General features: G+C 69.2%; 47 protein-coding genes and 1 pseudogene (1 of these 48 running past the window's edge). 26 read left to right on the top strand and 22 right to left on the bottom strand.

Annotated elements, in window-relative coordinates:
* Positions 1-409, top strand: partial view of a S9 family peptidase gene (locus IPL89_15725; protein ID MBK9064621.1) — the final stretch only. Its footprint begins 1,592 nt before the window's first position; the window shows 409 of its 2,001 coding nt (coding positions 1,593-2,001); the start codon falls outside the window, past its left edge; it ends in the stop codon at positions 407-409.
* A gap of 1 nt (position 410) precedes the next feature.
* Here IPL89_15725 and IPL89_15720 read toward each other — a convergent pair whose 3' ends face one another.
* On the bottom strand, positions 411-2,873 hold the full coding sequence (locus tag IPL89_15720; GenBank protein MBK9064620.1) for a DUF1343 domain-containing protein: 2,463 nt from the start codon (positions 2,871-2,873) through the stop codon (positions 411-413).
* 173 nt (positions 2,874-3,046) lie between these two features.
* Between IPL89_15720 and IPL89_15715 the strand changes: the two genes are divergently transcribed.
* The 6 genes from IPL89_15715 (at position 3,047) to IPL89_15690 (ending at position 10,507) form a co-directional block, all read left to right on the top strand.
* Positions 3,047-3,520, top strand: coding sequence for a Rieske 2Fe-2S domain-containing protein (locus IPL89_15715; GenBank protein ID MBK9064619.1), 474 nt, complete (start codon positions 3,047-3,049; stop codon positions 3,518-3,520).
* Positions 3,517-6,495 carry a cytochrome b N-terminal domain-containing protein gene (locus IPL89_15710; protein MBK9064618.1) on the top strand — a complete coding sequence of 993 codons (2,979 nt, stop codon included), beginning with the start codon at positions 3,517-3,519 and terminating at the stop codon, positions 6,493-6,495. Before IPL89_15715 ends, IPL89_15710 begins: the two co-directional genes overlap by 4 nt.
* Entirely contained in the window at positions 6,492-6,962 is a 471-nt protein-coding gene (locus tag IPL89_15705) for a hypothetical protein (protein MBK9064617.1), read from the top strand. The genes IPL89_15710 and IPL89_15705 overlap by 4 nt, the downstream gene beginning before the upstream one ends.
* Complete coding sequence (locus tag IPL89_15700; GenBank protein ID MBK9064616.1) at positions 6,959-7,723, top strand: 4Fe-4S dicluster domain-containing protein; 765 nt, start codon at positions 6,959-6,961, stop codon at positions 7,721-7,723. Before IPL89_15705 ends, IPL89_15700 begins: the two co-directional genes overlap by 4 nt.
* 4 nt (positions 7,724-7,727) lie before the next feature.
* Positions 7,728-8,921: a polysulfide reductase NrfD gene (nrfD, locus tag IPL89_15695; protein ID MBK9064615.1), complete on the top strand. Its 1,194-nt coding sequence runs from the start codon at positions 7,728-7,730 to the stop codon at positions 8,919-8,921.
* 683 nt (positions 8,922-9,604) lie between these two features.
* A complete protein-coding gene (locus IPL89_15690; GenBank protein MBK9064614.1) occupies positions 9,605-10,507 on the top strand; it encodes a hypothetical protein in 903 nt (300 codons plus the stop codon).
* Here IPL89_15690 and IPL89_15685 read toward each other — a convergent pair.
* The 4 genes from IPL89_15685 to IPL89_15670 are packed head-to-tail and all read right to left on the bottom strand — an operon-like array spanning position 10,479 to position 18,070.
* Positions 10,479-12,245: an amidohydrolase family protein gene (locus IPL89_15685; protein ID MBK9064613.1), complete on the bottom strand. Its 1,767-nt coding sequence runs from the start codon at positions 12,243-12,245 to the stop codon at positions 10,479-10,481. The genes IPL89_15690 and IPL89_15685 overlap by 29 nt on opposite strands.
* Positions 12,242-14,050 carry a glycoside hydrolase family 3 C-terminal domain-containing protein gene (locus tag IPL89_15680; protein MBK9064612.1) on the bottom strand — a complete coding sequence of 603 codons (1,809 nt, stop codon included), beginning with the start codon at positions 14,048-14,050 and terminating at the stop codon, positions 12,242-12,244. The genes IPL89_15685 and IPL89_15680 overlap by 4 nt, the downstream gene beginning before the upstream one ends.
* A gap of 11 nt (positions 14,051-14,061) precedes the next feature.
* A complete protein-coding gene (gene lysA / locus IPL89_15675; protein MBK9064611.1) occupies positions 14,062-15,366 on the bottom strand; it encodes a diaminopimelate decarboxylase in 1,305 nt (434 codons plus the stop codon).
* A 16-nt stretch (positions 15,367-15,382) separates the two neighbouring features.
* Positions 15,383-18,070: a right-handed parallel beta-helix repeat-containing protein gene (locus tag IPL89_15670; protein MBK9064610.1), complete on the bottom strand. Its 2,688-nt coding sequence runs from the start codon at positions 18,068-18,070 to the stop codon at positions 15,383-15,385.
* Between the two features lie 51 nt (positions 18,071-18,121).
* Here IPL89_15670 and IPL89_15665 point away from each other — a divergent pair, with 51 nt between their 5' ends.
* The 10 genes and pseudogenes from IPL89_15665 to IPL89_15620 all read left to right on the top strand — a co-directional run bounded on the left by IPL89_15665 (position 18,122) and on the right by IPL89_15620 (position 28,703).
* Complete coding sequence (locus tag IPL89_15665) at positions 18,122-18,460, top strand: STAS domain-containing protein (protein MBK9064609.1); 339 nt, start codon at positions 18,122-18,124, stop codon at positions 18,458-18,460.
* An 18-nt stretch (positions 18,461-18,478) separates the two neighbouring features.
* Positions 18,479-19,588: pseudogene (locus IPL89_15660) on the top strand (PQQ-dependent sugar dehydrogenase).
* Between the two features lie 1,477 nt (positions 19,589-21,065).
* The gene (locus IPL89_15655) at positions 21,066-21,395 is read left to right on the top strand and encodes a hypothetical protein (GenBank protein MBK9064608.1); all 330 of its coding nucleotides are present in this window, start codon (positions 21,066-21,068) and stop codon (positions 21,393-21,395) included.
* A gap of 62 nt (positions 21,396-21,457) precedes the next feature.
* Complete coding sequence (locus IPL89_15650; protein MBK9064607.1) at positions 21,458-22,549, top strand: hypothetical protein; 1,092 nt, start codon at positions 21,458-21,460, stop codon at positions 22,547-22,549.
* A 13-nt stretch (positions 22,550-22,562) separates the two neighbouring features.
* On the top strand, positions 22,563-23,519 hold the full coding sequence (locus tag IPL89_15645) for a zinc ABC transporter substrate-binding protein (protein MBK9064606.1): 957 nt from the start codon (positions 22,563-22,565) through the stop codon (positions 23,517-23,519).
* A complete protein-coding gene (locus tag IPL89_15640; GenBank protein MBK9064605.1) occupies positions 23,516-24,355 on the top strand; it encodes a metal ABC transporter permease in 840 nt (279 codons plus the stop codon). The genes IPL89_15645 and IPL89_15640 overlap by 4 nt, the downstream gene beginning before the upstream one ends.
* A gap of 154 nt (positions 24,356-24,509) precedes the next feature.
* Complete coding sequence (locus tag IPL89_15635; GenBank protein MBK9064604.1) at positions 24,510-25,457, top strand: LD-carboxypeptidase; 948 nt, start codon at positions 24,510-24,512, stop codon at positions 25,455-25,457.
* Positions 25,454-26,668, top strand: a complete 1,215-nt coding sequence (locus IPL89_15630; GenBank protein ID MBK9064603.1) for a beta-lactamase family protein — start codon at positions 25,454-25,456, stop codon at positions 26,666-26,668. Before IPL89_15635 ends, IPL89_15630 begins: the two co-directional genes overlap by 4 nt.
* Positions 26,668-27,321 carry an O-methyltransferase gene (locus IPL89_15625; GenBank protein MBK9064602.1) on the top strand — a complete coding sequence of 218 codons (654 nt, stop codon included), beginning with the start codon at positions 26,668-26,670 and terminating at the stop codon, positions 27,319-27,321. Before IPL89_15630 ends, IPL89_15625 begins: the two co-directional genes overlap by 1 nt.
* 71 nt (positions 27,322-27,392) lie before the next feature.
* Positions 27,393-28,703, top strand: coding sequence for an acetyl-CoA hydrolase/transferase family protein (locus IPL89_15620; GenBank protein ID MBK9064601.1), 1,311 nt, complete (start codon positions 27,393-27,395; stop codon positions 28,701-28,703).
* Positions 28,704-28,706: 3 nt separating this feature from the next.
* On the opposite strand, the gene IPL89_15615 is transcribed toward IPL89_15620, so the two are convergent.
* Positions 28,707-29,834: a site-2 protease family protein gene (locus IPL89_15615; protein ID MBK9064600.1), complete on the bottom strand. Its 1,128-nt coding sequence runs from the start codon at positions 29,832-29,834 to the stop codon at positions 28,707-28,709.
* Positions 29,831-30,763, bottom strand: coding sequence for a TerC family protein (locus IPL89_15610; GenBank protein ID MBK9064599.1), 933 nt, complete (start codon positions 30,761-30,763; stop codon positions 29,831-29,833). Before IPL89_15610 ends, IPL89_15615 begins: the two co-directional genes overlap by 4 nt.
* A 99-nt stretch (positions 30,764-30,862) precedes the next feature.
* Here IPL89_15610 and IPL89_15605 point away from each other — a divergent pair, with 99 nt between their 5' ends.
* The 6 genes from IPL89_15605 (at position 30,863) to IPL89_15580 (ending at position 36,658) form a co-directional block, all read left to right on the top strand.
* Positions 30,863-31,660, top strand: coding sequence for a hypothetical protein (locus IPL89_15605; protein MBK9064598.1), 798 nt, complete (start codon positions 30,863-30,865; stop codon positions 31,658-31,660).
* A gap of 52 nt (positions 31,661-31,712) precedes the next feature.
* Positions 31,713-32,336 (top strand): RNA polymerase sigma factor, encoded by a 624-nt coding sequence (locus IPL89_15600; GenBank protein ID MBK9064597.1) that lies wholly within the window; start codon positions 31,713-31,715, stop codon positions 32,334-32,336.
* Positions 32,315-33,328 carry a HEAT repeat domain-containing protein gene (locus tag IPL89_15595; GenBank protein MBK9064596.1) on the top strand — a complete coding sequence of 338 codons (1,014 nt, stop codon included), beginning with the start codon at positions 32,315-32,317 and terminating at the stop codon, positions 33,326-33,328. The genes IPL89_15600 and IPL89_15595 overlap by 22 nt, the downstream gene beginning before the upstream one ends.
* Positions 33,329-33,362: 34 nt before the next feature.
* The gene (locus tag IPL89_15590; protein MBK9064595.1) at positions 33,363-35,327 is read left to right on the top strand and encodes a DUF4097 family beta strand repeat protein; all 1,965 of its coding nucleotides are present in this window, start codon (positions 33,363-33,365) and stop codon (positions 35,325-35,327) included.
* 79 nt (positions 35,328-35,406) lie between these two features.
* Positions 35,407-36,042, top strand: a complete 636-nt coding sequence (locus IPL89_15585) for a hypothetical protein (protein MBK9064594.1) — start codon at positions 35,407-35,409, stop codon at positions 36,040-36,042.
* 16 nt (positions 36,043-36,058) lie between these two features.
* The gene (locus IPL89_15580; GenBank protein MBK9064593.1) at positions 36,059-36,658 is read left to right on the top strand and encodes a DinB family protein; all 600 of its coding nucleotides are present in this window, start codon (positions 36,059-36,061) and stop codon (positions 36,656-36,658) included.
* On the opposite strand, the gene IPL89_15575 is transcribed toward IPL89_15580, so the two are convergent.
* Positions 36,655-37,866 carry a molybdopterin molybdotransferase MoeA gene (locus IPL89_15575; GenBank protein MBK9064592.1) on the bottom strand — a complete coding sequence of 404 codons (1,212 nt, stop codon included), beginning with the start codon at positions 37,864-37,866 and terminating at the stop codon, positions 36,655-36,657. The two genes, IPL89_15580 and IPL89_15575, sit on opposite strands and share 4 nt — an antisense overlap.
* A gap of 54 nt (positions 37,867-37,920) precedes the next feature.
* On the opposite strand from IPL89_15575, the gene IPL89_15570 reads away from it, so the two are divergent.
* From IPL89_15570 to IPL89_15560, 3 genes are read left to right on the top strand one after another with little or no spacing between them, the layout of a single operon-like run.
* Positions 37,921-38,724, top strand: coding sequence for a DUF4388 domain-containing protein (locus tag IPL89_15570; protein MBK9064591.1), 804 nt, complete (start codon positions 37,921-37,923; stop codon positions 38,722-38,724).
* Positions 38,725-38,760: 36 nt separating this feature from the next.
* Complete coding sequence (locus tag IPL89_15565; GenBank protein ID MBK9064590.1) at positions 38,761-39,189, top strand: hypothetical protein; 429 nt, start codon at positions 38,761-38,763, stop codon at positions 39,187-39,189.
* 54 nt (positions 39,190-39,243) lie between these two features.
* Positions 39,244-41,097 (top strand): hypothetical protein, encoded by a 1,854-nt coding sequence (locus tag IPL89_15560; GenBank protein MBK9064589.1) that lies wholly within the window; start codon positions 39,244-39,246, stop codon positions 41,095-41,097.
* A gap of 247 nt (positions 41,098-41,344) precedes the next feature.
* Here the strand turns inward: IPL89_15560 and IPL89_15555 are convergent, their stop codons facing one another.
* The 14 genes from IPL89_15555 to IPL89_15490 form a co-directional block, all read right to left on the bottom strand.
* On the bottom strand, positions 41,345-44,101 hold the full coding sequence (locus IPL89_15555) for a hypothetical protein (protein MBK9064588.1): 2,757 nt from the start codon (positions 44,099-44,101) through the stop codon (positions 41,345-41,347).
* Entirely contained in the window at positions 44,098-45,399 is a 1,302-nt protein-coding gene (locus tag IPL89_15550; GenBank protein MBK9064587.1) for a hypothetical protein, read from the bottom strand. Before IPL89_15550 ends, IPL89_15555 begins: the two co-directional genes overlap by 4 nt.
* Positions 45,296-46,873: a hypothetical protein gene (locus IPL89_15545; GenBank protein ID MBK9064586.1), complete on the bottom strand. Its 1,578-nt coding sequence runs from the start codon at positions 46,871-46,873 to the stop codon at positions 45,296-45,298. The genes IPL89_15550 and IPL89_15545 overlap by 104 nt, the downstream gene beginning before the upstream one ends.
* A gap of 28 nt (positions 46,874-46,901) precedes the next feature.
* Entirely contained in the window at positions 46,902-48,032 is a 1,131-nt protein-coding gene (locus tag IPL89_15540) for a HAMP domain-containing histidine kinase (protein MBK9064585.1), read from the bottom strand.
* Positions 48,033-48,056: 24 nt separating this feature from the next.
* Complete coding sequence (locus IPL89_15535; GenBank protein ID MBK9064584.1) at positions 48,057-48,563, bottom strand: DUF192 domain-containing protein; 507 nt, start codon at positions 48,561-48,563, stop codon at positions 48,057-48,059.
* A complete protein-coding gene (locus IPL89_15530) occupies positions 48,560-50,002 on the bottom strand; it encodes a sigma-54-dependent Fis family transcriptional regulator (GenBank protein ID MBK9064583.1) in 1,443 nt (480 codons plus the stop codon). The genes IPL89_15535 and IPL89_15530 overlap by 4 nt, the downstream gene beginning before the upstream one ends.
* Positions 49,999-51,693: a PAS domain-containing protein gene (locus tag IPL89_15525; GenBank protein MBK9064582.1), complete on the bottom strand. Its 1,695-nt coding sequence runs from the start codon at positions 51,691-51,693 to the stop codon at positions 49,999-50,001. The genes IPL89_15530 and IPL89_15525 overlap by 4 nt, the downstream gene beginning before the upstream one ends.
* A gap of 14 nt (positions 51,694-51,707) precedes the next feature.
* A complete protein-coding gene (locus IPL89_15520; GenBank protein ID MBK9064581.1) occupies positions 51,708-52,913 on the bottom strand; it encodes a type II secretion system F family protein in 1,206 nt (401 codons plus the stop codon).
* 15 nt (positions 52,914-52,928) lie between these two features.
* On the bottom strand, positions 52,929-54,068 hold the full coding sequence (locus tag IPL89_15515; protein MBK9064580.1) for a type IV pilus twitching motility protein PilT: 1,140 nt from the start codon (positions 54,066-54,068) through the stop codon (positions 52,929-52,931).
* Positions 54,069-54,138: 70 nt separating this feature from the next.
* Positions 54,139-54,537 carry a PIN domain nuclease gene (locus IPL89_15510; protein MBK9064579.1) on the bottom strand — a complete coding sequence of 133 codons (399 nt, stop codon included), beginning with the start codon at positions 54,535-54,537 and terminating at the stop codon, positions 54,139-54,141.
* Between the two features lie 4 nt (positions 54,538-54,541).
* On the bottom strand, positions 54,542-54,787 hold the full coding sequence (locus IPL89_15505) for a type II toxin-antitoxin system VapB family antitoxin (protein ID MBK9064578.1): 246 nt from the start codon (positions 54,785-54,787) through the stop codon (positions 54,542-54,544).
* 10 nt (positions 54,788-54,797) lie between these two features.
* On the bottom strand, positions 54,798-56,594 hold the full coding sequence (pilB, locus tag IPL89_15500; protein ID MBK9064577.1) for a type IV-A pilus assembly ATPase PilB: 1,797 nt from the start codon (positions 56,592-56,594) through the stop codon (positions 54,798-54,800).
* 31 nt (positions 56,595-56,625) lie between these two features.
* Entirely contained in the window at positions 56,626-57,465 is an 840-nt protein-coding gene (locus IPL89_15495) for a DUF3108 domain-containing protein (protein ID MBK9064576.1), read from the bottom strand.
* Positions 57,437-57,671: glycosyltransferase family 9 protein (locus IPL89_15490; GenBank protein MBK9064575.1), on the bottom strand; the 235-nt coding region annotated here is incomplete at its 5' end. The genes IPL89_15495 and IPL89_15490, both read right to left, overlap by 29 nt.

The raw sequence follows: 57,671 nt of genomic DNA, 5'->3' as shown, positions 1-57,671 counted from the left end.
GCTCGTCGCGATGACGATGTTCGCCGGGACGTACGACGCGGGCGCGGCGGAGGTCGGCATCTCGAACCTCGAGACGTTTCTTCGCAACACGGCGCCGTACCGTCGGATCCTGCGCATCTCGGAGTACGGCGACCCCGACAAGGACGCCGATGCCCTGAAGAAGCTCAGCCCCGTGACGTACCTCGACCGCGTGAAGGCGCCGCTCCTCGTGATCCAGGGCGTGAACGACCCGCGCGTGCCGGCGGGGGAGGCGATTCAGGTCCACGACCTCCTCGAGAAGCGCGGCATCCCCGCGCCGCTCATCCTCTTCGCGGACGAAGGCCACGGCGCGAGCAAGCGCGCGAACCAGGTGCTTTCGATGGGGCACGTGATCCGCTTCTTCGAGCAGAACCTGAAGGGGACGAAGTAGGTCAGTAGAGCAGGAAGGCGGCCCGGCGTTTCTCGAACTCCATCGCGCCGGCCGCCCACGCTCCCGTGATCTCGCCGGCCGTCTCGCCGCGCTGGAAGCGGGCGAGAGCGGCGGCGTTCACGAGGAGGCGGCTGAAACGGTCGGACTTCCAGTCCTTCGGGTGCAGGTCGCGGAGCGCCGTCGCAGCATGGAAGCCGAGGGCGACGGCGTTCACCGCGTCGCGGTTCACGACCGTGATGCGGACGCCCGAGCAGCTCTCGCCTTTGAAGACGGACGAGGACGGCGTGAACCGGACGGCCGTGAAGCGCACGCCCGGAATCCCACGCGCGTTCAGCGTGGCCGCGACACGCGGCCCGTCCATCCACGGCGCGCCGAACTGCTCGAACGGCGTGTCCGTGCCGCGGCCGACGGAGACGTTCGTCGTCTCGAGAAGCCCGACGCCGGGGTAGAGGGCGGCCTCGGTGACGGAGCGCAGGTTCGGCGACGGGTTCACCCACGGGAGGCCCGTCTCGTCGTACCAGAGGTCGCGCGAGTAGCCGGCCAGCTTCACGACGGTCAGGTCCGCGCCGATCTTCTTTTCGGCGTTGAAGAGCGCGGCGAGCTCCCCGATGGTCATACCCGTTCGGATCGGGATCGGGTGGTACGCGACGAACGTGAGCGCGTCCGCGTCGGCGGGCGGCCCTTCCGAGACGTCCGCGCGGATCGGGTTCGGCCGGTCGAGGACGACGACCTTCACCTTCGCCTTGGCGGCCTCCTCGAGGACGTAGCCGAGCGTCGTGAGGTACGTGTAGAAGCGGCAGCCCGCGTCCTGCAGGTCCACGACGATGGCGTCGAGACCCGCGAGGTCGTCGGGGCGCAGTCGGCGCGACTCCGGCGTCTCGCCGTAGAGCGAACGGACGGGCAGGCCGGTTTTCTCGTCGACGGAGTCCGAAACCTTCTCGTCCAGCGCCCCGCGAATTCCGTGCTCCGGAGAGAAGAGCTTCGAAAGGGTGACTCCCGCGGCGCGAGCCTTCCCCGAGGAGAGCACGTCAATCGTCGAGCGACCGTCACGGGTAATCCCTGTGTGGTTGGTCAGCAGACCGATGCGCATCCCGGAAAGCTGCCTGAAGGAATTTTCTTCGAGTGTGTCGATGCCCGGCCGGACCTGCCCCACGACGCGCGGCGGCGCCGCCGCAGCCCCATTCACCTTCGAAGCAGGCGCCGAAGGCGCGCTCGTGCTCCTTGAAGACTGGTTCGTTGCGCCGAAGGCCGCAAGGAGCGCGGTCTCCTCCGAAGCCTTTCGAAGCTCTTCCGGTTTTCTGTCCGTGATCGCGGCCGCGACGACCGTCGCGACCTTGCCGCGCAGCGCGACGACGTTGCCGGACTCGTCGGGGTGGTTGCGGTTCGTCAGGAGGATCACGAACGTGTCCGTCGCCGGGTCGAGCCACATCGAAGTCCCGGTCCAGCCTGTGTGCCCGACCGAGCCGAGCGGGAACAGGTCGCCGCGGTTCGTGGAGTAGCTCGAGCCGACGTCCCAGCCGAGGCCGCGGAGGACGCCGTCTCCGTAGAAGCGCGGGCGCATCATCGAGGCGACGCCGGCCGGCGAAAGAACGCCGCCGCCGCCCCTCAGCATCGCAACGCAGAAGCGCGCGAGGTCGTCGGCCGTCGAGAAGAGGCCCGCGTGCCCTGCCACGCCGCCGAGCGCGTACGCGCGAGGGTCGTGCACGGCGCCGCGGCGGATCTCGCCGTTGATTCTCTCGGTCGGGGCGATGCGGGAGAGGGGAAGGGAAAGAGAAGAAGGAGATTTCTTTGAAGGTGAAGAGGGGGAGAGCGGAAGGAAGCCGGTTTCCTTCATTGCGAGGGGCGCGAAGACGCGCTTCTTCGCGTATTCGTCGAGAGGAAGACCGGACACTCTTCGGACGATCTCTCCGAGCACCTCGAACCCGACGTCCGAGTACAGGAATTTCGAACCGGGCGCCGCGACGAGCGGCTGCCTGTATTTCCTTTCAAAGATCTCTTCTCTTGATCCCGAATAGAGAGCCATCGGGTCGTCGGCGACCAGCCCGGCCCGATGCGTCAGGAGCTGCTCGACCGTCACCTGGTCGCGGGCGCCGCCGCCGGAGGCGAACTCGGGGATGTGCTTCGCCACGCGGTCCTGCAGGCGGACCCTTCCGTCCTCGACGAGCGCCATGACGCTCGTCGCCGTGGCGACGACCTTCGTGAGCGAGGCCAGGTCGAAGACGGTGTCCGCAGTCATCGGCTCGGGCGCGGGGACGACCGCGCGGTTCCCGTACGCCTTGCGGTACACGACCTTGCCGTGTCGCCCTACGAGCACGACGGCGCCCGGACATTCTTTTTTCGCGATCGAATCCGAAATGACGGCGTCAAGATTCGAGAGGCGACCCGCGGACAGGCCCGCGGCCGCGGGAGCTGCAGACGGCAGGGAGGTGACTGCGGCGGCCAGGAGGACGGGCGCGAGAAGCATGGGATCGAGTCTAGGGCGGTCGGCCGAGGATTTGAAGCAATCGCATCATGGCCGAAAACCAGCCTCGGACGCAGCATCGCCCCCAACAACGAGATCAGGCTTCCGTGTGCGCGTTCGAGACGCGGACGCGGAATTGGGGCATTCACGTCATCCACGGGGGATCGGGAGGAACGGTGGAAAGCAGCCTGTCTCGTGAGCCGGATGCCGGCGTATCGCGCCGCCGCTGGATCGACGCGCTTCTCGGCACGAGCTTCGTGGCGTGGGCGGCCGCGGTCGTCTATCCGGTCCTGCGGTACCTGACGCCCCTCAAGGACGGCGGGGGCGCCAACAAGGTCACGCTCACGGACGCGCAGAAGACGGAGCTCGGGAACAACGGGTTCCTCATCGCGCGCCTCGGCACCGACCGGGTCCTCCTCCTCAAGGACAAGGACCAGAAGCTCCGGGCCATGTCGGCCAAGTGCACGCACGAGGGCTGCACGGTGCAGTTCGTGCCGGCCGACGGCATCGTCTGGTGCGCTTGCCACAACGGGAAGTTCGCGATGGACGGCCGCGTGATCTCGGGGCCCCCGCCGCGCCCCCTCGCCGCCTTCAACGTGGAGGGCGACCTCAAGGGCGCCGTGACGGTCTCGCGCGGGAGCGCCGCGTGAGCGCCACGCCCGCCCCCCGCAACCTCGCCGTTCGCGCCTGGGAGGCGATCGACGAACGTTTCAAGCTCTCCGGCCTCGTCGACTTCCTCTCGCACAAGGAAGTGCCCGTCGCCCACTCGATCCTCTGGTACTACCTCGGCGGTCTCTCGCTCTTCCTCTTCGTCGTCCAGATCGGCACGGGGATCCTCCTCCTCATGAACTACCAGGTCGGTGAGAACACGTCCTACGAGTCGATGAAGGTCCTCGTGGGCCGCGTCCCGTTCGGCTGGCTCATCCGGTCAATCCACTGCTGGTCGGCGCACCTCATGAGCCTCTCGGTCCTCGCGCACCTGTTCAGCGTCCTGTTCGTGAAGGCCTACCGCAAGCCGCGCGAGCTGACGTGGTACTCGGGCTTCGCGATGCTCGGGCTCGTCCTCGGGTTCGGCTTCTCGGGCTATCTCCTCCCGTGGAACGAGCTGAGCTATTTCGCGACGGCCGTCGGCACGGACTCCGTGAAGGCCGTGCCCGTCGTGGGGCCGTGGCTCCTGCGCGTCCTGCGCGGCGGCGAGGAAGTCTCCGTGCAGACGCTCTACCGCTTCTTCGCCCTGCACGTCTGCATCCTGCCGCTCGTGATGGCCGGCCTCATCGGCGGCCACCTCCTCTTCATCCAGCGCCAAGGCATGGCCGAGCCGATGGAGGACGGGCACGCGCCGCTCGTCAAGAAGCGCGGGATGCCGTTCTTCCCGAATTTCGCGCTGCGCGACCTGCTCCTGTGGGTCATCGTCCTGAACGTCCTCGCGCTTCTCGCGGTCGTCCTGCCGTTCGGCCCCGGCATCCCGGGCGCAGAGTGGGAGCTGGGCGAGAAGGCGAACCCGCTCAAGCCCGCTTATCCCGGCATCAAGCCCGAGTGGTATTTCCTGTGGGTCTACCAGATGCTCAAGGAGTTCCCGGCGCACTTCCTCGGGATGGAGGGGCCGCAGGCCTGTCTCCTGCTCGCGACGGTCCTCATGGGCATCGCGTTCTTCATCCCGGCTCTCGACCGCAACGCGGCGAAGGGAAAGCCCAGCCCGCTCTTCACGGATCTTGGCGTCGCGGGCATCCTCTTCCTCGGGTTCCTGACGCTCAAAGCGTGGGACCTCGGCGTGACGGTTCCGAAAGGCAAGGACCCGACCGCCGATCCCGTCCTCGCGAACACGATTGCGCGCACCGCGGCGCTCTGGATCCTCGGGATCGGGATCGCGGTCACGATCCTGCGCCGCCTGAAGTGGAAGCACTCCGCGTTCGACTTCACGATCGCAGTCCTTCTGCAGGCCGCGCTGAACGGCTTCGCGCATCTCTCGTGGCTCGTCTCCGGCGGGATCGCCCTCGCGGCTCTCGCGGCGATGGCGATCTTCCGGCGCGTCAGGGCGTCCGGCGCGGTCGTCGCGTCCGTTCTCGCGCTCGCGGCGCTTCTCGCTCCGCCCGCGCGCGCCGAGGAGAAGGCCGCGCCTCCCGCGACGGCCTCGGCCGCGCCGACGGGCCACGTCGCCGAGGCGGCCTGGCCTGCGGATTTCCGGAAGATGTACGACGCGGCCGAAAAGGGCGTGCCGGTTCTCGACGAGAAGGCCCGCGCGCGCTTCAAGGCGCTCCCGACGCACGCGCAGCAGCTGTTCTTCGCGGCCGCGAAGGCCGGGACGCTCTCGGGCGGGACGCACCTCGCGGCGCTCCTCGCCCTGGACATCGACGACCGCAAGGTCGAGCTCGTCCTCGGGGACAACTGCTTCCTCTGCCACTCGAACCCCGACCTGCCGGACGAGATCCTCTTCCGCAAGCGGGAGAAGACCGACCCGCTCCGCCACCTCGACATCCGCGAGGTGGTCGCGGACGTCCACGTGCGCGGCGGCCTCATGTGCGCGGGCTGCCACGGCGGCAAGCCCACCGACCTCGAGATGTCGGCCGACATCGGCAAGCGCTGGCCGTCGTCCGAGGTCCGCCACAAGGACCGCTCGTGGATCCCGGAGTTCTGCGCGCGCTGCCACTCCTCGAGCGAGTTCATGCGGGCGTACAACCCGTCGCTGCCGGTCGACCAGCTCCTGAAGTACAGGACGTCGAAGCACGGCCAGCTCCTCCTCGAGAAGAAGGATGCGAAAGCCGCGCAGTGCGTGAGCTGCCACGGCGTGCACGGCATCCGCCCGCCCGACAGCACGAACTCGCTCGTCTACCGCGAGAACATCCCGGCGACCTGCGGCACGTGCCACGCCGATGCGGCGTACATGAAGGGGTACACGAAGGACGACGGCGTGACGCCGCTTCCGACGAACCAGCTCGAGCAGTACAAGAAGAGCGTCCACGGTCTCGCGCTTCTCGTGAAGCACGACGCCGGCGCCCCGGCGTGCAACAGCTGCCACGGCAACCACGCGGCTCTTCCGCCGCAGGTGTCGTTCGTCTCGCAGGTGTGCCGGACGTGTCACGCCGCGAACGGCGGCCTCTTCGACGGCAGCCCGCACAAGAAGGCGTTCGAAAAGCACGGCTGGCCCGAGTGCGAGACCTGCCACGGCAAGCACGACATCACGCGGCCGACGGACGAGATGCTCTCGGACGATCCGAAGGGCCTCTGCCACGCCTGCCACGCGAAGTTCGGCGAGCCGAAGTGCGACGAGACGGCGAAGTACTTTTACGCGTCGATCACGACGCTCCGGACGTCGCACGAGGCGCTGAACCACGACGTCGACCGCCTCGCCGAGCGCGGATTCGACGTGGACGAGCTCCGCTTCCAGGCGAGCGCGGTGAACGACGCGCTCCGCAAGACGCGACTCGGGATCCACACGTTCGACCGCAGCGACTTCACGCGCAATTCCGACGCGACCGCGCAGGCCCTCGACGGGCTGAAGAAGGGCGCCGCGAACGTGTGGAAGGAGTACCGGTTCCGCCGGAACGGCCTCCTCCTCGCGACCGTCCTGATCTCGCTGTTCGGCGTGCTCCTCTATCTCAAGATCCGCGAGGTGGATCGTCGATGAACAGACTCTTCAAGGACAAGGAACACCTGGTCCGCGTCGCGGGGCTCTTTCTCGCGGGGATCGTGCTCTTCGTGGTCGCCCGCGCGATCTTCGTGCCGAAGGGGTTCGGGCAGTACGGGCACTACCGCGGCGGCGCGCTCGCGGACGTGCGCAGCAAGCCGGTCGTCTACGCGGGCCGCGCGGCTTGCGTCGAGTGCCACACGGACGAGGGCGACCGCTGGAAGGGCGGAAAGCACAAGGGGATCGGCTGCGAAGCCTGCCACGGCGCGCTCGCGAAGCACGCGGCGGACCCGTCGGCCCTCAAACCGGCGAAGCCGGACGCGAAGACGCTCTGCCTGTCGTGCCACCTCACGAACGTCGCCAAGCCGGCGAAGTTCCCCCAGATCGACCCGAAGAACCACATGGACGGCGGGCTCTGCACGACCTGCCATGACCAGCACGCACCCGACAAGGAGCCGAAGAAATGAGCCAGGACCGCCGCGAATTCCTCGCCACGGCCGGCAAGGTCCTCGTGCTGACCGCGCCCGCCGCCGCCTACTGGGACGCCCTCGCCGCGGGAAAGACGGAGCCCGAGGAGTCCGCCTACAAGATGGCGAGCCACTTCTGGGGAATGATCGTCGACATCGACAAGTGCATCGGCTGCGGCGGCTGCGTGCGCGCCTGCAAGACCGAGAACAACGTGCCCCCCGAGCCCTTCTACTTCCGCACGTGGGTCGAGCGCTACCACGTCGAGGGCCTCTCGGAGCATCCCGAGGTGGACTCGCCGAACGGCGGCTACAACGGGTTTCCCGAGAAGTTCGCGTCCGGCGACAAGGCGAAGAGCTTCTTCGTCCCGAAGCTCTGCAACCAGTGCGCGCACTCCCCGTGCACGCAGGTCTGTCCGGTCGGCGCGACGTTCGAGAGCCCGGACGGCGCCGTCCTCGTGGACAAGACTTACTGCCTCGGCTGCCGTTACTGCGTTCAGGCCTGCCCGTACGGCTGCCGGTTCATCGACCCGCGCACGGAGACGGTCGACAAGTGCAACCTCTGCTACCACCGGATCACGAAGGGCCTCACGACGGCCTGCTGCGAGAGCTGCCCGACGGGCGCCCGCCAGCTCGTCGACCTGAAGGACCCGAAGGACCCGATCCACGAGTTTCTGCGAACGCACAAGGTGCACGTCCTGAAGCCTCACATGGCGACGGGCTCCAAGGTCTTCTACAACGCCCTCGACGGGTCGGTGAGGTAGGAACATGGAAGAAGGCCTTCTCCACGCCGTCCAGGGGTACATGTACCCCAACGAGATCGAGCTCCAGTGGAGCATCCTGATCGTCCTCTACCCGTTCATCACGGGCCTCGTCGCGGGCGCGTTCATCCTCGCGTCGCTCGAGCGCGTCTTCAACGTCGCGGCCGTCAAGCCGACGTACCGGCTCGCCCTCCTGTCGGCGCTCGCGTTCATGATCGTCGCGCCTCTGCCGCTCCAGCTCCACCTCGGGCACCCGGAACGCTCGTTCGAGATGTACCTCACGCCGCACACGTCCTCCGCGATGGCGATGTTCGGATTCGTCTATCTCTGGTACCTCATGGCCGTCCTCGTCCTCGAGATCTGGCTCGACTACCGCAAGGACATCGTCTTGATGTCGCGGAGCGAGACGGGCTGGAAGAAGACGCTCTACAAGGCCCTGACCCTCGGCGTCGACAACATCAGCGAGGAATCCCTCCGGATCGACGACAAGGTCGGCCGGTTCATCACGATCATCGGAATTCCGTCGGCGTTCCTCCTCCACGGATACGTCGGGTTCATCTTCGGGTCGATCAAGGCGAACCCCTGGTGGTCGAGCCCCGCCATGCCGATCGTCTTCCTCTTCTCGGCGATCGTCTCGGGCATCGCGCTCATCATGCTCATGTACATGGCCCTGTGCGTCCTGAAGGGCGTGCCGGTCGACATGCCCTGCGTGGACACGATCGCGCGCTACCTCTTCTACGCGTTCCTGATCGACTTCTCGATCGAGCTCATGGACCTCATCCACCGGATCTACGAGGCGGACGAGTCGTTCCAGACGCTCGACTTCATGGTGCACACGCGCCTCTACACGTCGCAGATCCTCATCCAGATCGTCTTCGGCACGATCGTCCCGCTCGGGTTCCTCGCCTTCACGCAGCTCGTGAAGCTCAGCGAGGGCGCGCGCAAGGGGATCTACACGCTGGCGGGCTGCCTCACCCTCATGGGCATCTTCGCGATGCGCTGGAACGTCGTCATCGGCGGCCAGCTCTTCTCGAAGAGCTTCCTCGGCTACACGACGTACAAGATGGACTTCGCGACGAAGGAGGGGCTGCTCCCGGCGATCCTCCTGCTCCTTCTCCCGTTCGCGATCCTCTGGGTGCTCGTCAAGATCCTTCCGCCGTGGGAGGGGCCGCACGAGGGGGAGAAGGCGGCCGCCGCCTGACCCGGACGCGCTGATGGACGGCTCGCGCGCGGAACTGGAGAGCCGGGTCGCCCTGCTCGAGGGCGCGCTCGGGGACGTTCGCGCGCGCCTCGCCGCCCTCGAGGGCAAAACGGCGCCGCTCGCGGTCCCGCCGGCGGCGCCGGCGGATTCGCTGCCGGCGCTCGTCGCTCCGGCCTCTCCGCTCGCCGCTCTCCGTGCCGACGCCGCGGCTGAAGCCGCGGACGAGGGCGCGCCGGTCGCGAGCGCGCTCACGCTCGCGGGCCGCACCTTCCTCGTTCTGGGAGGCGCGTTTCTTCTCAGGACCCTCACCGAGGCGGGCCGCGTGCCCGTCTCTCTGGGGGCGCTGCTCGGTCTCGCGTACGCGCTCGCATGGATCGGCCTTGCGCTGCGCGACGGCGCCCGGGGCGCTCGAACGAGCGCCGTCGTTCACGGCCTGACGGGCGCGCTCGTCGCGTACCCGCTCGTCGGCGAGGCCGCGACGCGCATGGGCGCCTTCACGCCGGTGGCGGCGGCCGTCGCCCTCGCCGCCGTGACGGGGGCGCTCGTCGCCGCAGGACGCCGGGCGGACCTTCCCGTCTTCGTCTGGGCCGGTGTCCTCGCGGGCGCAGCGACCGCGGCCGCGCTGTTCGTCGCGACCGGCGGGATCGCCGTCTTCGTCGTCGTTCCTCCTCGCTCTCTACGCCGTGTCTCTCGCGCTCCGGCGCGGGCCGGGCGTCGAGGGCCTCGAGTGGCCGCCGGGCGTCGCGGCCGTCCTGTTCCTCGCGCTCGGGGCGTGGCTCTCGACGCGAGCCGAGGGGACGCCGGACCGCTGGACCGCGCTGACCCCCGTCGGGATTGCGCTTCTCGCGGCGGCCCTCGTCGCCCTTGCGCTTCTCGGCGCCGCGCACGACGCAAAAGCCCGCGGCCTCGCGCCGACCGACGTCCTGCAGCCGGCCGCTGCCCTGACGGTCGCTGCGGGACTTCTCTTCGGCGGTCCCGCCGTGGCTGTTTTGTGGGGACTCCTCGGGATCGTGCTTGCCGCCCGCGCGCCGCGGGATGGGCGCGGCTGGATCGCGTGGCTGTCCGCCGGCCTCGTCACGGGCGCCGCGGCCCTCTCGGGGCTGTTGAAGGGGGAGCTCGCGGCGTTCGTCGCGGCTCCCGGCTCCACCCCGGCCGTGAGCGGCCCGGCCGTCTTCGCGGCGATCGGGGCCCTCGTGACCTTCATCGTCGCGGCGGCGGGCGCGCCCTCGGCTCCGGCGCTGAAGGCCGGGCCCGCGCTCGCGAGCGCCGCAATCGCGTCGGGCGCCGTCCTCGCGCTGGCCGTCGCCCTCGCGCCCTTCACGTCGACGGCGCCCGGCCTCGCGCTCGTGCGCACGGCGCTTCTCTGCGCCGCGGCCCTCGCGGCGGCGTGGACGTCGCGGCGGCCCCGCCTGAAAACGCTTGCGCTGCTTTCGCTCCCGATTCTCGCGACCGCGGGGCTCAAGCTCCTCGTCGAGGACCTGCGCGCGGGCAGCCCCGCGACGCTCTTCGCGGCATTTGCCTTCTACGGCGCGACGCTGCTGCTCGTGCCGAGGTTGCTCAGGGCTGGCTCGCGACGATCGCCCTGAGCTCGGCCTGGGTCCGGTAGACGCCGCCGCGGACGACCGCGTTCAGCTTTCTGAGGTTCGCGGCGTCGAGGAGCGGGTCGGCGCCGACGAGAAGGAAGTCCGCGCGCTTGCCCTTCTCGATCGTCCCGACGTCGTTCCGTCCCATCGCCCGGGCGCCGCCCTTCGTGGACGCGACGAGGACCTCCATCGGAGTCATCCCGGCCGACTGCATCGCCTCCATCTCGGAGTAGACCGACGGGCCGTGGAGCGTCCCGGGATTGCCCGCGTCCGTGCCCATCGCGATCGGGATGCCCGCATCCCGCACGCGCCTGAGGTTTGCGAGGCTGACGGCCTTGCGCTCGGCCGTCCGCGCCTCGCGGTCACGGACCTTGCCGGCGATCGACGCGGCGTCGATCTCGGGCGTGGCCGCGAGGCGCGCGCGCGACGCGGGGTCGGCGCAGCCGTTCGGGTCGTCGAACGGGGTGGGAGCGCCGGCGGCCGCGGCCTTCGCCACCGTGACGTAGCCGTCGAGGACGACGAGCGTCGGGTTGTACGTCGTCCCGGCCTGTTTTGCGAGCGCGAGGAACTCGTCGTCGACGGGCTTGTCCATGACGCCGTGGACGAGGAGCTTCGCCCCGGCCTTGAGCGCGATCTTCGCCTCCGCGAGCCCGGTCGCGTGAACGATGAGGGGCAGGCCGGCCTTCTTCGCCTCGGCGCCGGCCGCGAGGACCGCGGCTTCGGACGCCTCCACCGGCCGGTCGGGCGTGACCACGTACCAGACCTTCACCGCGGACGCGCCGCGCGCGGCGAGATACGCGACGCCGGTCTTCGCGCTCTCGGCATCCTTGAGGAAAAGGAACTGCCGTTCGCCGGGGAGGTTCAGCCAGAAGTCGATCGTCGAGAGAAGCGGGCCGGCGGCCTTCACGCGCGGCGCGAGCGAGTCGTTCTCGGCCCGCGTCGCGAGGTCGAGGGACCACGCGTACCCACCGACGTCGAAGACCGAGGTGACGCCCGAGCAGACGTACGAGCGGAAGTAACGCTCGGGCCGCTCGCGCAGCTCCTTCTGGACGGCGTCGTACGGGTGCTTCGCGCGGACGTCGAACGCGTCCGGCCGCCCGTCGGCCCAGCCCGTCTGGGCGAAGTGGACGTGCGCGTCCACGAGGCCCGGAACGATCCACGAGCCCTTCGCGTCCGTCACGGCCACGCCTTCGGGCACGGGGCACGCGGAGGCCGTGCCCGCGCAGTCGATACGCCCGTTGCGCACGAGGACGACCGCGTTCGTCACCGAGGGGGAGCCGGTCCCGTCGACGAGCGTCGCGCCCGTGTAGGCGCGCGGGGGAGGCGGCGTGCCGGGCGGAGCCTCCCACGCCGAGGTCACGGCGATGCGCCAGCCCTTCGGCGTCTTCAGGAAGAGGCGCTCCGAAAGGCCGGAGTGCTCCTCGGCGCCGTACCGCACCCTGTAGCGGTACGTGCCGTAGACGACGCCGGGGGAAACGGCGACGAGCTGCAGATCGGAGGACTCGAGGACGTCCGGCCACTTGTCGCCCGCCTGCTTCGCGAAGTCCTCGTACCCGAGCACCGGCCCCTCCGGCGTCGTCCGCACGAGGCCCTTTCCGTCGAGGTAGCACGCGAGGTACGCGGCCTTGTCGCGGGCGCGAATCGCCGCGAGGTTCCGTTCGAACACCGCCCGCGCGTCGTCGACGTCGGAGGCGAGGACGGGAAGGGCGAGGAAGAGGAGCGCGAGCGAGGCGCGCCTCATCGTGCGGCCTTCGCGATCCCGTCTCCCCGCTTCGCGAGCCCGGGGATCGTGATCGGAAGATGCCCTTCGATCGCCACCTCGCCGAACAGCGCCTTCGCCGCCGCGATCTGGGCGACGTCCTGCGAGCCCCACGCGCAGAGGTACGTCGGGAGGTCGGGGAAGTCGCGCAGGAGGTACGGGCTGCCGAACGCCACGGCGACGACGGGTTTGCCGGAGGCGAGGAGCGCGGGAATCACGGACCTCGCCGCGTCGGGGATCACGAACCGGCCCTGCCCGGAGCGCGCCCTCACGAAAAGCGAGAGAAGGACCGCGTCGGCATCCTTCGCGGCCTCCGCGGCGGCCTTCGCCTCCTCGGGCGTCGAGCGCGTGTCGAGGCGCACGCTTTTGACGCTGGGGACCCGAGCCTTGATCTCCTTGTCCAGCGCCCCGGCCGGCCCGTTGAGCGTGGGCTCGTCCGCGACGACGAGCGAGAGGAGCTTTGCGTCCCTGCGGAAGGGGAGCGCGCCGGACTTCTCCCTCACGAGCGTCATCGAGCGGCGCGCGATCTCGGCCTCCAGCTCTTCGTGCGGGCGCGTCCCGACGACTTTCGCGATCTTCCCCACGAACGGGACGCCCTTGTCGTAGAGGTTCAGGCGCTTCTTGACGTCGAGGATGCGCTTGACGCTTTCGTCGAGCCGCGCCTCGGTGATCCGGCCGGACTTCACCGCGGCGAGGACGGCCTTGATCGCCGCGTCGGTGTCGGGCGACATGAGAATCTGGTCCGAGCCGGCGAGGATGGCCAGGATCGCGGCTTCGCCCGGCTCGTAGTAGTACGTGATGCCCCCCATCCGCATCGCGTCCGTCACGACGAGGCCCGTGAAGCCGAGCTCCTTTCGGAGGACTCCGGTCACGATGGGGGACGAGACCACCGCGGGGACCGCGCCGGACTCGGCCGCGACGACGTCTCCGATCGCGTCGACGGGCCGCGGCGCGTTCGCGAGGAGCCTCACGGGTGTGGCGTCCAGCGCGGGGACCGAGACGTGCGCGATCATGACGGACTCGGCGCCCGCCTTTATGCCCGCGCGGAACGGCACGAGCTCGACGGACTCGAGGCGCGCCCGGTCACCCGGCACCGTCGCGAGCGAACGGTGCGAGTCCTGAGCCGTGTCCCCGTGGCCGGGGAAGTGCTTCAGCGTCGCGAGGACCTGCCCGGACTGGAGGCCGCGGACGGACGCCGCGACGTAGCGCGCGACGTCGGCCGGATCCTCGCCGAAGCTCCGGACGTTGATGACGGGGTTGTCCGGGTTGACGTTGACGTCGGCGACGGGCGCATAGACCTGACCGATGCCGATGGCGCGCGCCTCCTCGGCGGTCGCCTTGCCGCGTCGCTCGGCGAGAGACGGGTCGCCGGTCGCGGCGATCGCCATCGCCCACGGGCCGTACGTTGCGTCCTCGAAGCGCATGCCGGAGCCGGCCTCGAGGTCGGCCGAGACGAGGAGCGGAGTCCGGGCCAGTTCCTGCAGCTTCTGCACCAGGACGGCCGCCCCGTAGACGCTCGAACGGGAGAGCATGACGCCGCCGACGCGGTTGTCGACGACGTGGTGTTTCAGCGTCCGGAACTGCTCGGAGTCCTCGCTCATGAAGACGCCGTTCGCCGGGACGGCGAAGAGCTGGCCGACCTTCTCCTCGAGCGGCATCGAGATCGCCGTCGGCGCGTCGGGCTGCAGCTGCCCGAAGTCCATCGTCTGCGGCGGGAACGGGTTCGCCCCGCACCCGGCGAGCACGGACGCGAGGAGGACGGCGGCGGTCGGCGTGAATCGGCGCATGGGTCCCTCGTTCAACCGGAGACTTCGTCCCGGAAAAGACCGTCGTACGTTCCGCGCCGGCGGATCAGGGTGGCCGCGTCGCCGTCGACGAGAACCTCGGCGGGAAGCGGGCGGGCGTTGTAGACGGACGCCATCGCGAAGCCGTACGCGCCCGCGTCGAGGAAGACGACGTGGTCCCCGGCCTTCGGGAGAGGCAGCGTGCGCTCCTCGGCGAGGATGTCGCCTGTCTCGCAGACGTCGCCCGCGACGTCGAGGAGGCGCGGGGCGCCCGGGGCCGTGCTCACGATGCGCGCACGGTGGTACGCGCCGTAGAGGGCCGGGCGGAGGAGCGTGTTGGAGCCCGCGTCGACGTTGACGAACGTCTTGAGCGGCGTCGTCTTGACCGTGTTCACGCGCGTGATCAGGAAACCCGACGGCGCGACGAGGGAACGCCCCGGCTCGAGCCACAGGGCGGGCTCGTAGCCCGCCGCCGCGACGCCGTCCTTCCAGATCGGCTCGAGCGCGGCCGCGAGCGTCTCGGGGCTCATGACGGTCTCGCCGTCCTTGTACGGGACGCCGATGCCGCCACCGAGGTCGACGAACTCGAGGACGATTCCGAGCTTCTCCTTCAGCTCCTTCGCGAACGCGAGCATCTTGCGGGCCGTCTTCTCGTAGCCGGCCGTGTCCGCGATCTGCGAGCCGATGTGGCAGTGGATGCCCGTGATCGCGACTCCGGGCAGCTCTTTCGCGCGCGCGTACGCCGCGAGCGCATCGCCGCCGTCGAGGTGGACGCCGAACTTCGACTCCGGAATCCCCGTGTTGATGTGATGGAGCGTGTCCGGGTCGACGCCGGGATTGAGGCGGAAGGAGAGCCGCACGGTGCGGCCCGCCTTCACGGCGGCCGCGGACGCCTGCTCGAGCTCGTCGCGCGAGTCCGCGTTCAGGACGGCGCCGAGCTCGATCGTCTTCGTAATCTCGTCGGGCGTCTTCGAGGAGCTCGTGAAGAGGACGTCCGGTCCGCTCCAGCCGGCACGGAGCGCGGTCAGGATCTCGCCGAGCGAGACGACCTCGGGGAACGCGCCCTCGGCGCGCAGGATGCGGCCGATCGCGACGCTGCCGTTCGCCTTGAGCGCGTAGTGCAGCCGGAGCTTCGGGAAGCGCGGCGCGAACGCGGCCTTGAGCGCGCGAAACTGCCCGGTGATCGCGGCCTTGTCGTAGACGTAGAGCGGCGTGCCGAAGCCGGCAGCGAGGCGCGAGACGGCGGAGACGGCAGCGGGGTGGGACGCGCGGTCGTCGCGCAGGGCCTGGAGGCCCTCGTGGAGCGTGTGCGTGGTCACGAGGGCCGATTGTGCCTCACCGCACGACGGTCATCGCGACGTAGCTCCCGTCGCTCGTCCCGGAGCCTGGCGTGGCCCCGTCGTTCACGACACCGTAAGCGACGAAAGACTCCGTGCCCGAGGTGCGCGTGACGCGCGCGAATCCTTTCGAAAGGCCGTACGGGGCGAGGACCGTGTTGACCTGCATCCAGCCGCCCCCCGGCACCGTGACGTCCGTGCCTCCGGCGAGCGCGCCCGTTGCCGCGTCGAAAGCGTCGACGCGGACCGTGATCGCCGTCAGGCCGGGACCGGCGTTGACGACGGCAAGGTTCGAGCGGCTCGCGGCGTCCTGTGTGAGCGCGAAGACCCAGGCCTCCGCCCGGGCCGCACCCGTGGCCGGAACGCCCGTGTAGAAGAGGCCGTAAGCGCCGCCCGACGGCGCGGGCGAGGCGGTGCGAGCGCCCACGAAGCCGGAGGCGGGCGCTCCGCCCGAAGGCGTGAACACGGCCTCGAGAGAGCCGACGATCGTCTTGCCGGGCGCCGAGGGCTCGATGCCTAGGCCCATTCCACGGAAGGCCTGCAGGACCGCCGGGATGATCCGCTGCTCGCGCGGGGCGAGCGTGAGGACGAGGGTCGGGTTCGCGAACGGGACGAAGGAACCCACCGACAGCGTCAGAGTGAGCGAGGCCTGCATCGGCTGGTCGGTCGGGTTCGCGAGCACGATCTCGCTCTGGAACGCGTCGCTCTCGACGAGGACCGGAAGGACCTGTCGTGACGCCGCGCCTGCGGCGCGCACGGCGGGCACGAAGGAGCCGTCGTCCGTCGCGTTGTCGTTGAAGACCGCGTACGCGAGGAACGGCTCCGTCCCGGACACGGGCTCGACGGTCGCCCATGCGTTGGCCATCGCGGCCGCGCGCAGGAGCTGGGGAGCGTTGATCTGCACCCACTGGCCGGCTGCGAGCGTCACGGGGGCGACGGCGAACGTCCGCGCGTCGCCCGCGGTGCCGGAGGTCAAGGTGATCGCGAGCGTGAGGGAACCGGCCGTGCCGGCGTTCACGAGAGCCAGGTTCGTGCGGTCGCCCGGCGTGTCCCGCAGGCCGAAGAGTCGGACCTTGCCGCGGCCCACGTCCCCGGGGCGCGAGCCGGGATACGAGAGGCCCGCGCGGCCCGCGCCCGAGGCCGACGTCGTGCGCGCTCCCGCGAAGGCGACATCGGCCGAGGACAGGCCGGTGAAGACGGCCCCGAGCGTGCCGCCCTGATTGCCGGTGGACGGGATTGCGAGCCCCTTGCCGCGCAGGTAGGCGAGGGCGTCCGCGAAAACCAGTTGCCGTCCCGGGGGGAGCGTCTCGACGACCGTGCCGCTTCCGGAGGCGCCGAGCGCGTACGCGGCCGTGTAGGTGAGGGCGACGGACGCCGGCGTCGCCCCGCGATTCGCGAGCGTGAGCTCCGACGTGAAGTGCGCGCCTGTCGCGCCCGTGACGTCGAGCAGGATCGGGATCGTCCGCGTCGCCGCATACGTCGCGGCGGGGTCCGACTCGAACGAGCCGCTGTCGCACGCGGCGCCCTTCGGACGCGTCGTTCCACGCTCGTCCGTGGCGGTGCAGCCCGCGGACGTGCCGGCGTCGAGGGCGGCGCTGCCCGAGAGGAGCGCGTGTGTGTCGGTCGAGCCGCCGTTGTCGGCGAGCGGCCCCAGCCGCGTGTCGGCGTTCGCGCGGTCCGTGCCGAGCGTGAAGGCGCACGAGCCGTCGGAGTCGACGTTTCCGCCCTGCGAGACGAGGTTCGCCCCGTTCGAAGAGCACCCGCCGAACGTGTTCCCGGCGACGACCGAGTTCACGAAGGTGACTTTCGTCGAGCCGTCGAACGAGTAGTGGCGGAGGGCGCCGCCGAAGCCCGTGTTGTTCGTGACCGTCACGTGCCGGAGCGTGACCGCCATGTTCACGCTCTCGAGCGCGCTCGCTCCCGTGGCCACATTGCCGCTGAGCGTGACGTTCGTGAGGGTGAGCGTCCCGCCGTTTGCGTTGATCCCGCCGCCGCTCCCCGCGGACCAGTTCCCGGCGATCGTGCTGTTCGTGATGGTCGTGGTGCTGCTGTTCAGCTGGAGCCCGCCGCCCTCCGCGTTCGTGATTCCGAGAGCCAGGGCCTCTCCGCCCGTCACCGTGCAGCGGTCCATCGTGAGGGAGCCGCCGGCTCCGCTCCAGATCGCGCCTCCCGCGTTCGCGCGCCCGCCCTCGAGAGCGCAGTTCGTGAGCGTGAGCGTCCCGAGATTCTGGACGAGGCCGCCGAGGAAATTCGCCCCGTAGATCGGGATTCCCGCCGAAACGGCGGCGCCGTTGCGGATCGTCAGGCCCGAGATCCGCGCGGTTCCGTTGATCTCGAAGACGCGCTCGAGTCCGCCGCCGTCGACGATCGACCCCGCGGGGCCCGAACCCGCGATCGTGACGTCCCCCGTGACGTCGAGGTCGCCCTGCGCGGCGGCCGCCTCGCCGACGCCCGGAAGGGTGAGGAGGTAGAGGCCGGCGGGCACGTTGATCGTGTGGGACCCCGCGAGGGCGTTCGCCTCCATGACCGCGGCCCGGAGCGTGCACGCGCCGCCCGCCGCGGCGCAGGCCCCGTTTCCGGGAGCCGCGTCGACGGCGTCCGCCGTGCTGTTCACGTTGAACGTGGCGGATCGGGCCGTGAGAGAAGCGGCGAGGAGAGCCAGAGGAAGGCGGGCGAAGAAAGACACGGCGACCTCTCTTCTGACGTTGTTGTCGGAATCGCGCTAGGATCTTGACCGATGCACGTTGAAGTACGCAAGGTCGGAGACGTCGTGATCGTCGACCTCAAGGGGCGGCTCCTCGCCGGGGTCGGCGACGAGATCCTGCGAAACGTCGTCAACGAGCTCCTCGCCGAGGGCTGGAAGAAGATCCTGCTGAACCTCTCCGGCGTGACCGTGATCGACAGTTCCGGCACGGGCGAGCTCGTCGCGAGCCTGAAGATCTGCGGAAAGTTCGACGCGAGCCTGAAGCTCCTGAACCTGCACGAGAGAGTGCGCAAGAGCCTGCACCTCTCCGAGCTCCTGCCCGTCTTCGAGGTCTTCGACGACGAGACGGCCGCCCTCCATCACTACGCGTAGGGGAGACCCGTGACCTCGCTGCTCCTCGCCGCGGCGCTCGCCGGCTCGCTCGTCACGTCGGCTCCGTGGCCGCGCATCGCGCTGGACCGGGTCGTCGCCGGTCTCACGAGTCCCACGCACGTCGCCGCCGCGAACGACGGGTCCGGACGTCTTTTCGTCGTCGAGCAGCGCGGCCGGGTGCGGGTCGTGAGGAACGGCGTGCTGCAGGGCGCGGCGTTCCTCGACATCTCGTCCCGGGTCAGCTGCTGCAGCGAGCGCGGTCTCCTCTCGATCGCGTTCCCGCCGGGGAGCGGCCCGAAGACCGAGCTCTATGCGAACTACACGGACCTGAACGGCGACACGACTGTTTCACGCTTCCTCGTGCCGGCCGGCTCGAGCGCGGCCAATCCCGCGTCCGAGCAGGTCCTCCTGAAGATCGCGCAGCCCTTCACGAACCACAACGGCGGGCAGATCGCGTTCGGGCCGGACGGCTACCTCTACGTCGGCATGGGCGACGGAGGGAGCTCGGGTGATCCTTTCAACAACGCACAGAGTCCGTCGAGTCTTCTGGGGAAGATTCTGAGAATCGACGTTCTCGGGCGATCGACGTACGCGATCCCGCCCTCGAACCCTTTCTACGGATCTTCGACGGTCCGCCCGGAGATCTGGGCATTCGGCCTCAGGAACCCGTGGCGGTTCTCCTTCGACCGCAAGACGGGCGACCTCTTCATCGGCGACGTCGGGCAGGGCGCCTGGGAGGAAGTCGATTTCCAGCCCGCGGGCGCACCCGGTGGCGCGAACTACGGCTGGCGGGTGACGGAGGGCGCTCACTGCTACAACCCGGCCACGGGCTGCAGCTTTGCCGGGATCACGCTGCCCCTCGCCGAGTACGGACACGTGAACGGCAACTGCTCGATCACGGGCGGCTTCGTCTACCGCGGCCGCGATTTTGCGCGGCTGAACGGGATCCATGTGTTTGCGGATTACTGCAGCGGCCGCGTCTGGGGCATCCGAAACGGAGCCTCGGGCTGGGAGGGCCAGGAGCTCTTGAAGCCGGGCTATGCGCTCACGAGCTTCGGCGAGGACGACGCCGGCGAGGTCTACGCCGTGGACGGAACATCCGGCGTTCTCTACCGCCTCGTGGACGCGGATGGAGCCTCCTCGATCCTCACCGTCCCCTCCGTCGTCGACGTGGAGGGCGCGAGCGGGGCACGCTTCGTCTCGGAGCTCACGCTCGGCAACCGCGGGGCGACGGATGCATCCGTGGCCGTCACGTTCACGGCGTCGGACTTTCTCGGGTCGAGAGGCAGCGGGACGTTCACGACGACGGTTCCCGCGGGCCGGCAGCTCGTCTTCACGGACGCCATCCAGTGGCTGCGGCAGAAAGGCCTCTTCATCCCGATCGGCAACCAGGGCGGGACGCTGCGGCTCGCGTTCTCCGGCATCGTCTCCGGCGACGCGGCGTTCGCGTCCGTGCGGACGCTCGCCGTTCTGCCCGAAGGCCGCGCCGGCCTCGCGTATCCGGCGCTCTCGCCGAACGAGACGCTCGAGGGGCCCGTCGCGCTCTACGGGTTGCGCGAGGATGCTTCCTTCCGAAGCAACGTCGGGCTGCTGAATGCGGGTGATTCCCTGACGGGCGCGGCCGTGACGCTACGCGTGACGGTTCACAGCGGCGCCGCGGGTGACGGGCGCAGCGTGACGCTTCCCGACGCGACGCTCGCGCCCGGACAATGGACGCAACTCAACCGCGTCCTCCAGTCCGCGGGCTACGCGCAGGGCTGGGCGACCGTCGAGCGCGTCGCGGGGGCGGACGCGTTCTACGCGTACGGCGTCGTGAACGACAACTCGACGGGCGACGGCGCGTTCGTCGCGCCGGTCGCGGCCGGCCGGAAGAGCGACCGCCTCATGCTGCCTGTGGCGGTTCATACCGGAGCATTCACGACGGAGCTTTGCCTGACGAACGCGGGGACGACAACAGTCCACTATTCGTTCCCCGGCGGCATCGTCGCGAACGGGGACTTCTTTCTGCTACCGGGCCAGCAGGCATTCATACCGGACGTACTCGCCTCTACCGGGCTTTCCCCGTCGGCAAGGCCGCTCCAGATTTCTTCGAATAGTGGTGCGGCGGCGTTCCACGCGAGCGCGCGCACGTTCTCGACCTCGCCCTTGGGCGGGACGTTCGGCGTGGCGTATCCGGCAATCACACCGTCTCAGGCGGCGGTCTCGGAAACGTGGGTCTACGGCCTCAAGCAGGACGGGCTGTCGCGTTCCAATCTCGCCTTCGGGATCGCCGACCCCCCGATCGGAAGCTCCGGCGGTCCGTCGACTCTTTCACTTTCAATGGACTTCTTCGACGGCGACACCGGACTCTTCAAGGGCACTCGTGCGATCACGCTCGATGCGTCCTTTGCTGACTGGAAACAACTGAATTCGCCGCTCTCGGATCTCGGCATCCGCAACGGCTACGTCCGCATCCGCGCGAACGCCGGAAACGCCTATCCCTTCTTCGCCTACGGCATCGTCAACGACGGCGCCGTGCCGGGGCAGGGCACGGGCGACGGGAGCTATCTCGGGATGGCCTCGGCGAAATAGGCGCCCAGAGGGTGCAGGCGTAGACTTTCCCGCGGTGAGAGGCCGTCTCGTCCGTGCCGCCGTCTTCGTCCTCCTCGCGCCGCTGGCGCTGGGCGGGGCGTTCGGGCACGTCGACGGCATCGAAGCGCTCTCCCACGGAACCCAGCTCTTCGCGCCCGATCACCCGAACCACGCGCCGTTCATCCCGCAGCCCGAGCACGCGTGCGCGGCGTGCGCCGTCGCGAACCTGCTGCCGCCCGCGTCCGCTCCCGTCTTTCTCGCGCCGCCCGCGTCGCGCCCGTCGCCCGAGGCGCTCGCGGATTGCGCGGCCACCGCTCCGGCTCTCCCCTCTGTTTCCGGCCGCTCTCCTCCTTCGGCCGCGTAGACGTTTCTCACGCCCGGACGAGATTCGCCCGGGCATCCGTCAACGCTTCGGAGGGAATTCCATTGAGAGTAGAGAGAAGCGGGCGCGCCGCTCCGCGCCTCGTCCTTTTCGCAGAGATCTTCTTCTTCGCGTTTGCGGCCGGTTCTGCGGCGGCGCAGACGGCCCAGACCGGCAACGTCTTCAACCCGAACATCTCCGTGATCGGGAATGCGCTCGGCTTCGTCGGCCATAACCCGGTCGACAACCAGCCGAGCCTCCAGCTCAAGGAATCCGAAATCGCCCTGCAGGCGATCGTCGACCCGTACGCGCGCGCGGACTTCTTCGTGTCCCTCGACAGCGAGGGCGGTGTCGGGATCGAGGAGGGATACATCACCTTCCTGACGCTTCCCGGCGACTTCATCGTGAAGGCCGGCAAGTTCAAGGCCGCCTTCGGGAAGGTGAATACGGAGCACCCGCACGTCCGCCAGTACGCGGACACGCCTCTCGTGATCCTGAACCTCCTCGGCGGAGAGGGCGGGATCAGCGACGCCGGTCTCTCCGCCGCGAGACTGATCCCGATGCCGTCCGAGATCTTTCTCGAGGCGACCGCGCAGGTCTTCCAGGGCACGACGGAGAACCTCTTCGAGGCCGAGACCCGCAACGACGTCGAGCCGCTCTTCCACCTCAAGGCGTACAAGGACCTTTCGGAATCCACAAACCTCGAGCTCGGCGGCTCGTGGACGCGCGGGAACGGCGTCGAAGGGCCGGGACTCCACACGACGCTCGCCGGCGTCGACGTCTCGTTCCGCTGGAAGCCGCTCCGGCAGGGGCTCTACCGGTCCCTCCTCGTGCGCGGCGAGTGGATGACGTCCGAGCGCGAGATGGCGGCTGGAACGACCGTCCGTGCGGACGGCTGGTACGCCCTCGCTCAGTACCAGCTCGGCCGCCGCTGGAACGTCGGCTACCGGCACGACGAGTCGGACCATGCGGACGACGCGGACCTCCGCGACCGCGGCGACTCGGCGATCCTGACCTTCATGCCTTCGGAGTTCTCGACGGTCCGCGCCCAGTTGCGGCGCAACCGTTACGACCAGCCGGCCGGCCCCGTCACGGCGACGGAGCTCCTCGTCCAGCTCCAGTTCGCCATCGGCGCGCACGGCGCACACCCCTTCTGAGAGAGGAAAGACGATGAAGAGAAGAGAAGAAGACTTTCTTAGAAGGGTGAAGAGCGCCGCCGCAGCGTGCTGCTTCCTCTTCGCGTGTTCCGCCGAGGCGAAGAAGCTGAAGGTCGTCACGACGCTGTCGGACTTCGCGTCGCTCGCCGCCTCCGTCGGCGGCGACCGCGTCGACACCGACGCCCTCGCGAAGGGCTACCAGGACCCGCATTTCGTCGAGCCCAAGCCGTCGTTCGTGCTGAAGCTCCACGACGCGGACGTCCTGATCGTCGCGGGCCTCGAGCTCGAGATCGGCTATCTGCCGCCGCTCCTCGACCAGGCGCGCAACGAGAAGATCCGGCCGACGGGCGCGGGCTATCTCGACGCCTCCGCCGGCTGCGACATCCTCGACAAGCCCGCCGGGCAGGTGACGCGCGCGATGGGCGACGTCCACCCTTACGGGAACCCGCACTACTGGCTCGACCCGGCGAACGGCCGCGTGATCGCCCGGGCGATCGCGGCGAAGCTCACGGCGCTCGACCCCGCCGGCGCCGCCGACTACGCGAAGAACCTCGCGGACTTCGAGTCGAAGCTCAAAGCCGGCGAGGCGCGCTGGGCCGCGCGGCTCGCGCCGTTCAAGGGCGCGAAGATCGTCACGTACCACAGCTCGTGGCCGAACTTCGCGAAAGCGTTCGGCCTCGACGTCGTCGGGTTCCTCGAGCCGAAGCCCGGCATCCCGCCCTCGCCCCAGCACAAGCTCGAGATCATCAACCTCATGAACGCTCAGAAGATCCCGGTCATCCTGATGGAGGTCTACTTCGACAAGAAGGACCCGGACTTCGTCGCGTCGAAGACGGGCGCGACGGTCGTCGTGATCCCGCCCTCCGTCGGCGGCGAACCGGCCGCGAAGGACTACATTTCTCTCTTCGACGTCGACGTCGAGAAGATCGCCTCGGCCCTGGAAAAGAGCGCCCTGGAGAAGAAGAAATGACCGTCTTTGAGATCCTGCTCCCCGCGTTCGTCGCGAGCCTGATCCTCACGGGAATCCACTCCTACCTCGGGATCCACGTCGTGGAGCGGGGGGTCATCTTCGTGGATCTCTCGCTCGCGCAGATCGCGGCGTTCGGGGGAACGGTCGGGTACCTCGCGGGGCACGAGATGCACTCGACGGGCTCGTACGTCTATTCGCTCGTCTTCACGCTCCTCGGGGCCGCGATCTTCGCCCTCACGAAATCGCACGGCAGGACGCGCATTCCGCAGGAGGCGATCATCGGAATCGTCTACGCGGTCTCGGCGGCGTGCGCGGTCCTCGTCATGTCGAAGGCGACGCGCGAGACCGAGCACCTCAAGGAGATGCTCGTCGGGAACATCCTGTCCACGTCCTGGTCCGACCTCGCGAAAACGGCTGTCCTCTACGCGCTCGTCGGAGCGTTCCACTTCGTCTTCCGCGAGAGGTTCCTCCTGATCTCGCGCAACGAAGCCGAAGCGGTCCGCCGAGGCTGGAACGTGAAGTTCTGGGATTTCCTCTTCTACGCGTCGTTCGGGTTCGTCGTCACCAGCTCGGTCGCGATCGCGGGCGTGCTTCTCGTCTTCTCGTTCCTGATCGTGCCTTCCGTCGCGGCGATGCTGTTCGCCGAGCGCATCGGGGTGCGCCTCGCGATCGGCTGGACGATGGGCGTCGTCGTGTCGGCCGTCGGTGTCTGGCTCTCGTTCACGCTCGACCTGCCGACCGGCGCGGCGATCGTCGCGACGTTCGGGGCGGCGCTCCTGGTCCTCGCGGCCGTCCGCCGCTTCGTTCCCGGCCCCTGGAGGACCGCCCCGGCCTAGAATCCGGCCCATGTCGACAAGCAGACGCACGTTCCTCGAAGAAGTCTCCTTCGCATCCCTCATCGCCGGGTTTCCGCTCTCCGCGCAGGCCGCTCTCCAGAAGTACGCGGAGAAGCCGCCCGAGACCGTTCTCCCGAAGGCGCTCCAGCCCGGGATGACGGTCGCAATCGTCACGCCCTCCTCCCCGGGATCGGGCCTCGCCGACACCGACTTCGGGGTCGAGATCGTGAAGGCCCTCGGCTTCAAGCCGAAGGTCTTCCCGCACGTGGGGGAGGCGACCCGCTACCTCGCGGGCCCCGACGAGCACCGCGCGGCCGACATCAACGCCGCGTTCGCGGATCCGTCCGTCGACGGGATCTTCTGCCTGCACGGCGGGTACGGCGCGTCGCGCATCCTCCCGCTCCTCGACTACGAGACGATCAGGAAGAACCCGAAGGTGCTCTGCGGTTACAGCGACATCACGGCGCTCCTGAACGCGATCCACCGCCTCACGGGCCTCGTCACGTTCCACGGCCCCGTCGGCTCGGAAGTGCAGACGGACTACACGCTCGCGTCGTTCCGGAAGGTGCTCATGACGGCGCAGCCCGCGGGCCGCGTGGCCGAGCCGCCCGCGCCAAGGGGACCGCAACGCGAGATCGTCGTCGACAAGGAGAACTGGATCTACAAGCTGGCTCCGGGAAAAGGGAAGGGACGGCTCGTCGGAGGGAACATCAGCGTCTTCTCGACGCTCGTCGGAACGCCGTTCGAGCCCGAGCTCAAGGGCCGCATCCTCTTCCTCGAGGAGGTCGGCGAGGACCCGTACCGCATCGACCGCTGGCTCACGCAGTTCCTCCTCACGGGCAAGCTCTCGGGCCTCGCGGGCGTCGCGCTCGGGAAGTTCGCGCACTGCACGCCCGGCGAGTACAAGCCGAGCTACGGCGGGCAGGGGCAGTGGACGTGGCAGGAGGTCTGCAAGGACCGCCTCGGCAAGCTCGGCATCCCCGTCGTCGCCAACCTGGTCTTCGGGCACGTGCCCGACAAGGCGACTCTCCCGCTCGGCGTCATGGCCGAGCTGGACGGCGACGCGGGCACGCTGACGCTGCTGGAGGCCGCCGTCCGGTGACACGCGCCCGCGCGATCGGCGCCTTGGCTCTCGCCATGGCGCTCGGAATCGGATTCGGATTCGGATTTTCTTTGAAGGGTGAAGAGGGGAAGCGCATCAGCGCGGCCGGGGCGCCTCCCGCCGCAGGGGCCCGACCCCGCGCACTCGAAGAAATCTCCTCCGTCTTCAAATCCTCGATGAGCGAAGCCGGCGCCGTCGGAGCGGGCCTGATCGTCGTGAGAGGGAGCAAGACTCTTCTCTCTTCTTACGTAGGGCTTGCGGATCGCGAGCGCGGGGTTGCGGCGTCGCCCGACATCATCTGGCACTGGGCGTCGATCACGAAGACGTTCACCGCCGTGCGTCTCATGCAGCTGCGCGACCGGGGAAAGCTCGCGCTCTCGGACCCGATCGTGAAGTACGTGCCCGAGCTGCGCGCCGTCCACGACGCCTTCGGCGACGTTTCGGAGATCACGCTGCGCCACCTGCTGTCGCACAGCGCGGGCTTCCGGTCGCCCACGTTCCCGTGGGGCGGGGACAGGGACTGGCACCCGGCCGAGCCGACGCGCTGGGAGCAGGTCGCCGCGATGCTCCCGTACACGGAGATCCTCTTCAAACCGGGCTCGAAGTACTCGTACTCGAATCCCGGCATCGTCTTTCTCGGACGGACGATCGAGGCGCTGACGGGCGACGACTACGAGGTCGCGATGGCCAAGGACGTGTTCAGGCCGCTCGGTCTCTCGAAGGCGTTCTACGACCGCGCGCCCTACGACCTCGAGAAGGATATGGCGCGAGGCTACGAGGGCGAAATCGGGGCCGTGAAGCCGACGCGCGCGAACTTCGACAGCGGAATCACGGTCTCGAACGGCGGCCTGGATGCGCCGCTGCCGGCCCTCGCCGCGTGGCTCGCGTTTCTCGCCGGGGACGGCCCGCAGATCCTGTCGCGCGCGTCGCTCGAGGAGATGTGGACCCCGGTCCTGCCGACGGAAAAGCCGGGGGAGTCGATTGGCCTGTGCTTTTTCCTGCGCGAGGCGGGCGGGACGCGCTGGGTCGGCCACTCCGGAGACCAGAACGGCTTCCGGAGCCGCTTCTGGCTGGACCCGAAGACGAAGGTCGGCTTCGTCGCCGTGATGAACACGAGCGCGACGAAGGGCGGCAAGGACCTCGCGAAGGAGGCCGACGCCCGGCTGTTCGAAGCATTCGTGAAGGCCGCACCCGCGCTCGCCGGGAACTGATGGCCGATACCGACTCGCGCGCGGGCCTCTCGTACGCGACGCGCGAGATCCTCGACTGGGTCGCGAAGGCTCACGCCCCGCACGACGCGGCGGCGGGGCGCGCGTTCGACGCGCCGGCCGCGCACGGGATGCCCGCGATCCAGCTCGGCCCGTCCGAGGCGAAGGCGGTGGCTCTCCTCCTGAAGCTCGCGGGAGCGAAGAAGGTCGTCGAGGTCGGGACGCTCGCGGGCTACTCGGCGCTCGTCATGGCGCGGGCGCTGCCCGGGGACGGGCACCTCTGGACGATCGAGTACGAACCGAAGCACGCGCGCGTCGCGCGCGGGAACCTCGAAGCGGCGGGCCTCGCCGGGCGCGTCACGGTCCTCGAGGGCGCGGGCCTCGACGTCCTGCCCACGCTCGAGGCGCTCGGCCCCTTCGACGCCGTCTTCATCGACGCCGATAAGCGGAACTACGACGGCTACGGCCGCTGGGCGGCGAAGAACGTCCGGAAGGGCGGCCTCCTGATCGGCGACAACGCGTTCCTTTTCGGGCGGCTTCTCGAGGATTCGGAGGAGGCTGCGGCGCTGCGCCGATTCCACGAAGACGCCCGCGAAGCCTTTGATACGGTTTGCCTTCCGACGCTGGACGGGCTGTTGATCGGCCTTCGCCGCTGACCCTTCCGGCCCCGGGGGGATTCAAACGCATCGGTTTCCCTTCTTGTACCGGGGAGTTACATTCGACTCGTATGACGAACGACTGGAAAGACCGCTTCAGCTGGAAGATTTCATCCATCGAAGACGCCATCCGGACGATCCCGCCCGGGCGTCGCATCCTCATCGGCTCGGGCGCGGGCGAGCCGCAGAAGCTCGTCGAGGGCCTCGTCGAGCACGGCACGCACCTGCGCAACAACGAGATCGTCCACCTCATGACGCTCGGCAAGGCGCCGTACGTCGCGGCGGGCCTCGAGCAGCGCTTCCGCCACATGGCCTTCTTCATCGGGGCCAACGTGCGCGGCGCCGTGCAGGAAGGGCGGGCGGACTTCCTGCCCGTGTTCCTGTCCGAGATCCCGACGCTCATCTCGACGGGCCGCGTCGGGATCGACGTCGCGCTCATCCAGGTCAGCCCGCCGGACCGGCACGGATACGTCAGCCTCGGCGTCTCGGTGGACATCGTGCGCGCGGCCGTGGACACGGCGCCGCTCGTCCTCGCCGAAGTCAACCCGCAGATGCCGAGGACGCTCGGCGACTCGTTCCTGCACGTGGACCGCATCGCGCACCTGATTCCCGTCGACGAGCCGCTCCTCGAGCTCGCCTCCGAGGCGCCGGACGACGTCTGCCGCCAGATCGGCCTCCACGCGGCGAGCCTCATCCCGGACGGCGCGTGCCTTCAGATGGGCATCGGCCGCATCCCGGACGCCGTCATCAGCGCGCTCGCCGACCGCAACGACCTCGGGATCCACACGGAGATGATGTCCGACGGCGCGATGCGCCTCATCCAGTCGGGCGTCGTGACCGGGCGGCGCAAGAAGCTCCTCCCCGGCAAGGCCGTGACGAGTTTCATCATGGGATCGCGCGAGATGTACGCGTGGGTGCACGACAACCCCGGCATCGAGATGCGCCCCTCGAGCTTCACGAACGACCCGTTCCAGATCTCGCGCAACGACGACATGGTCGCGATCAACTCGGCGCTTGCCGTGGACCTCACGGGCCAGGTCGCCGCGGACTCGATCGGGACGCGCTTCTTCTCGGGCATCGGCGGGCAGGTGGACTTCATCCGCGGCGCGGCGCGCAGCAAGGGCGGCCGCCCGATCATCGCGCTGCCGTCGACGGCCAAGGACGGCACGGTCAGCCGGATCTGCACCGTCCTGGCGGAAGGGGCCGGCGTCGTCACGAGCCGGGGCGACATCCATTACGTCGTCACGGAATACGGCGTCGCCGACCTCTGGGGCAAGAACATCCGCCAGCGCACGATGGCGCTCATCGGGATCGCGCACCCGGACTTCCGGGGCGAGCTCCTCGCCACCGCGCGCCAGCGCCGGTTCATCTTCCCGGGCTGAGGCTCAGCCCGCGGCGGCGGCGTTCCGCCGGGCGTCCTGGGCGGCCCGGAACGCGACGACGAGAAGGGCCTCGGCGATGTCCTCGAGGCTCACGAGGCCGAGATACGCCCCGCCGCGGGTGACGGCGGCGACCCGCTCGCCCTTCTCCGCGAGAAGCCGTCGGACGGCGTCGAGGGGCGTGTCCGCTTCGACGTGCGGAACGTCGCGCTTCATGACCCTCGTCACGTACGCGTCGTGCATCTCCGTCGCCAGGGACTTCAGGACGTCTTCGCGCGTGACGACGCCGAGGAACGTCGAGCCCTGCAGGACGGCGAAGTCGGGCTGGTAGCTCGTGAGGATGTAGTCCACGACCCCCCCGACCGTGTCGCCGGGTGCGAGCGCGATCGCGTGCTTGTTGTACGCGTCGCCCACGCGCAGCGTGCCGAGGACGACGCGCGACTGCTCGTCGGCGCGCTCCTGGCCTGCCCCGAGGAAGACGAAGACGGCGATGAGGGCGAGGAAGAAGTTGCCGGCGACGAGCCCCCAGAGGCCGAGGCCGACCGCGACGATCTGCCCGACGGCCGTCGCGACGCGCGTCGCCGGCCCGAAGCCCATCGCCATCCAGAGGAGCGCGCGCAACACGCGGCCGCCATCCATCGGGAACGCCGGGATCATGTTGAAGACGAACAGCATCACGTTCACCGAGAGAAGCCAGAGGAGAGCCGTCTCGGCGGACGGCGCTCCCTTCAGCCGAGCCGCAAGGCCGGCCGCGTCGAGCGGCCCGAGCGCCGCGCCCGCGACCCCGAGGAGCACGCCCGCGATCGCGACGTTCACGAGCGGGCCCGCGACCGAGATCAGGAGCTCGTGAACGGGCTTCTCCGGATTTTTTTCCATTCGCGCGACGCCGCCGATCGGGAGAAGGACGATTTCCCTGACGGGAAGACCGAACGCTCTTGCGACGAGGCTGTGCCCGAGCTCGTGGAGGACGACGCAGACGAAGAGCGCGCCCATGAGGGCCGCGCCGAAAGCGGCGCCGGCGGCGCCGTGGGGAATCCCCCACTGGACAGCGCCGATCACGAAGACGAGGCCGAACGTGACGTGGAGCTTGATCTCGATGCCGGCGATCGTCGCGATGCGGGTGCCAGACGTCACGAGGACGCTTCCTTTCGGGCGCTCCGCCGCGTCGCGACGAGCGACGCGGCGACGCTGACGCCGAGCACGAGGCCGATCACGCCGAGGGAGATCCCGACGGGTACCTTGAAGAACTCGGCGAGAGCCATCTTCAGGCCCACGAAGACGAGGATCGCGGAGAGGCCGAGCTTCAGGTAGACAAAGCGGTCCATGACGCCCGCGAGCAGGAAGTAGAGCGAGCGCAGGCCGAGGATCGCGAAGACGTTCGAGGTGTAGACGAGGAACGGGTCCGACGTCACCGCGAAGATCGCGGGCACCGAGTCCACCGCGAAGACGAGATCCATGCTCTCGACGACGAGCAGGACGAGGAAGAGCGGCGTTGCGAAGAGCCGGCCGTCGCGACGGGTGAAGAACTTCTGTCCGTCGTAGTCGTTCGTGACCGGGAAGAGCCGGCGCGCGAGCCTCACGAGAGGGTTCTTCTCGGGGTGGAGCTCGGCGTTGTCGTGGAAGGCCATCTTGATTCCCGTCACGACGAGGAACGCGCCGAAGACCCACACGAGGAAGTGGAACCTCGCGAGGAGGAACGACCCGGCTCCGATGAGCGCGCCTCGCATGACGAGCGCGCCGAGGATTCCCCAGAAGAGGACGCGGTGCTGATACAGGGCCGGCACGGCGAAGTAGGAAAAGATCAGCGCGATCACGAAGATGTTGTCGACGCTGAGGGACTTCTCGATCAGGTAGCCCGCGAGGTACTGGAGAGCGGGGTCCTTTCCCTCGAGCCACCAGATTCCGCCCCCGAACGCGAGGCCGAGAGCGATCCAGACGACGCTCCAGCCGGCGGCCTCCTTGACCGAGACGGCGTGAGCCTTGCGGTGAAAGACACCCAGGTCCAGCGCCAGAAGGACGAGGACGAAGACGTTGAAGGCGATCCAGGCGGCGGGTCCGTGCATCGGGGGATTCTACGAACGGTCCCTCCTTTTGGACTTCCGCCCCGCCCGGGATCCAGAACCTTTTGCCGCGGGCTGCGTCTTCTTCCTTCAGAGGAACTCATGCGCCAGCATCCGGCCGCCCCCCTCGCCCTCTGCGTTCTGGCCGCCTTCGCTTTGCCCGCCGCCGCCTCCCTCCCGTCCCGGGACGTCTCGACGACCCTGCCGCTCGCGGCCGGGGAGACCGTCCGGGTCGACACCTACAAGGGCAGCGTCAAGGTGATGACGTGGGATCGCGCCGAGGTCGCCGTCGAGGCCCGGATCGAAGCCGACGACAGCTGCGGCTCGGCGAAAGACCTCGCGAAGTGGGTCGACCAGACGAAGGTCGTGATCGAGAAGCGCGGCGGCGCGGTCTCGATCAAATCGGACTACGACGCGCTCGAGGAGGTCTCGAGCTGGTTCGGCTCATGCACGTCCCGCCCGTTCGTGCGCTACACGATTCACATGCCGAAGGGCGCCGCGCTCCGGATCAAGGACTACAAGTCCGACCTCATCGTGAAGGACCTGACCGCCGACCTCGACGTGAACACGTACAAGGGCCACCTCGACGTGATCGGGCTCTCCGGCGGGCTCAGAGTCGAGACGTATAAGGGTGACGTGAACGCCGGGATTGTCCGCCTCCTGGGCGAGGTCCACGCCGAAACGTACAAGGGCTCCATCGTGCTGCACCTCCCGGGCGCGGCGGCCTTCGAGCTCTCGGCCGAGACCGGCCGCCGCGGCGGATTCCGCTCGGATTTCGAGACGCCGGCGGATTCCCGCGGACGGCGGCGGGGGCTCTACGCCTCCGGCACTGTGAACGGCGGCGGGCCGCGCGTGAGCCTGAAGACGGACAAGGGCAGCCTCGCCCTCCGCAGGGGCTGAGCTTCGGCCCTTCGGCCCCGTAACCTTTCGTCCGGTCCCCCGTCATACTCGCGTGGACGCTGTCGCCAGGGAGCGGGAGGGGTGCGTGGAGCCGGACGGGATCAGCCCCGATCAGGAAGCGGATCTCGAGGCGCTGGAGCAGGTTCGGCGCGGGGACGAGGCCGGGGCGACCCGCCTCTTCCAGCGCTGGTCCGGCCCCGTCCTGAAGTTCACCGGCCGCATGCTCGGAAACGCGGCCGACGCCGAAGAGGTCACGCAGGACGTCTTCCTGAAGGTGATCGCGCGGGCGAACCAGTACGACGGCCGGGCGTCCGTCGCCTCGTGGCTCTTCGCGATCGCCGCGAACGCCTGCCGCGACCGCCTGCGCCGGAGCACCCGCCGGCCGACGGTGCCGCTCGACGCGGTCGCCGAGGCGGCGCAGCCCGAGATTCCCGTGGACCTGCGCCTCGTCGAGAGGCAGAGGCGCGCCGCCGTGCGCCGCGCGCTCGCGCGCCTGTCCGACGAACAGCGCGAGGTCCTCGTCCTGGCCCGCTACCACGGGCTCCCGTACGCCGAGATCGCCCGCTCGCTCTCGATCAGCGAGGGGGCCGTCAAGACCCGGATTTTCCGGGCGATGGAGACGCTGAAGACCCTGTTCTCCGAAGGAGAGACCCCATGGAATGCCGCGAGTCACTGAAGGTCCGTGAGTTCGTCCTCGCCCGCCTGGCGGGCGAGAGCGCCGGGGACGGCGCCGCCGCGCTTGCGGCGCACGTCGCCGGCTGCGCCGCGTGCGCGGCGATCGCCGCCGACATGGAGTCCGTGTGGGCCCGCCTCGGGGACGACGACGCATCCGACCTCGCCGTGAGCCCCTCCTTCGAGGCGCGGACGACGGCGACGCTGGCCGCCGAGACGCGGCGGCGGACGAACGTGCGCCCCTTCGCGCCGCGCGGCGCCGACTCTCCGCTCCTGAAGGTCGCGGCCGTTCTCATGGCGGGCGTCGCGGGGTTTTTCCTCGCGCGCGCCTCGGGCGGCGGCGCCCTTCCGGGCTCGACCGCCTTCCAGCCCACGCCCGCCCCGTACCGGGGCGGCGAGAACGTCTCGCTCGTGGCCAACCGGACGCTGGACGCGTCCCGGGCGGCGCTGGACCTCTCGGGCAAGCCGCGCCTCGCGAACGTCGCCTACGTGCCCGCCGACGCGGCGGGCCGCGTCGCCGTCTCCTTCGACGTGACGACCCGCTACACGGTCGTCGGCAAGCCCGAGGATCAGGCCGTCGCGAACCTCCTCGTGTCGCTCGTGTCCGGCGCCGCCGGATCCGAGGGCGCAAAGGGCAAGGCGCTCGATCTCATGTCGGAAGGGGCGCGCGGGGGCGCGCCCGTGTCGCCCGAGATCGTGACGCTCCTCCGGCGCACGCTCGAGACCGACAAGAACCCGGGAGTCCGCAAGAAGGCCGCCGAGGCGCTCGCGCAAATGCCGCCGACGCCCGAGACGCGCGACGCTCTCGCCGCCGCGCTCAAGAACGACGTGAACCCCGCCGTCCGCATCCTCGCCGTCGAGGGGCTCGCGAGGGCCGCCGCCGTCCTCAAGGACGCGTCCTCCATCGAGAGCCTGAGGCAGAAGGCGGCGGACGACCGCGAGAACGGCTACGTCCGCAGCCAGGCCGCGCTCGCGCTCTCGAAGATCGAGATCTGAAGACACCTTTTCGGTATTGGAGCGTCTCTTTCACATGAGCACGAACTTCGCATCCACCCGTGAACACCCGCGCCGCGAGGGTCGCGCCCTCGTCTGGGCGCTCGCGATCGCCGCCCTCGTTCTCCTCTCGCTCGCGGCCGGACTGAAGGCCGAGGCCAGGGGAGGAAACGCAAAGGCGAGCCGCACGGAGACGTTCAATGCCTCGGGCGACCTGAAATCCCTCGCCGTGGAGACGGTCAACGGCCGGGTCGAGATCGTGGCCGGGACGGCCTTCCGGGCCGACGTCGAGGTCGCGGCCTGGGGCGCGACGGACGGCGACGCGAAAAAGAATCTCGGCGACGTCAAGGTCCGCTTCGAGAACGAGAACGGGAACCTCTCGCTCTACACGGAGGAGCCTGGCGTCACGATCCGGCGCTCGGGCCGGGGCTGGAACGTGCAGAGCCGCGGCGACGACCAGTGGAGGAGCGAGACGAAGTACCGCGTCACCGTGCCGGCCTCCATGTCGGTGCAGGTCTCGGCGGTGAACGGCGGCGTGAACGTGACGGGCGTCTCGGCGCCGGTCGAGCTCACGACGGTGAACGGGATGATCACGCTCGCGGGCGGCCGCCGCGACGCGAAGCTCAACACCGTGAACGGCACGATCGTCGCGAGATTCACGGAGCTTCCGAAGGGCGCGAACCTGGACGTGCGGACGGTGAACGGCGGAATCGCGCTCACGCTGCCCGCGAAGGCCGGGTTCCGGCTCGAGGGCCACACGATGAGCGGCGAGATCCTCTCGACCTTCTCCCTCCCGACGCCGGCGCCCGAAGCCGTGCGCGAACGCGACGAGACAACGGCCGAGCGCGAGCGCATCCGCGCCGAACAGAGGAAGCTCCGCGACGAGATCCGCAGGAAAGAGAAGGAAGGAGAGAAGTCCCGGAAGAGCAAGGACGGCGGCGAGGACGTCGTGATCGACCTCTCGGAGCTGAACGAGACGATGGCCGAGCTCAACCGCGAGATGGCCGACCTCGGCCGCGAGATCTCGCGCAGCATCACGGTGAACCTGAACCGCGCCTACGAGGGCACGGTCGGGGACGGCGGCGCCACGGTGCGCGTCTCGAACCTGAACGGGAGGATCCTCGTCCTTGCGGAAGGCACCACCGAAGCCCAGGCGAAGCGCCTCACCTCGCCCCGCGCGACGCACGTGGTCACGGTCCCGCCGATGCCGAGCATGCCGCGCATCGTCGTGCGCGAGCGCTCGATGGCGGCTCCGGAGCCGCCGCCGCTGCCGCCGGTCGCGGGAGTCGCTCCGGTCGCTCCGCTTGCTCCGATCCCGCCCGACCCGTGGGGGCGCTCGATTACCGTGGGCGACGTCGCGGGCGACTACGCGCCGCCGATCGCCTCGGGCGACGTCACGGTGGGCAAGGTCTCCGGCCGCGTCACGATCACGAGCCGCTCCGGCCAGATCCGCCTCCGGGGGGCGGGCAAGGGCGCCGAGGTGTCGACGGCCGGCGGCGACATCCGTGTCGAATCCGTGACGGGCGACCTCAAGGCCACGACGTTCGGCGGCGACATCCGGGCGGGCTCGGTGAGCGGCGACGCGCGGCTCGAGACGAGCGGCGGCGATGTCGTCGTCCGCTCCGCGGGAGGCGCCGTGACCGCGCGCACGGGCGGCGGCGACGTCGTCCTGAGGAAGGTGCGCGGGCCCGTCACGGCGCGCACGTCCGGCGGCTCGATCACGTGCGAGATCACGAGCACGGGCGGCGCCGCAGGCGAGCTCTCGACGAGCGGCGGGGACGTGACCGTGACGCTGCCCGCGAACGTCAGGGCCGACGTGGAGATCCATGTGACGGGGGGCGAGGTGGATCCCGACTCCATCGCCTCGCAGTTTCCGGAGATCTCGGTCGCGCGGCGGTCCGGCCACCTTCTGGGCGAGGGACGCCTGAACGGAGGCGGGGCCAAGCTCGTGATCCGGTCGACGTCGGGCGTCGTGACGGTCAAGAAAGGCCCCTCGGTCTGACGGTCCGGGATCGGGCCTGGCCTGCGACTTTGTCCGAGGATTCCGTCCCGGCCCGGATTTGCGTAGAATTCGGGTGTTCATGGGTACGGTTTCCACCCCCTCGAATCCGCGGCAGCCGGGCTCCCGCACTCCGTCCGGCGCGACGCCGGCGGGCGGTTCGCCTCCCCTCGCCGGTCCGGGGACGAACACGACGTCACGCTTCCGCTTCGGCGAGGACAAGCACACGTCGATGGGCCCGTCGGGCACGGCGATCCTTCTGACGATCCTCGCCGTTGCCGTCGGCGCGTGGCTCTACTTCAAGGCGCCGTCCACCGTTGGAGAGCAGAGCCTCCAGAAGTACACGGGCTTCGAGGCGAACATGGAGAGCGTCGTGATGAGGAACTGCCAGCCACCGGGCTGCGCGGCGATCTACCTCACCCCGGCGGTCGGCAAGAAGTCCCAGGAAGCGCTTCAGGGCGCGATCGCGCTGTCGACCCAGCTTGCCGAGGACGGGATCGAGTGTTTCATCGTCTTCGGCGGGGAGCCGATCGCGGACGCCGTCAAGCGCGCCCGCGGCATCCGGCGGCCCGTCGTCTTCGATCCGGGCGGCGACTGGGGCCACGACTCGGGCATCGAGAAGGCGCCGTACTGGATCGCGTGGCGCACCGGCGGCAAGGTTCGCCTGCGCAGTCCGGAACCGGTTTCTGCGAGCGACATGGCCTCCGCCATCCGCTGACGCGAAGGAGGAGCTCATGGCCGCCGGATCTCCCGGACCCGTCGTTCCCGACCGCTATCTCGAGGCCCTCGGCGGCGACGATCCCGTCGCGGCGATGGCCGAAGCCCCCGATCTCCTGAGGCGCCTCGTCCGGGGCCTCTCGGAGAAGCAGCTCGCGACGAAGCCCGCGCCGGGCAAGTGGAGCATCCGGGAGATCGTCGCGCACCTCGCCGACAACGAGGTCATTCTCGGAAGTCGCTACCGCTTCATCGCCGCCATGGACCGCCCCCCGCTGCCCGGTTTCGACCAGGACGCGTTCGTCGCGAACCTCGGCGTCAATCGGGCGACGGCTGCCGACCTCCTCGACGACTTCGCGATGGCGCGCGCCGTGAACATCGGCCTCCTCGAGCGGGTCGGCGACGCCGCGTGGGACCGCGTGGGCATTCACGCCGAGCGCGGCGAGGAGTCGCTCGGCCGCCTCGTGACGATGTACGCCGGGCACGACCGCATTCACCTCGTGCAGGTCGAGACGATCCGCACGGGCCTCTTCCCGAAGGCGGGGCGAGCCGCGAGGGGGAAGTCCGTGGCGAAGAAGCGGCCGGCGAAGAAAAGCTCCGCGAAGGCGAAGCGCCGCTAGAAGGTGCTCTCGGCCGTCCCGCGGTGGACGGGAACGGCGTCGCCCTCCTCCCACGACGACGCGGGCGCGAGCTCGAGGAACCCGTCCGCCTGCGCGTGCGTGAGGATGTCGTGGGAGCCGCGGGTCGCGAGAGGCTCGGCGGTCAGCCGGCCCTCGTCCCACGCGAGGCGCGCCGGGTGGAACGCGAGGCGCGCGCCCTTGTTCCTGACGCGGCCCGTGAGCCGCGCGGGGACGGCCGGAGGAAGCGGAGGCAGCAGGCCGGCCGCCCTGCGCAGCGCGGGGCGCACGAAGAAGTCGAACGCGACGGCCGCGGACACCGGGTTGCCCGGCAGGCCGAAGACGAGCGTCGGCCCCAGAGTGGCGAAGAGGACGGGTTTGGCGGGCCGGATTGCGACCTTGTGGAAGCGCACGTGCGCCCCGGCGGCCGCGAGGGCCTTGCCGACGAAGTCGTAGTCGCCTGCCGAGACGCCGCCCGTGGTCAACAGCACGTCCAGGTCGGAGTCGAGCGCCGCCGTCAGCGCACGCGCGAGCGCCGCCTCGTCGTCGGGCGCGACGCCGAGCGAGACCGCCTCGGCCCCGGCGCGGCGGAGGGCCGCGAGGAGGAGCGGTCCGTTCGTGTTGCGCAGCTGCCCGGGCCCGGGACGCGTCCCCGGCGGCACGAGCTCGTCGCCCGTCACGAGGAGGCCGGCGCGCGGCGCGCGGGCGACCCGGAGCGTCTCGCGCCCCGCCGCCGCCGCGAGGACGAGGTCGGCGGGCGTGAGGCGGCGCCCCGCGGGGAGAACCAGGGCGCCCGCTTCGTACACCTCTCCGCGCCGGCGCACGTGGGCGCCCGGTCTCGGCGCGGCGTCCAGCCGGACGGCGCCTCCCTCGACGAGCTGAGCATCTTCGACGGGGACGATCGAGTCGCTCCCGGGCGGCATCGGCGCACCGGTCATGACCTTCCACGCCGACCCGGGCGGGAGCGTTCCCGGCACGGCGCCGGCTCCGGAGGCGCCGGCCGCCGCGAGGAGAACGGGAGCACGGCTCGCTTCCGCGGCCCGCACGGCCCATCCGTCCATCGCCGTCGTGTCGAAGCCCGGGACCGGCAGGTCGGCCCGGACGTCCTCGGCGAGAACCCGCGAGACGGCGTCCTGGAGCGCGACCTCGCAGGCCGGAAGCGGCGCCACCGCCTCGAGCACGCGGGCGAGGGCGTCGTGGAACGAGATCACCGCGGGCATGCTAGCAAGGCGCGGAAGCGGCGTCGTGAGTAGAATCCGTCCGCCGTGGAAGACCGGTTCCAGTACACGGGTGATCTTGCGCAGGAGCCGCTGCCCGAGATCCTCCGCACGATCCACTTCTATCGAGTCCCGGGCGTGCTCACGGTCGAGTCGGGCAGCGTCACGAAGCAGGTGTACCTCCTCGGTGGAAACATCATCTTCGCGACGTCGACGGATCGATCCGAGTCGCTCGGCGAGTACCTGCGCCGGAGCGCGCTCATCTCGTCGGGAGAGCTCAAGGCCTCCGTCGGCAAGCTCGACCTCGCCGAGGGGCATGGCCGGCGCCACGGCGAGCTCCTGGTCGAGATGGGCATCCTCTCCGACGCGCAGCTCCGCCAGATCGTCACCGAGCAGGTGAAGGCGCTCCTCTACGCGGCGTTCTCGTGGGAGCAGGGGTCGGTCACGTTCGAGGTCGGCCGTTACAAGACCGACGAGCTCATCCGGCTCGATGTGCCGACGTCCCAGGCGATCGTCGACGGCATCCGCCGGATGCCCGACCCGCGCCGCTGCGTCTCGCGGCTCGGCCCCTCGTGGACGATCTTCGAGCGAGCGGAGGCCCCGCCGGAGGCGCGCGACGTTTCCTTCACGGGCGCCGAGGTCACGCTCCTGTCGCAGGTGGACGGCCGGCGCACGCTGCGCGACCTCATCACGGCGGGCCCCGGGGACCTCGGCGCGAACGCGAAGCTGCTCTATGCGTTCTGGGTGCTGCGCCTCATCACGCGGCGCGACATCCCGGCGAGCGGCATCCGCCGCATCCAGTGGAAGACACCGGGCGGAGTCCCGACCGCCGACGGCGACGGCGACGGCTGAACGCCTGCTCCGGCGTGGACGAAAGGACGACCGACGATGCCCCTTTACGAATACGAGTGCGCGAAGTGCGGCGAGAGGATCGAGGTGATCCGGAGCTTCTCGGACCCGCCGCTCGTCGTGTGCCCCGAATGCGGCGGCGCGCTCACGAAGCTGCTGTCCTCTCCCGCGTTCCAGTTCAAGGGGTCGGGCTTCTACCTGACGGACTACGGGAAGTCGGGCTCGGCCGGGGATCGAGCCGGAGAAAAGTCCGAAGAAAAGAAAGACAAAGAGAAGAGTTCTTCGAAAGGTGAAGAGGGGAAGGCTTCGAGCGCTTCGGGCGGCGGCGAGGCGGCGGGAGGCGTAGAGAAGAAGATAGAAGATTCTTCGAAGGGTAAGAAGGACGGAGGCTCGGACGCGGCCCCGTCGTCGCCCGCAGCGCCTTCCTCGCCCGCGCCTTCTAAGAAGAAAAACGGCGACAAGAAATAGTCGCGCCGCCGTTCGCGCGAGAGATTCTCTTCTCGTTCCCCGCTAAACTCTCTCATGCGGTCCCGCGTCTTCTCCGGCGTTCTCGTGCTCGCAGCCGCGTCGCTGGCGTCCGCCGCGTTCGCGGCGGACGCGCCGCGCGGAGCCGGCGGCCTCTGGTACCGCTATCCGCTGCCGGGCGCCGAGGTGAAGTCGCTCGTCGCGGACCCCGCGATCGCCGGGCTCTACTGGGCGGGCACGGCGCAGGGCGGGATCTACCGTTCGTCGGACTGGGGGGCCTCGTGGCAGAGCCCGCCCGAGGGCCTCGCCTTCCCCGGATACGCCGTCACGTCGCTCGCGCCCGATCCCCTGCGACCCGGCACGGTGTGGGCGGGCCTGACGGGCGTCGTGAAGGGCGGGCTGCTGGCGCACTCCACGGACGGCGGGAAGCGTTTCGAGGTCGTCCGGCGCTGGGAGGACCGCGCGGCGGCGCGCGTCGTGGCGGTCGCGGCGCCCGGCGGCCGGCGCGTCGTGGCCGTCGGCGGCGACTACGGCATCGAGATCTCCGAGGACGACGGTCTCACGTGGCGCGCCTCGGCGCCCGCGCTCGACCCGGGCAGCGGCATTTCGTTCCTCGCGTTTCACCCGTCGCGGCAGGGCGTTCTCTACTGCGGGAGCTTCCGCCACCCGTTCCGGTCGACGGACGGCGGGCGCACGTGGGCGCGGATCGCGACGGGCATGGTCGAGGACACCGAAGTCTTTGCGATGGACTTTTCCGCCGAGTCGCCGGACGAGTTCTGGGCCGCGACGTGCGGCTGGGTCTATCGGACGACGGACGGAGGGACGAACTGGACGCGCTACAAGGACGGCCTCCTCGACCGGCGCGCGCACGTCGTGCGCATGGATCCGCGCGATCCCTCGCGCATCCTCGCCGGGACGACCGGCGGGATCTTCGAGAGCCGCGAACGCGGCAAGTCCTTCCGGCGGCTCTCGCAGGACGTCGTCGTGAACGCGCTCGTCTTCGACCCGAAGGAGCCGTCCCGCCTCCTCGTCGCCACGGAGGCCGAGGGGATCCTGCGCAGCGAGGACGGCGGCGTCACGCTGACCGAGTCGAACCGCGGGCTCGCCGAGGCGCGCGTCTCGGCCGTCGCGCTGCGCGCCTCCGGCCGCGTCGTCGTGGCCCGCGCGGCCGACGGGCGGAGCGGCGGGCTGTGGGAGCTGGACGCCGTGTCGGGCGAGACCGTGCGGCTGGCCGTGACGCCGCCGTCGACGGTGCTCGCGCTCGCGCCGGCCGGCCCCGGCCTCCTCGCGGGGACGCCCGACGGCGTCTACCGGCAGGACGCCGCGGATGCGCCCTTCAGAAAGACGCTCGCGTTCGGGACGCGCGCGTTCGCGCACGACGGCGCGGGACGGACTCTCGCGGCAACGGACGGCGGCGTCTTCGAGTCTCGCGACGCAGGCAAGACGTGGGCGCGCCTTGGGACGCTCAAGTCGCGCGTCGAGGACGTGCGACGCGCGCGTCTCGACGACGGGGGCCTCAAGACGTGGTCGGCCGACGCCGAGGGCGTCACGCTCTGGTGGGACGGCCGCGACTGGGTGCGGCGCCCGCTCCCGGGCGGAGGCACGAAGCTCTCGGGCGGGTTCGGCCGCCCGCGCATCGCGCCGCGTTTCGCGCCGGAGCCGATCGGTGTCTTCGTGGATTCGGAGAATTCGATCCTCGTCTACCGGCCGGACGATGCGACGAATGGCGGCCTCGCGCTCGCGATGCCGGAGACCGGCCTCAAGGTCGCCGGCTGGGCGGGCGACCCGCGGACGGCCGAGGGCCTCTACCTCGCGACGATGGGCCGCGGCCTCTTCCGGTTCGTGCCCGCCCCCGCCGCTCGCGCCGCGGCGACGTCCGCGCCCGCGGCCACCGGCGCTGCCGCGCGCTGAGGACTCGGGATTCAGGTCTTTTTCTTCGAAAGGAAGACGACGCCCGGGAGGCCCTCGAGATCGGCGTCGCGTCAGAGCTCGCCCGCAGCAATCGGCGAGCTCTAGGCGCGGGAGAGACACGCCTGCCCGGCATCGAGGACCGGCGAAAGGGGACCGGGGCCCAGACCCCCCAGACCCCCGCTCCTTCCAGCCATGGACGACCAATACCTAAGTGTAAGCTCTGATCGATTCAAATATCGTAGGTGATTCAAGGAGATGCCGGGACGGACGCCACATACGCTCCGTCGCCGGAGCGCTGACCGGGCGCCGTGCCGTCGTTGAGGACGGCGTAGGCGAGGAAGGGGCTCGATCCGGACGTCCTTGTCACGAGCGCGCAGCCCTGGGTCACGCCGGGAGCGTAGCTGGCGAGGATGCGGTCGATCTGGACGAAACCCTTCGCTGGGACGGAAGCGACGGGCGAGGCGACCTTGGCGCCGTTCGTTCCGTCGTAAAGGTCGATCCGGAAGGTGGAAGGCGAGGCGTCGACGGAGCCCATGTTGACGAGGGCGAGGTTAGAGCGCGTCGTCGCGTTCTGCTGGAGGCCGCAGAGCCAGACGGGGGTCGTCGACTCCGAGCCGCTCGGATACGACGGCAGCGCCACGCCCACGCGCCCTCCTCCGAGAGCCGACAGGATGCGGGCGGAGATCGCGATGCCGCGCAGGTCGCCCGTGGAGTCGGAGACGAAAAGAGCTCCGGCGAATGAGGGACCGCGGGTGTCGGTGACGGCTCCTCGGTCCCTTAAGAGCTGGACGAAACCGGGCAGGATCTGCTGCTCGTTGGGGAGGAGATTCACGGAGAGAGTCGCCCTGCCTCCGGAGAGAGCCGGCGCGACCCAGGTGAAGTTGAGTGTCCGGGCCGTCGCGGAGAAGTTCGTCAGGACGAGCTCGGTTGAGTAGGCGGGCGTCTCGACGACGACGGGGAGCGTCGTCGAGGCAATCTGCGAAGCCGGACTCGCGGCGATTGGCTGGATGAAGGAGCCGTCGGCCGTGGCTTGATCGTTGACGACGGCGTAGGCGTAGAAGGGAGCCGTCCCGGAGATGCGCTCGACTCGGACGTAGCCGTTGGAGAGGGCGAGGCCGTTCGAGACGAGGATCGAGGAGATCTGCGAGAAGCCGCCTGGCGGAAGCGTCACGTCTGGGAGAGCTCTTGACTGCGGATTTGCGGGATCACCGGAGGAGACGGTCAGGCGCAGCGTGACGTCGCCGTCGGCAGGAGCGCCGGCGTTGAGGACCGCAACGTTGGAGCGGTCGAGGGCGTTCTGGCGCAGCCCGGGGAGGACGACCGGAGAAGAGAAGAGCTTCGAAGGTGGAAGAGCCGGATAGGCCAGGCCCACTCGTCCTTCAGGAACCGCGGCGGTGGTGCGCACCGAGGCGTAAACACTGGGGGCGACCGCCCCCTCGAACGTCATTCTAAGAACTCCCCCGGCGCCGGGATCCGTCAGCCCGAGGCTCTTCAGGTACGCGATGGCGTCGGGGACGATTCTCTGCGTCGACGCGTGCAGCGTGTCGGTCACGGTGCCGGGCGTTCCTCCGAAGGCGGGCGTGTATGCGAAGGAGGCCTGAGTGTCCGAAGCCGCGAAGTTCGCGAGCGTCAGCTCGGACGTAAAGGCGGACCCGCCGGAAGGTGAGAGGACGATCGGGATTGTCAGCGTCAGCGCGGATGACGACTCTCCGACGTACTCGTAGTGCGTCGTCGTCAGGGTGCCGGTGACAAAGAGGCTCGCGTAGACGTCTCGCTGCGTGTGCGTGTTCGTGTCGATGTTTCTGGGGATCCACGGAATCGTGTCCCGTGTGCGGACCGCCAGGATTCCCGGCCCGCAGGGAGGCCCAGGCAGGCCGGAGGGCGGGCCGGGGAGCTCCCCGAGGTCGCCCCCGCAGACATCCGTGAGAGGCGGGAGCGACAAGGTCTGCACGGTCTGTGTGAGGGTCGCACCCCCGGCAAGGGATAGGTCCTTCACCGGAGCAACGGAAGACGAAAGCAGGATGGGGCCGTTCACGGCCGCTCCAGGACCGGCGGCCTCGGCGGTCGCCTGACGCGCGTTCGCGAGAGCCTGTCGCACCTCCGCGTCGCTCTCGGGGGCCGCTGTCGCGTTGATCGTGACATCGAAGAGATCGGGCCCTCCGCGGAGGTGCCCTGTGATCCGCGTGGACCAGGAGTTCGCGGAAATTGACGCCGTGGTCATGTGCGGCACAGATTGTCGAGAAGTCGACGTGCACCTGATCCCGGTTACCCAAATCCCGAGCGCGTTTATTTCCACTATCGCGCACGGCTGCTTCTGTCGGGCAAGGATCTCGTAATGGGTGCTCGTCAGCTCCCCGGTGACCAAGAGGCTGGAATACACGTCCGTCTGGATGTGCGTGTGCGTGTCGTCGAGCCGATCGACGAGACGCGTCGCGACGGACTCATCGAGGACCCGGAGGGTGACGGGCGTCGCACCGGCGGGGCAGGGCGGGCCCGGAAGGCCTGGAAACTGGGCGGCCTCGCCGAGATCCCCGACGCAGACGACCTGTGGCGCCGAGGACGACGAGAAAGAAACCGGAGTCACCTGGATGGTCTTCGTGGAAGGGATCGCAATCGGGGTCGCCTGGACGGCCGTGGTTGCGGAGTCCAGCACGGCGGGCTCATCCAGCGTCCACGGCGATCCCGCGACGAAAGGGCCCGCGTCCGCGAACGCCGCCTGGACGACGGGGTCGCTCGCGGGAGCCGTGAAGGAATCGAAGGTGCGGTCGTAGATCAGCGCCTCGCCCTCGCGCCGGGCCGTGATGCGCGTCCTCCAGGCCTTCCCCGTGAGAGTCACGGGCTCCGGGTGCTCGACCGTCTGGCTCGAGGTCGACACGCAGACGTACCGCAGGCCGTTGCCGGGCGGGTTGATGTACGTGAAGCAGGGCTTGCCGTCGTTCAGATCCGCGCGGGCGGCAGCCGTCGCGGCAAGGAGGACAGCGGTTGCTAGAGAGAGCCGTTTCATTGTGCCGGGACGGACGCTACGTACGCCCCGTCGCCGGATCTTTGCCCGGGGGAGGCTCCGTCGTTGAGGACGGCGTAGGTGAGGAAGGGGTTGTTGCCGGAGGTGCGCGACACGAGCGCGCAGCCCTGCGTGACGCCGGGCGCGTACGTCGCGAGGATGCGGTCGATCTGGACGAAACCCTTCGCTGGGACGGAAGCGACGGGCGAGGCGACCTTGGCTCCGTTCGCCCCGTCGTAGAGGTCGATGCGGAAGTCATTGGGCGACGAATCGACGGAGCCCACGTTGACGAGGGCGAGGTTCGAGCGGGTGGTCTCGTTCTGCTGCAGGCCGCAGAGCCAGACGGGAGTCGTCGACTCCGAGCCGCTCGGATACGACGGCAGCGCCACGCCCACCCGCCCGCCCCCGAGAGCCGACAGGATGCGGGCCGAGATCGCGACACCGCGCAGGTCGCCCGTGGAGTCGGAGACGAAAAGAGCTCCAGCGAATGAGGGACCGCGTGGATCCGTCACGGCGCCGCGATCGCGCAGAAGCTGGACGAAACCGGGCAGGATCTGCTGCTCGCCGGGGAGAAGCGTGATCGGGAAGACCGCCTTGCCTCCGGTGAGGGTCGGCGCGACCCAGATGAAGTTGAGCGTCCGGGTCGCCGCCGAGAAGTTCGTCAGGACGAGCTCGGTCGAGTAGGTGGACGTCTCGACGACGACGGGGAGCGTCGTCGAGGCAATCTGCGAAGCCGGACTCGCGGCGATTGGCTGGATGAAGGAGCCGTCGGCCGTGGCTTGATCGTTGACGACGGCGTAGGCGTAGAAGGGAGCCGTCCCGGAGACGCGCTCGACTCGGACGTAGCCGTTGGAGAGGGCGAGGCCGTTCGAGACGAGGATCGACGAGATCTGAGAGAAGGCGCCCGGGGAGAGCGTGACGTCGGGGAGCGCCTTCGACTGGGGATTAGCCGGATCGCCGGACGTGACCGTCAGCCGCAGCGTGACGTCGCCGTCGCCTGTGCCGCCGGCGTTGAGGACTGCGACGTTGGAGCGGTCGAGGGAGTTCTGGCGCAGACCCGAAAGGAAGACAGACGAAGAGAAGAGCTTAGAAGGTGGAAGAGCGGGATACGCAAGACCCACTCGCCCCTCTGGTGCGGCGGCGGTGGTGCGCACCGAGGCATAAACATTGGGAGCGACCGCCCCCTCGAACGTCATTCTAAGAACTCCTCCGGCGCCTGGGTCCGTCAGGCCGAGGCTCTTCAGGTACGCGACGGCGTCGGGGATCACGCGCTGTGTCGCGGCGGGCAGCGTGTCGGTCACGGTGCCCGGCTGTCCCCCGAAGGCGGGCGTGTATGCGAACGAGGCCTGCGTCCGAAGCCGCGAAGTTCGCGAGCGTCAGCTCGGACGTAAAGGCGGACCCGCCGGAAGGTGAGAGGACGATCGGGATTGTCAGCGTCGTCGTCGGAGTCTCGGCGACGTACTCGTAGCGCGAGCTCGTGAGCGTGCCCGTCGCGGTGAGGCCCGCGTAGATGTCGCGCTGCGTATGGGTGTGTGTCAACGAGAGGCCATCGGCGCCCGTGAAGTGCCACGCGAAACCGCCATAGACCGACAGCGCCAATGGCCACGCTCCAGAAGGGCACGGCAGGGGCACAAGGGCGGTGGGTGGCCGCGGGAGGTCGCCTAGATCGCCGACGCAGTAGGCGCTCGGGAACGAGAAACCGGTTGCTCCGAAGGAGGAGACAGAGGTTGTAAGGCGGACGGCCCCCGGCAGCAGGGCGTTCCGTACGTGCTCTCGCGTCGAAGAGGCCAGCGTGGGGCCGACAACGGCCGCACCCGGCGGGGCTACGCCCTCAATGGCCCTCCGGGCCTGGAGAAATGCCTGCCGGACGGCCTCGTCGACATCAGGCGCAACTGTCGAGTTGACCGTCACGTCGTACAGGATCGCGCCGCCTTCGAGCCGCGCCAGGACTTGTGTCGACCACGCGTCTCCCTCGAAGGTCGCAATGGAGTCGTGGGGCGTGTCGTGGTGGGAGGTCGACGAGCAGGAGTAGACGTACGGACCGAGACCCGTGGCAGGAGATTTCGAGCAGGGGAGCGCGGGCCGGGCCACGATCTCGTAGTGGGCCGGCGTGAGTTCATCGTTGAGGAGGAGTGCCGAATAGTGGTCGGTCCGAGTGTGCGTGTTCGTGTCGTCGAGGCGATCCGAAATGGGCGACTGGACGGACGCGTCGAGAGGACGCAGCGTGACGGGCGTTGCTCCCAGGACGCACGAGCCCACGGGGAGAGGTGGCGGCGGTTGGGCGACGTCGCCAAGATTTCCGACACAGATGGTCTGCGCGCCGGCCGCCGACGTCGTCGAGCTCGTGCCTACGGTCTTGGTGGTCGTGCTCGGCGCCAGGGGCAGATCGTGAATCAGCGCTGTCGAAGACGACAGCAAAGCAGGGATGCCGGCGGCGTATCCCGTACCCTCAACGAAGCGCTTGGCGTCCGCGAACGCGACCTGGAGGAACAGATCGCCAAGGGGCTGCGAGAGTGATTCGAGGGTACGGTCGTAGATTTCGGGTTCGCCCTCGCGTCGCGCGGTGATCCGCGTCCGCCACCCTCTCGAGGCCGCGACCGGCTCGGAATGCTCGACCGTCTGGCTCGAAGTCGACGTGCAGACGAAGCGCAGGCCGTTGCCGGGCGGATTGATGTAGGTGAAACAGGGCTTTCCGTCGTTCAGGTCCGCGCGAACGTGCGAAGTCAGAGCGAGGAAGAGGGCTGGCAGGAGCGCCGCACCGAACCGGAGCCGCACATCAGGAAGTGTAAGCGCCAGAGAGGAGCTAACGAGGTCGCGGCGGAAGGGTGAACCGGAATGTCGAGCCGGCCCCCGGTTCGCTCTCGACGGCCGCCGTTCCGCCGTGCGCCTCGACGAACGATTTCACGATGGCGAGGCCGAGCCCTTCTCCGTCCTTCCCGGGGTCCGTTTCGTACTTGTCGAAAACGGCTTGAATGCGGTCCGCCGGGATTCCCTGTCCGTCGTCGCGGACGAAACACTCGACGCCACCGTCGGCGGTCGCGTCCCGCGCGTCCGCGACGACTTCACCCTTCGGCGTGTAGGCGATCGCGTTGGCGATCAGGTTCTGGAACACGCGCCTGATGAGGTTCGCGTCGGCGTAGACGACGAGGTCGCCGGGTACGGCATTGGTCAGCCGCGTCCCGGATGCTTCCGCGACGGGTTGAAGGTCCTGGAGGAGAGCCTCGACGAGAGGCCAGAGATCGAACTCGCGACGCTCCACCTTGATCCCTGCCTCGGCTCGAAGATTCGTGTTCTCCTCGATGACCTTTCCCACGAGGGCGTCCAGCGCCTGCACGTTGCGCTTCAGTGTCCTGAACAACTGGGCCGCGCGCGGCCCGCCGCTGCCGTCCGGGGCGAGCGTCAATTCCAGGACCCGCGCCGACAGCGAGATTGCGTTCAGGGGATTGCGCAGGTCGTGAGCCACGAACGCCAGGTACTCTTCCCGCCGCTGCTGCACCTCGAACGCCTTCTGGGTTGCGAACGCGCGCACGGCCAGCCCGATCGCCTCGTCGAGAACGCGGTTCAGGACGTGGAACGGCTTCCCCTGCAGAGGCAGCCCGTTCTGGTCCGCCAGGTCGTGGATGCAGTCGCGCAGGATGTTGTACTCGGCGACGACCTCCTCGATGTCGAATGCGTCCTTGACGCGCTGCAGGCCGTGCGTCGGGGGGCTTCCCTCGAGGAGCGTCTGCGGGATCGTCTTGTCCGAGCCGGATCGGAGGGCGGCGACCAGTTCCAGCAGAAGGCCGGGGATGTGGTCGTTGAGAGTCGGTGCGTCCAGGCCCCGCGCCGAGGGGAGTTGTCGCACCTGAGCCCGCCACCGCGTGAGCAGCAGGACCTGGTCTCGTTCGACGAGCCGCGCGAGTTCCTCGAAGATGTCGATGACGAGCTCCTCCATTTCACGATGTCGCGCCGCGCGGGTTCAGCGTCCCGGGATCTCCACCCACTTCAGCTTCGCGCCGGGGACGGCGCCGGTCGCGTCCGCGACGCCCGCGTTGACCTCGAGGACGGTGTCGGACTTCTGCGTTGGCGCGGTGTTCGGGCACGGCGCGGGGTCGGGCGGGCACGGCGGGAGGGCCTTGATGACCTCGACGACGGTGCCGTCCTTCGTCGCATAGACGAGGTCCAGCGGGAAGTGGCAGTTCTTCATCCAGAACGGCCGGATCTCGAGTCCCTCGAACGGGAAGACCATCCCCGCGTTCTTCGGCATCGACTCGCGGAACATGAGGCCCTGAGCCTTTTCCGTGTCCGTGAGCGCGAGCTCGACGGAGACGACCGTGCCGTTCGGCATCACGACGCGCGGTCCCGTGACGGGCGCCGCGGCCTTCGAGGGTGCGGGCGGCGCGGCCGCCGTCGATCCGCGGTCCGCCGCGCAGGCAATGGCCGCGAGAAGCAGTCCCGCGAGGACGAGACGGGCCGGCCGCTTCACGACTCGATTTCCTCGACGACTTCCGGCGCCGCCGACGTCTCCTCGCCCTCGCGCCGGATCCCGTACTTCTTCGCGTAGTACCGGAACGAGCGCTCGGACATCCGGAGCAGCTCCGCGGCCCGGATCTGGATACCGCCCGTCCTCTCGAGCGCCTGCTGCATCAGCCGCTTGCCGAGCCACTCGAGGTACGCCTCGAGGTCGAGGCCGTCGGCCGGCAGGTCGAATCCCTCCATCGAGGACGCGGGCGGGAGGCCCGCGGGGTGGAGGAACGTGTCGGGAAGCGAGGCCGTCGTGATGACGTCGCCGGGCTCGAGTGCGACCGTGCGTTCGATGAGGTTCTCGAGCTCGCGGACGTTGCCGGGCCAGGCGTACGCCTCGAGGAGCCGCATCGCCTCCGTCGTGATGCGTTTCTCGGCGATGCCCTGCTCGACGGAGACCTTCCTCAGGAAGTGCCGTACGAGGTGCGGGATGTCGTCGCGCCGCTCGCGCAGCGGCGGCAGGAGGACGGGGATCACGTTGATGCGGTAGTAGAGGTCCTCGCGGAACGTGCCCTCGGCGACCTTCTTCTGGAGGTCCTTGTTCGTCGCGCAGATGATGCGGACGTCGATCGGCTCTTCCGTGTTTCCGCCCACGCGGCGGACGACGCGCTCCTGCAGCGCCCGGAGGAGCTTGACCTGCATCGTGAGAGACGTCTCGCCGATCTCGTCGAGGAAGAGCGTGCCGCCCTCGGCCTCGTGGAAGAGGCCCTTCTTCTCCTTGACGGCGCCCGTGAACGCGCCGCGTTCGTGGCCGAACAGCTCGGACTCGAGGAGGTTTTCGGGCATCGCGCCGCAGTTGATCGAGATGAAGGGCCGCGTGGCGCGCGCCGACGCCACGTGGATCGCGCGCGCGACGAGCTCCTTGCCCGTGCCGGAGTCGCCCGTGATGAGGACGGTGGACGTCGTCTTGCCGATGCGGGCCACGAGCTCGAAGAGGGCGCGCATTTTCCGCGAGACGCCGACGACGGGGCCCATGCCACGCCCGTCGGCGCGCTCCTTGAGCGCGACGTTTTCTTCGACGAGGCGCTTGCGCTCGAGCGCCCGCGCGACGACGTGCTTCAGCTCGTCGACGTCGAACGGCTTCGCGATGTAGTCGTACGCGCCCTGCTTGAGGGCGTCGACGGCGGTCTTCGTGGACGAGTACGCCGTGATCATGACGACCGGCGTGTCGCGGTGGGACTCGCGCACCTTCTTGAGGATGTCGAAGCCCGTCCCGTCGGGCATCTTGAGGTCGGTGAGGACGAGGTCGGGCGCCTCGCCGTCGAGGAGAGCGAGCCCCTCGACGCAGCCGCGTGCCGCCGAGACGCGGTAGCCCTCCTTCTGGAAGACGATCGTGAGCATCTCCCGGATGCCGGCCTCGTCGTCGACGACGAGGAGATGGGGGCCGGTTTCGGCCGTCATGGGACCTCCGCGGCGGCGAGCGCCGTCTCCGTGGGTCGCGCGCCCGTCGACGCGTCGTTGCGTGGGAGCGAGATGGCGACGGTCGCTCCGCGGCCGGGTGTCGAGTCGACCTCGATCGTGCCGCCGTGCTCCTCCACGATCCGATGCACGATCGCGAGGCCGAGGCCGGTGCCGCCGGGGAAGCTGTGTGCGAACGGAGTGAAGAGGCGGCCGCGCTCGTCTTCCGTCATTCCGTGCCCCTCGTCGGCGAACGAGACCTTCCAGACGGCGCCCTCGAGCGTGGCGGTCACCGTGAGCGTGCCGCCGCCCGGCATGGCGGCGAGAGCGTTGCGCGCGACGTTCCAGAAGATCTGCCGGAGCTGGCCGGGGTCCGCGGACAGGACGAACGAGTCCGGCGCCGTCCGCACGTCGATCGCGTGGCGCGAGGAGACCTCGTCGGAGTGCGCGAGGAGCGTCAGGACGTCCCGGAGCGCGGCCGGCGCGTCGACGGGCTCGACCGCGCGCTCCTTCGGCCTCACGTACCGGAGGAAATCCTCGAGGATGGAGCTCAGGCGGTGCGACTCGGCAACGACGATCTTCATGAGGCGGTGCTCCGGCGAGCCGGACGGCACCGAGCCCTGGAGCGCCTGGACGGAGCCCGAGATGGATGCGAGCGGGTTGCGGATCTCGTGCGCGATTCCGGCCGCGAGCTCGCCGACGGCCGCGAGCTTGTCCTTGAGCCGCACCTCGCCTTCGAGCCGCTTGACGTGCGTGACGTTCTGGAAGATCAGGATGCGCCCGACGGTGTAGCCCGAGCCGTCGCGCAGGGCCGACGACGACACGCCGAAGTACGCGTCCTGGTCCTTGATGCGGCGGGTCGTCTCGAAGCGGAGGATCTCCGAGCCCGCGGCCGCGATCCGCCTCCATGCGGCCTCCCCGATGAGGCCGAGCGACTGGACGGGCCGGCCGACGAGGTCGACCGAGGGCACCCCGAGCAGCTCCTGGGCGGCGCGATTCGCGAACGTGACGAGGCCGTCCGGGTCCGTCGTGAGGACGCCGGAGGACATGGAGCCGAGGACCGAGCCGTGGAGAGCCTGGAGCCGCGCGATCTCGGACTTGCGGCGTTCGAGGTCCGTACGGGTTTCGCGAAGCTTGTTCGAGGAATAGGAGACGAGAAGAGCCGTCACGACGAACGCGCCCGCGTGAAGGGCGACCTGGCCCACGAGCCCGGCCGCCGTCCACAGGTGCGGCGTGCGCTCGGCGGACGGAACGGGCTTCAGCGCGCCGAAGTACATGAGGTCGACGAGGACGGCGTAGAAGACCGACGCGAGGCCCGCGGAGACGAGGCCGCCCTGGCGGCCGAGCAGGATCGCCCCGGCCGCGACGGTGCCGAGGTAGAGGAACGAGAAGCTCGAGTCGGCGCCGCCCGAGATGTAGACGAGGCCGGTGATCACGACGAGGTCGCCGAGGAGCTGGATCGCGGCGTTCGCCTCGGGCGGGATCCTGTCGAGGGAGAGGACCGCGGCGATCGAGATCGAGTACGCGAACGCCGCGAGGTAGTAGATGTCGTTGAGCGGCAGCGCCGTCGAGAACGTGAACTGGATCAGGAACGCGGACAGCAGGATCGTCGACACGACGACGACCCTGAGGACGACGAAGCCGCGCAGCATCGAGTGCAGCGGCTCGAACGCACGCATCCGCGAGGAGCTCACCCGGGGATTTTAGTTCAGTTGATCTTCGAGATCAGGTCGAACATCGGCATGTACATCGCGACGACGATCGTTCCGATGACCGTGCCGAGGATCGCGATCATGATCGGCTCCATGAGCTTCATGAGGCCGTTGACCGCGTTGTCGACCTCTTCCTCGTAGAACTCGGCGATCTTGTTGAGCATCGCGTCGAGCGCGCCCGTCTGCTCGCCGACGCCGATCATCTGGACGACCATCGACGGGAAGACCTTCGTCTCGCCGAGCGGCTCGGCAATCGTGCGGCCCGCCTCGACCGACTTGCGCACGCCCATGATGGCGTCCTCGACGATCGCGTTGCCGGCCGTCTTCGCGGTGATTTCGAGGCCGTCGAGGATCGGGACGCCCGACGACGTGAGGGTCGCCAGCGTGCGACAGAACCGCGCGACGGCGATCTTCTTCATGATGTCGCCGAGGACGGGCAGCTTGAGCACGATGCCGTCGATCACGCGCCGGCCGCGGTAGGTCGCGTAGTAGCGCTTGAGGGCGTACATGATGGCCGCGATGCCCGCGATGATGAAGATGATGTAGCTCGCGACGAAGTTGGACGCCTTGATGACGAGGCGCGTCGGGAGCGGGAGCTCCGCGCCGAGGGACGCAAAGAGGGCCGCGAACGTGGGGATGACCTTCCAGAGAATGATGAAGACGACGATCGCGGCGACGAGGAGGACCGAGACGGGGTAGATGAGCGCCGTCTTGACCTGCCCCTTCAGCTTGACGGCCTTCTCGATGTAGGTCGAGAGGCGGCGGAGGATCGTGTCGAGAATACCGCCCGCCTCGCCGGCGGCGACCATGTTCACGAACAGGTCGTCGAACGCCTTGGGGTGCTTGCGCATCGCCTCGGCGAGCGACGAGCCCGCCTCGACGTCCTGGCGCACCGCGAGGATGATCTTCTGGAAAAGCCGGCTGTCCTGCTGGTTTCCGAGGATCTCGAGGCACTGCACGAGCGGCAGGCCCGCGTCGATCATGACCGAGAACTGGCGCGTGAAGATCGCGAGGCGCCGCGCGTTGACCTTGCCCATCCCGAGCTTCGGGACCGCGAGCTCCTTGCCCTTCTCCTTGACGGTCGTGACGTCGATCTGGCGGCGGCGGAGGTCCGCAATCGCGAGGTCCTTCGAGTCGGCGACGAGGACGCCACCTGTCGTGGCGCCCTGGCGCGTGCGGCCTTTCCAGACGAACTGAGCCATGGCTTTCCTCCGGAATCAGGCGCGCCGCGCGGCGTTCGCCGGCGGGGGCGGTGGGTTCCCGCCGGCGGCCGTCGACGTCACGACGCCGGCGCCGCGGGCGATCATCTCGGTGAGCTCGTCCGGGAGCGAGGAAACCGTCATCGCGAGCTCCTGGGAGATCACGCGGCGGTGGACGAGCGTCGCGAGCGACTGGTTGAAGGTCTGCATCCCGTACTTGTTCTGTCCGGTCTGCATCATCGAATAGACCTGGTGGAGCTTGTCCTCGCGGATGAGGTTCCGGATCGCGGGCGTCGGGACGAGAATCTCCATCGCCATGCAGCGGCCCTTGCCCGAGGCGCGGGGGAGAAGGGTCTGGCAGAGGATGCCCTCGAGCACGAACGACAGCTGCGCGCGCACCTGCGGCTGCTGGCTCGCCGGGAAGACGTCGATGACGCGGTTCATCGTCTGAACGGCGCTGTTCGTGTGGAGCGTCGCGAGGGTGAGGTGGCCCGTCTCGGCGATACGGAGCGCGCACTCGATCGTCTCGAGGTCGCGCATCTCGCCGACGAGCACGACGTCCGGGTCCTCGCGGAGGACGGCGCGGAGCGCGTTCGGAAACGAGTGCGTGTCCGCGTGCAGCTCGCGCTGGTTGACGATGCAGCGCTTGTGCGTGTGGAGGAACTCGATCGGGTCCTCGATCGTGACGATGTGCCGCGGCTGCTCGCGGTTGATCTTGTCGATCATCGTCGCGAGCGTCGTGGACTTTCCCGAGCCCGTCGGGCCCGTCACGAGGACGAGGCCGCGCGGCTTGTTGCAGAGCGTCTCGACGACGTTCGGGACGCCGAGCTCGCGGAAGCCGAGAATCTCGTAGGGGATCTGGCGGAAGACGGCCGAGACGGCGCCGCGCTGCAGGAAGCAGTTGCCGCGGAAGCGCGCGAGGCCCTTGACGCCGAACGAGAGGTCGAGCTCGAGCTGCTCCTCGAAGCGGTGCTTCTGGACGTCCGTGAGGATCGAGTAGGCGAGCTGTTTCGTCTCGGGAACGGTCAGCGGCGGGTAGTCGAGTGGGATGAGATCCCCGTCCACCCGGATCATCGGGGGAGAGTTCGTCGTGATGTGGAGGTCGGACCCGCCCCTCTCGACAAGCGTCTTGAGGAGCTGGTGCAGGGTCACCGCCATAGAGCTGTCCCTCCCGAGTACCCCGAAATGATACGCCAGAGGGCTGAGAAAACGTCGCGGCGGGGTCTCGTCAGGCCCGGGCGCGGAGGTCGAGGAGGCCGCTTTCGACGATCTGCTTGAGATCCCGGTCCCGGAAGAGCATTTCGCAGCCGTTCTCGGCGGCGAGGACCGCGAGAAAACAGTCGATCGTGGATCGGATCGTGATGCCGCGGCGGCGCAGCGTGCGGTGGAGGTCGGCGGCCTTCAGGTAGGTGTCGATCCCGGCGGGTTCGAGAAACGTCATTTTGCGGAAGAACGCTTCGAGCTCCTCGCGGTCGCGGCGAATTCCCTGGAAGACCTCGGCGGCGACGAGGCCGCACGTCACGACGTCGTCCTCGCCCGCGAGGAGGCGGTCCACGGCGCGGGCCTCGGGGGAGCCCGTGCCGTTCAGGAACTCGGCCCAGGCGGACGTGTCGACGAGGACCCTCACCGGATCACGAGGGCCGGGGCTTCCGCTTCCGGAGCGCGTCGAGGTCGCCGGACCAGCCGACCTTGCCGGCGAGCTTCCGAAGGCCGCGCAGCGCCCGCCGCCGCGCGTAGTCGCGCAGGGCGTCGTTGATGACGGCCGTCTTCGTCTTCCCGGGGTCGGCTTTGAGCGCCGCCTCGAGCGCCTCGTCGTCGATGTTCAGCGTCGTCCGCACGATCTGCCTCTCGATGCAGATTTTAGCAGGCATCTGCATCATCGCCTGATCACGGAGAGCAGAAAAGAGAAGAGGGGAGGGGATTCTCGGTCGGCGGGGGACGAAGAAATTTCCCCACCCAGAGGACCGTCTCCCGGACGACTTCCTCGATCGACGTCAGGCCGTCCTTGATCTTCTGCAGGCCCGAGCGGCGGAGGGAGATCATTCCCTCCTCGAGGCCCTTCCTCTTGATCTCGATCGAGGACGCGCCCGAGAGGATGAGCTCGCGAACCTCCTCGGTGATCTCGAGGACCTCGACGAGCGCGACGCGGCCCTTGTAGCCGGTGTTGTTGCACTTCTCGCAGCCCTTGCCCTTCATGACCTGCACGGTCTTCGCGTCCTCGGGCGTGAACCCGAGGGAGACGAGGACCTGCGGCGCGACCTCGGTGGGCGCCTTGCAGCTCGCGCACACGCGCCGGATGAGGCGCTGCGCCGCGATGAGGACGACGGACGTCGCGACGAGGTAGGGCTCGATGCCCATGTTCATGAGGCGGTTGATCGTGGAGGGCGCGTCGTTCGTGTGCAGCGTCGAGAGGACGAGGTGGCCCGTGAGCGACGCCTTGACGGCGATCTCGGCCGTCTCGAAGTCGCGGATCTCGCCGACGAGGATGATGTTCGGGTCCTGCCGGAGGAAGGAGCGCAGCGCGGCCGCGAAGTTGAGGCCGATCGCGTCCTTCATCTGCACCTGGTTGATGCCCGGGAGGTTGAACTCCACCGGGTCCTCGGCCGTCATGATGTTCGTCTCGGGCGTGTTGATGCGCGAGAGCGCCGAGTAGAGCGTGTTCGTCTTGCCCGAACCCGTCGGACCCGTCACGAGGACCATGCCCCACGGGCGCAGGATCGCCTTCTCGAAGCGAAGCAGGGAGTCCTTCTCGAACCCCAGCTTCGTCATGTCGAGCATGAGGTTGTCCTTGTCGAGAAGGCGGCAGACGATCTTCTCGCCGAAGAGCGTCGGGAGCACGGAGACGCGGTAGTCCAGCTCCTTGACCTTGCCGGCGAGCTTCATCTTGATCTTGATGCGCCCGTCCTGCGGGAGGCGCTTCTCGGCGATGTCGAGCTTCGCGAGGATCTTGATGCGCGATGCGATCGCCTCCTTGAGCTTCGGAGGCGGGTTCATGACCTCGTACAGGATGCCGTCGATGCGGTACCGCACGCGGTACTCGCGCTCGTAGGGCTCGATGTGGATGTCCGACGCCATGCGCTTGATGGCGTCCGTCAGGATGATGTTCACGAGCCGGATGACGGGGGCTTCCTCGCCCTCGTCCACGAGCTTCTCGAGGTCGATCGTCTCCTGCTCGGTCTCCTCGACGACTTCGAGCGAGGTGTCGGCCGTGTCGACGACCGACATCTCCTCCATGACCTTCTTCAGCTCGAGGGCGTGCGTCGCGCCGTAGTGGCGGTCGATCGCCTGCTGCAGCGCGATCTCGGAGGCGACGACGGGCTCGACGTTGTAGCCCGTCATGAACTTGATGTCGTCCATGGCGAACACGTTCGTCGGGTCCGCCATCGCGATCGTGATCGTCGCGCCCGTCTTGTTGACGGGGAGAATGTTGTACTTGCGCGCGACCTCCGGGGCCACGAGCTTGAGGACGTTCGGGTCGATCTCGAAGTGCGAGAGGTTGATCGACGGGACGCCGAACTGCGCCGAAAGCGTCTCCGTGATGTCGTCTTCCGAGACGTAACCGAGCTTGACGAGAGCCTCGCCGAGCTTCATGCCCGACGCCTGCACTTCGACGAGCGCTTCCTGGATCTGCTCGGGCGTGACGAGCTTCGCCTTGACGAGGAGATCGCCCAGCTTCACGGCCATGCGGGGATTCTAGCGGGTTCCGGCGACGACCCTAGCGGGTCCCCGCGACCACCTTCGTCAGGCGCGCCGTGACCGACCCGATGGGCATCACCGTCTTGGCCATGACCGGGAGGCGGCGGTCGTCGTCGGAGAACCAGAGGAAGAGCTTGCCGCGGTTGCGGTCCTCGGCCGTCTCGTTCTCGCGCAGCTGTGGCTGCACCTTGAACGCGTCGAACACGCCCGCCTCCGTCTCGACCTTCTCCTTCTCGAGGACGTTGGCCTTGAGCTTGTAGATCTTCCCGCGCGAGAACATGTCCACCCGGACGTCCGCTCCGACGGCGAGGGGCTGGGCCCTCAGGAAGTAGAACGACGAGATGATGTCCTGGATGCGGTCCGGCAGCGGCGTCCGGTCCTCCCGCCAGCTCCCGATCTTCTTCCCGAGGTCGAACTCCTCGACCTCGTCGGACTCGTACCGGCCCTCGCGCGCGTGCTTCTCGAAACGCAGGGGCTGGAAATCGCGCGCGTCGACCCAGGTCTCGTAGAGGTCGCGCACGGGGTAGAACTTCGAGACGTAGTCGTTCGAGGTGGCCGTGAGCGTGATCCGGTGCATCGGGACGCCGTCGGACGTCGTCTCGCGCGTGGTCTTGAGCGTCATCCCGCCGCCCTCGATCTTCAGCCAGGCGATCGTGTAGACGAGGGTCTCGCCCTCTCCGAACGGCACGGCGAAGAGGCGGTCTTTCGGGAGCGACTCGCGGGCCGCGACGACGACGGGCGGCCGGTCGGCCCCGGAGCGCCGGGACGGCGCGAGGAACGCCGCGGCGGCGAGGACTCCGGCCGCGAGGACGACGCCGGCCCGGGCGCGCTTACGCGAGGAGCCTGCGTGCCGCTTCACGGACGTCCTCGACTGGCCATCGTCCACCGGAACGATTGTAGGCCGCGGGAGATTCCCGGAGGACGGCGGTGCGCGGGCCCACCGGGCCGTAGCGCTCGGGCGGCGTCGGCCCGAAGAGGGCGAGGGTCGGCGTCCCGGCGGCTGCGGCGAGGTGCGTCGGCCCCGTGTCCGCACCCACGAACAGAGCCGCGCGCGCCGCGAGGCGC

The organism is Acidobacteriota bacterium (genome assembly GCA_016716715.1).
GTDB lineage: Bacteria > Acidobacteriota > Thermoanaerobaculia > UBA5066 > UBA5066 > Fen-183.
Note: the sequence above shows the minus strand (reverse complement) of the source record. Positions and strands in the feature narration are given on the sequence as shown.

Coding starts and splice junctions, on each gene's coding strand:
- IPL89_15685 (MBK9064613.1), bottom strand. CDS start 12,245: ATGAGGCGCGCCTCGCTCGCGCTCCTCTTCCTCGCCCTTCCCGTCCTC.
- IPL89_15595 (MBK9064596.1), top strand. CDS start 32,315: ATGGAATGCCGCGAGTCACTGAAGGTCCGTGAGTTCGTCCTCGCCCGC.
- IPL89_15635 (MBK9064604.1), top strand. CDS start 24,510: ATGACGGTCGCAATCGTCACGCCCTCCTCCCCGGGATCGGGCCTCGCC.
- IPL89_15620 (MBK9064601.1), top strand. CDS start 27,393: ATGACGAACGACTGGAAAGACCGCTTCAGCTGGAAGATTTCATCCATC.
- IPL89_15610 (MBK9064599.1), bottom strand. CDS start 30,763: ATGCACGGACCCGCCGCCTGGATCGCCTTCAACGTCTTCGTCCTCGTC.
- IPL89_15565 (MBK9064590.1), top strand. CDS start 38,761: ATGCCCCTTTACGAATACGAGTGCGCGAAGTGCGGCGAGAGGATCGAG.
- IPL89_15720 (MBK9064620.1), bottom strand. CDS start 2,873: ATGCTTCTCGCGCCCGTCCTCCTGGCCGCCGCAGTCACCTCCCTGCCG.
- IPL89_15605 (MBK9064598.1), top strand. CDS start 30,863: ATGCGCCAGCATCCGGCCGCCCCCCTCGCCCTCTGCGTTCTGGCCGCC.
- IPL89_15580 (MBK9064593.1), top strand. CDS start 36,059: ATGGCCGCCGGATCTCCCGGACCCGTCGTTCCCGACCGCTATCTCGAG.
- IPL89_15590 (MBK9064595.1), top strand. CDS start 33,363: ATGAGCACGAACTTCGCATCCACCCGTGAACACCCGCGCCGCGAGGGT.
- IPL89_15520 (MBK9064581.1), bottom strand. CDS start 52,913: ATGGCTCAGTTCGTCTGGAAAGGCCGCACGCGCCAGGGCGCCACGACA.
- IPL89_15515 (MBK9064580.1), bottom strand. CDS start 54,068: ATGGCGGTGACCCTGCACCAGCTCCTCAAGACGCTTGTCGAGAGGGGC.
- IPL89_15625 (MBK9064602.1), top strand. CDS start 26,668: ATGGCCGATACCGACTCGCGCGCGGGCCTCTCGTACGCGACGCGCGAG.
- nrfD (MBK9064615.1), top strand. CDS start 7,728: ATGGAAGAAGGCCTTCTCCACGCCGTCCAGGGGTACATGTACCCCAAC.
- IPL89_15540 (MBK9064585.1), bottom strand. CDS start 48,032: ATGGAGGAGCTCGTCATCGACATCTTCGAGGAACTCGCGCGGCTCGTC.
- IPL89_15505 (MBK9064578.1), bottom strand. CDS start 54,787: ATGCAGATGCCTGCTAAAATCTGCATCGAGAGGCAGATCGTGCGGACG.
- IPL89_15585 (MBK9064594.1), top strand. CDS start 35,407: ATGGGTACGGTTTCCACCCCCTCGAATCCGCGGCAGCCGGGCTCCCGC.
- IPL89_15700 (MBK9064616.1), top strand. CDS start 6,959: ATGAGCCAGGACCGCCGCGAATTCCTCGCCACGGCCGGCAAGGTCCTC.
- IPL89_15645 (MBK9064606.1), top strand. CDS start 22,563: ATGAAGAGAAGAGAAGAAGACTTTCTTAGAAGGGTGAAGAGCGCCGCC.
- IPL89_15705 (MBK9064617.1), top strand. CDS start 6,492: ATGAACAGACTCTTCAAGGACAAGGAACACCTGGTCCGCGTCGCGGGG.
- IPL89_15530 (MBK9064583.1), bottom strand. CDS start 50,002: ATGACGGCCGAAACCGGCCCCCATCTCCTCGTCGTCGACGACGAGGCC.
- IPL89_15555 (MBK9064588.1), bottom strand. CDS start 44,101: ATGAAACGGCTCTCTCTAGCAACCGCTGTCCTCCTTGCCGCGACGGCT.
- IPL89_15560 (MBK9064589.1), top strand. CDS start 39,244: ATGCGGTCCCGCGTCTTCTCCGGCGTTCTCGTGCTCGCAGCCGCGTCG.
- pilB (MBK9064577.1), bottom strand. CDS start 56,594: ATGGCCGTGAAGCTGGGCGATCTCCTCGTCAAGGCGAAGCTCGTCACG.
- IPL89_15640 (MBK9064605.1), top strand. CDS start 23,516: ATGACCGTCTTTGAGATCCTGCTCCCCGCGTTCGTCGCGAGCCTGATC.
- IPL89_15680 (MBK9064612.1), bottom strand. CDS start 14,050: ATGCGCCGATTCACGCCGACCGCCGCCGTCCTCCTCGCGTCCGTGCTC.
- IPL89_15665 (MBK9064609.1), top strand. CDS start 18,122: ATGCACGTTGAAGTACGCAAGGTCGGAGACGTCGTGATCGTCGACCTC.